This is a genomic window from Streptomyces sp. B93, assembly GCF_018070565.1.
In the GTDB taxonomy this organism is placed as follows: domain Bacteria; phylum Actinomycetota; class Actinomycetes; order Streptomycetales; family Streptomycetaceae; genus Streptomyces.
The window spans coordinates 57,356-112,550 of record NZ_JAGPXL010000017.1 but is presented as its reverse complement, the minus strand read 5'-3'; the positions used below and the strand labels follow the sequence as shown (position 1 = coordinate 112,550).

Below are 55,195 nucleotides of genomic sequence, written 5' to 3'. Positions count from 1 at the left end.
TGGCCCCGACGACGGGCGCCACCACGGGCACGCTCACCTGGTGGGACCTGCGCGACGGACGCTGGACTCGGGCCGGTTCCGCACCGGCCCGCTTCGGCGCGGGCGGCCTCACCGAGGGCGGCACCCGGCGCCAGGGCACCGACACCACCCCCACCGGCCTGTACGACCTGCCGTACGCCTTCGGCATCAAGGAGGCGCCCCCGGGGACCACGTACCCCTACCGGCCGGTGCGGCAGAACTCCTGGTGGTGCCAGGACAACGACTCGCGCGCCTACAACCGCTGGTCCGAGCCGCGCGCCGCGGACTGCCGCGCCACCGAGGCCGAGCACCTCATCTCCTACGGCACCCAGTACGCGCACGCCCTCGTCATCGGCTTCAACTACCGCCAGCCGGTGCGCGGGCGCGGCGCCGGGATCTTCCTGCACGTCGACGGGCGCGGCGCGACGGCCGGCTGTGTGTCGGTGCCCGCGGAGGCGATGCGCCGCGTCCTCACGTGGGTGACGCCCGCGCGGCGGCCGCACATCGCGGTGGGCACCGCCGACGGCGCCACCGCGATCACCCGCTACTGAACCGGCGCCGCTGAACACCGGGGCCGTCCCGCACGTATCTCTGGGCCGAGGGACCACGACACTCCCCCCGTCCCCCGCCCCGGAGGAACCGTGACCACCACGCTCGCCAGCGGCCGCGCCGCACGGCGCCAGACGATGCGCCGCATCCGCCCGCGCCGCAATCCCGCCGTACCGCTGCTGCTGGCCCTGTGGACCGGCGCGGGCGGGGTGTTGTGGCTGTGGTGGCACAACACCCCGTCCGTTGCCGACCGGACGGCGCAGGTGCTGGGCGCCGGCCGGATCACGGGACTGCTCGCCGGGTACCTGATGGCGCTGGTCGTGCTCCAGATGGCCCGGGTGCCCGCGCTGGAACGGCGGGTGGGCTCCGACCGGGTGGCCCGCTGGCACGCGATGACCGGCCGCTACACGCTCTGCCTGGTCATCGCGCACGTCTTCCTCATCACCTGGGCCTACGCCCTCCAGGCGGGCAAGGACCTCGGCTATCTGGTGCAGCAGTTCATCGACCTGGTGACCCAGTTCCCGGACATGGGGAAGGCCGCGATCGGCACCGCACTGCTGCTGTTCATCGGCCTGGTCTCGATCGGCGGCATCCGCCGCAGGATGCCGTACGACGCCTGGTACCACATCCATGTGCTCATGTACGCGGCGGTGTTCCTGACGTTCTGGCACCAGATCGCCGTCGGCAACGAGTTCGCCGTCGAACCCCTCGCGAAGACCTTCTGGTACGGGCTGTACGGCACGGTCACCGCGCTGGTCCTCTGGTACCGGATCATCACCCCGCTCCGGCTCAACCTGCGCCACCGGATGCGGGTCGAGGCGGTGATCGAGGAGACGCCGGGGATCGTGTCGGTGCTCATCAGCGGGCGGAAGCTGCACCGGATGGGCGCGGAGGCGGGCCAGTTCTTCCGATGGCGGTTCCTCGCGCCGGGCATGCGGTTCAGCTCCCACCCGTACTCGCTGTCGGCGGCGCCCCGCCCCGGCATGCTGCGGATCACCGTCAAGGCGATCGGCGACCACAGCACCCGGCTGCGCGACCTGGAGCCCGGCACCCGGGTCTGGGCCGAGGGCCCCTACGGCGCGCTCACCGCCGCCCGGCGCAGCCGCGGCAAGGTGCTGCTGGTCGCGGGCGGCGTCGGCATCACCCCGATGCGGGCCCTGTTCGAGACCCTGCCCGGCGCCTCCGGTGACATCACCCTCCTCTACCGCGCCAACAGCACCCACGACCTCGCCCTGTGGGACGAGCTGGCCGCGATCGCGGACGAGCGGGGCGCCCGGCTGATGTACGCGGTCAACAGCCCGGACGGGGAACGCCCGGACATCTCCGCGGAGTCCCTGCGCCGGAAGATCCCCGACGTCGAACGCCACGACGTCTTCCTGTGCGGGCCGCCCGGCTTCGCGCAGTCGGTGTACGAGGCCCTGCGCGGCGCCGGTGTCCCGGCCCGCCGTATCCATCACGAGTCGTTCGAGATGTGAGCGACGGGCACCCCTCGACGACGTCCCCCGCACCCTTCGCGCACCCAGGAGCCAAGCAACGATGAGGAAGAGCCACCCGATCCGGCGTGTCGTGCTCACCACCGCCGCCACCGTGTCCGGGATCGTGCTGCTGCTGACGCTGAAACCGGGCGGCGATCCGGGCTCCGCGTCCGCGGCGAACGACGCGGCGCCCCAGCAGACCTCGGCCGCCCAGTCACCGCAGGGCGGCACGGGGGCCACGGGTCCTCGCACGATCGACGGGAGCGTGGCCAAGACCCAGTACGGGCCCGTGCAGGTCCGCATCACCGTCGAGGGCGGACGCATCATCCAGGCCGAAGCCGTCCAGGCACCCAGCGGCGGCAAGAGCACCGAGGTCACCGCCGACGCCGTACCCAAACTCAACCAGGCCGCCGTCACCGCCGGAACCGCCGACATCGACGCCGTGTCAGGAGCCACCTACACCAGCGGCGGATACAAGGAATCCCTGCAATCGGCAGTGGACCAGGCCGGTGGCTGAGCCGGTGGCCGAGCCCGCACCAGCTCCCGCCGCGGTGCGTCACGTGGAGGAGGCGATGGGGACCGTCTTCTCCTTCGACGTCCGCGGCGGGGACCCCGGCGCCCTGCGCCCGGCCCTCAGCGCGGCGGTCGCCGGGCTGCACGAGGCCGACGCCGTCTTCAGCACCTACCGCGAGGACAGTCAGGTGTCCCGGCTGGCGCGCGGTGAACTGACCGTCGAGGAGTGCGCTCCCGAGGTCCGCGAGGTGCTGGAGCTGGGCGCCGAGGCGGAACGGGTGAGCGACGGCTGGTTCAGCATGTCCTTCGAGGGGCGGCTCGACCCCACCGGGATCGTCAAGGGCTGGGCGGTCGAACGGGCGGCGCGGCAGCTGGCGGCGGGCGGGGCGAGCGGGGTCAACCTCAACGGCGGCGGCGACGTCCAGCTGCTCGGCACGCCCGGCGTGCGGCGGCCCTGGCGGGTCGGGGTGGCGGACCCGCTGCGGCCGGGCGGTCTCGCGGCGGTGGTCTCCGCCGCCGGGGCCGGCGAACTGGCCGTCGCCACCTCCGGGTCCGCCGAGCGGGGCGCCCATGTCGTCGATCCGCGCACGGGCCGCTCCGCGGTGACCGACCTGGTGGCCGTGACCGTGGTCGCGCCCCGGCTCACCTGGGCGGACTGCTGGGCCACGGCGGCCTTCGCGATGGGTTCGCGGGCGGGGCTCGCCTGGCTGGAGTCGCTGGACGGGGTGGAGGCGCTGCTGATCACCGCGGGCGACGAGGTGCGCTGCACCCGGGGGCTGGCCGCCTGGCTCGGGTGACCGTTCACACCCGGGCGTCAGGCGCGGGCGCTGAGGCGGTGCGCGCTCGCAGGATGCCCTCGACGCCGCGCAGGAAGGTCTCGGAGACCAGTTCGGGGTCGGAGAGGCAGCCCGCGGCCATGGCACCGTCGCGGAGCATGACGTAGTGGCGGCCGTCGGCGTCGGCCGGTGCGTCGCCGACCCGGGCCAGCAACCGTGTGACGGTCTCCTGGAACCACTGCCGGTGGGCCAGGACGGCCTGGTGGATCGGGTGGGCCGGGTCGGGGTATTCGGCCGCCGCGTTGAGGAAGGCGCAGCCGCGGAATCCCGGGGAGCGGATGCCCGCGGTGATGGACCGGCTGACGGCCCGGACCTTGTCGGCCGCCGACCGCTCGCTCTCCTCGGCCGCCTCGACCTGCGCGCGGATCTCCCGGTCGGCGAGGCCGAGGTAGGCGAGGACCAGCTCTTCCTTGCCCGTGAAGTGGCGGTACAGGGTGGCGCGGGTGACCTGCGCCTCGGCGATGATCCGGTCGACGCCGACGGAGTGGATGCCCTCCGCGTAGAAGATCCTCGTCGCCGTGCCGAGCAGCCGCGATCGCGCTTCCGACGTGCTGTTTCCCTTAGTGCTCTGGCCCATGCGCCCAGGCTACCGAACCATGAGGGAGAACGATCGGTCTTGACAGGGCACACCCGCCTCCCCTTGGATGCGAGGTAGACCGAACGTTCTCCCTCATCGTTTCGCACAGCTGGAAGGCACCCCATGGACACCCTTGCCGCCACCACCCCCACCACCGGCGCCCCCGCGGCGGCAGCCCTGCGCAAGCTCTACCTCGTGCGCTTCGGGTTCGCCGCCGGATGGGCCGCCCTGCTCTTCGCGACCGCCTCGTCCCTGGGCCCGTTGAGCGCGACGCTGCTGGTGGTCTACCCGCTGTTCGACGTGGCCTGCGCCGTGGTCGACGTCAGGTCCGCCAAGGTCAGCGGCGGTCCGGTCCGCGGCCTGTACGCCAACATCGCGCTCAGTGCCGCCACCGGCGTCGGCCTGGCCGTCGCCGCCGCCTCCGGCATCCCGGCCGTGCTGCGGGTCTGGGGCGTCTGGGCCGTCACCGCGGGCCTGGTGCAGCTCGTCGTCGGCTTCGCCCGGCGCCGGCTGGGCGGCCAGTGGGCGATGATCGCCAGCGGCGCCATCTCCACCCTCGCCGGCGCGTCCTTCTTCGCCCAGGCGGGCAAGGACGACGCCGCCCTGACCTCCCTCGCGGGCTATGCCTTCCTGGGCGGCGTCTTCTTCCTCATCTCGGCCGTCCGCCTGGGCCGAGCCACGCAGAAGGCGTAACCGTCCCGGCCCAGGGGCGCGGGGAACTGCGCGACCAGCCACGACGCCCCGCACCCGGCAACGGCGAAAGCCTCAGTGCCCGTGCCCGTTCTGAGCCAGCCGCAGCAGATGGTCCGCCAGCGCCTGCCCACCCCCCGGGTCCCGGCTGATCAGCAGCAACGTGTCGTCACCGGCGATCGTCCCCAGGATGTCGTGCAGCTCCGCCTGGTCGATCGCCGAGGCGAGGAACTGCGCCGCCCCCGGAGGGGTCCGCAGGACCACGAGGTTGGCCGACGCCTCGGCGGAGATCAGCAGCTCCTGCGAGAGCCGCCGCATCCGCTCCTCCTTCGCCGACTCCCCCAGCGGCGCCCGGGGCGTGCGGAAACCACCCTCGCTGGGGACCGCGTAGATGAGGTCGCCGTCGTTGTTGCGGATCTTGACGGCGTTCAGCTCGTCGAGGTCCCGGGAGAGCGTCGCCTGGGTGACGCTCAGCCCGTCGTCGGCGAGGAGTTTCGCCAACTGGCTCTGTGAGCGCACCGGTTGCCGGTTGAGGATGTCCACGATCCGGCGGTGGCGTGCCGTGCGGGTCTGTGGCACGGCGGGCCCGTGGTCCTGCGCCTGGCTCATCGTCGTCTCATTCTCCGGATCGTCCGTCCCCGTGCACGGCGTCGAGGATGCCGGGCAGCGCCTGAAGAAGCGCGTCCACTTCGTCGTCCCCGAGGTTCAGCGGTGGCATCAGCCGTACGACATCGGGGGCGGGCGCGTTCACCAGGAGGCCGGCGTCCTGAGCCGCCTGCTGCACCTGTGGTGCGAGCGGTTCGGTGAGCACGATACCCAGGAGCAGACCCGCGCCCCGGACATGGCTGATCAACGCATGGTTCAGCGACTCGATACCGTCGCGCAACGTCTCGCCCTGCCGCTTGACGTTCTCCAGCAGCCCGTCCTTCGCGATGGTGTCGAGGACGGCGAGTCCGGCGGCGCAGGCGACCGGGTTGCCGCCGAAGGTGGTGCCGTGGTGGCCGGGCCCCAGCAGTTCCGCGGCCCGCCCGAAGGCGACCGTGGCGCCCAGCGGCAGCCCGCCGCCGAGGCCCTTGGCGAGGGTGACGACATCGGGCAGGACACCCTCGTGCGCCTGGTACTCGAACCAGTGCCCGGTCCGGCCGACACCGGTCTGCACCTCGTCGAGGACCAGCAGCGCGCCGGTGGCCGCGGTGATGGCGCGGGCTGCCTTGAGGTAGTCGGCGGGCGGCACGACGACGCCGTTCTCGCCCTGCACCGGCTCGATGATCACCAGCGCGGTCTCCTCGGTGACCGCCGCCGCCAGTGCCTTGGCGTCGCCGTACGGCACATGGGTGACGTCACCGGGCAGCGGCAGGAACGGCTCCTGCTTGCCGGGCTGGCCGGTCAGGGCGAGGGCGCCCATGGTGCGGCCGTGGAAGCCGCCCCGGGTGGCGACCATGTGGGGCCGCCCGGTCAGCCGTCCGATCTTGAAGGCGCCCTCGTTGGCCTCGGCGCCCGAGTTGCAGAAGTACACCTTGCCGTCGCGGCCGAAGAGTTCCAGGAGCCGTTCGGCGAGGGCGACGGGCGGTTCGGCGACGAAGAGGTTGGAGACATGGCCGAGGGAGGCGATCTGGTTGCTGACCGCCTCGACGACGGCCGGGTGGGCGTGGCCGAGCGCGTTGACGGCGATGCCGCCAACGTAGTCGAGGTACTCCTTGCCGTCGGCGTCCCACAGCCGGGTGCCCGCGCCGCGGACCAGGGGCAGCCGGGGGGTGCCGTAGTTGTTCATGAGCGCGCCCTGCCACCGCTGGGTCAGCTCCTGGTTGGCGGTCATGCCTGGTCCCCCTGTTTCTCGTCCGGCACGACCATCGTGCCGATCCCTTCGTCCGTGAAGATCTCCAGCAGGATCGAGTGCTGGACCCGGCCGTCGATGACGCGGGCGGTAGTGACGCCGTTGCGTACGGCGTGCAGACAGCCCTGCATCTTCGGCACCATGCCCGAGGACAGGTCGGGCAGCAGTCGCTCCAGTTGGGTGGCGGTGAGGCGGCTGATCACCTCGTCGCTGTGCGGCCAGTCCTCGTAGAGGCCCTCGACGTCGGTGAGGACCATGAGGATCTCGGCGCCCAGCGCAGCAGCGAGTGCCGCAGCCGCCGTATCAGCATTGACGTTGTAGACATGTCCGTCGTCCTGGGAGCGGGCGATCGAGGAGACGACCGGGATACGGCCGTCGGCGAGCAGCGCCTCGATGGCGCCGGTGTCGATCTCGGTGATCTCACCGACCCGGCCGATGTCGATCAGCTCGCCGTCGATCTCGGGCTGGTGCCGGGTGGCGGTGATGGTGTGCGCGTCCTCGCCGGTGAGGCCGACGGCGAGCGGGCCGTGCTGGTTGAGCAGCCCGACCAGTTCGCGCTGGACCTGCCCGGCCAGCACCATCCGTACGACGTCCATGGCGTCCTCGGTGGTGACGCGCAGGCCCGCCTTGAACTCGCTGACGATGCCGTGCCGGTCGAGGGCTGCGCTGATCTGCGGGCCGCCGCCGTGCACGACGACGGGCTTGAGCCCGGCGTGCCGCAGGAAGACGACGTCCTGGGCGAAGGCCGCCTTCAGTTCCTCGTTCACCATGGCGTTGCCGCCGAACTTGATGACGACGGTCCTGCCGTGGTGGCGGGTGAGCCACGGCAGCGCCTCGATGAGGATCTGGGCCTTGGGGAGCGCGGTGTGCTTCCGCGTCGGAGTGCTCATGAGCTGTAGGCGCTGTTCTCGTGGACGTAGTCGGCGGTCAGGTCGTTGGTCCAGATGGTGGCGGTTTCTTCCCCGGCGGCGAGGTCGGCCACGATGTGCACCTCGCGGTAGCGCATGTCGACCCGCTCGCGGTCCTCGCCCACGGAGCCGTTCTTGCAGACCCAGACGCCGTTGATGGCGACGTTGAGCCGGTCGGGCTCGAAGGCGGCTCTGGTGGTGCCGATGGCCGACAGCACCCGGCCCCAGTTGGGGTCCTCGCCGTGGATGGCGCACTTGAGGAGGTTGTTGCGGGCGATGGAGCGGCCCACCTCGACGGCGTCGTCCTCGGTGGCGGCGCCCACCACCTCGACCTTGATGTCCTTGCTGGCGCCCTCGGCGTCCCGGATCAGCTGCTGGCCGAGGTCGTCGCAGACCTCCCGTACGGCGTCGGCGAACTCGGCGTACCCGGGGGTGGCCCCGGAGGCGCCGGAGGCGAGCAGCAGCACGGTGTCGTTGGTGGACATGCAGCCGTCGGAGTCGACGCGGTCGAAGGTGACCCGGGTGGCGTCGCGCAGCGCCCGGTCGAGGGTGGCGCTGTCAAGGTCGGCATCGGTGGTGAGGACGACGAGCATGGTGGCGAGGCCGGGGGCGAGCATGCCCGCGCCCTTGGCCATGCCGCCGACGGTCCAGCCGCCCCTGGTGGCGACGGCCGTCTTGTGGACGGTGTCGGTGGTCTTGATGGCGACGGCGGCCCGGGCACCGCCGTGCTCGGAGAGCTGGGCGGCGGCGGTCTCGACGCCGGGGAGCAGCTTGTCCATGGGGAGCAGGACGCCGATCAGGCCGGTGGAGCAGACGGCTACCTCACCCGCGCCGATGTCCAGCACCTCGGCGGCCTTCTCGGCGGTGGCGTGGGTGTCCTGGAAGCCCTTGGGGCCGGTGCAGGCGTTGGCGCCGCCGGAGTTGAGGACGACGGCGGTCAGCTCACCGCTCTTGAGGACCTGCTCGGACCACAGCACGGGTGCGGCCTTGACACGGTTGGAGGTGAAGACGCCCGCGGCGGCGCGGCGGGGCCCGGTGTTGACCACGAGGGCCAGGTCCGGTTGGCCGTTCTCCTTGATCCCGGCGGCGACCCCGGCCGCCGTGAACCCCTGTGCTGCCGTAACGCTCACGGCGCGACTCCGATCGTGGAAAGTCCCAGTCCCTCGGGGAGGCCGAGGGCCAGGTTCATGCTCTGCACGGCACCGCCGGCGGTGCCCTTGGTCAGGTTGTCGATGGCGCTGATCGCGATGATGCGACGCGTGGCGGCGTCGTACGCGACCTGCACCTGAACGGCGTTGGAACCGTGGACGGACGCCGTGGCGGGCCACTGTCCCTCGGGGAGGAGGTGGACGAACGGCTCGTCGGCGTAGGCCTTGTCGTAGGCGGCGCGTACGGTCCCGGCGGTCACGCCCTCCTTCGCGGCGGCCGTGCAGGTGGCGAGGATGCCGCGGGGCATCGGCGCGAGGGTGGGGGTGAAGGAGACGGCGACCCGCTGGCCCGCCGCCGCGCTGAGGTTCTGGATCATCTCGGGCGTGTGCCGGTGGCCGCCGCCGACGCCGTACGGCGACATGGAGCCCATGACCTCGCTGCCGAGCAGGTGCGGCTTGGGCGCCTTGCCCGCGCCGGAGGTGCCGGAGGCGGCGACGATCACGGCCTCGGGCTCGGCCAGGCCCGCGGTGTACGCCGGGTACAGGGCGAGGGAGACGGCCGTGGGGTAGCAGCCGGGTACCGCGACGCGCTTGGACCCCTCCAGCGCGGCGCGGGCACCCGGCAGTTCGGGGAGCCCGTAGGGCCAGGTCCCGGCGTGCGGGGAGCCGTAGAACGCCTCCCAGTCGGAGGCGTCCTCGAGGCGGAAGTCGGCGCCCATGTCGACGACGAGGACGTCCGGTCCGAGTTGCTCGGCGACGGCGGCGGACTGTCCGTGGGGCAGCGCGAGGAAGACCACGTCGTGCCCGGCGAGCACCTCGGCGGTGGTCCCCTCAAGGACCCGGTCGGCCAGCGGCAGCAGGTGCGGCTGGAGCGCGCCGAGCCGCTGTCCGGCGTTGGAGTTGCCGGTCAGGGCGCCGATCTCCACCTCGGGGTGCGCGAGGAGCAGACGCAGCAGCTCACCGCCCGCGTATCCGCTCGCCCCGGCCACTGCCGCACGTACCGTCATCGAAGAATCCTCCTCCTGGATGGCATGACTATACGTATCGCTGCACGTTTATGCAATGTATCCGCATGACCGGATCGGACCACGGCGATCGGGTACCGCCGGGGCGCCCACTGCCAGGGTTGGAGCCGAAAGGAGGCCGCATGATCTCGGCACTCAACCGGCTCGTCGATCTCGTCGAGGAGCACCTCACCGAGGAACTCGACGTCGACGGGCTGGCCCGGGCGCTCGGCACGACCGAGTACCACCTGCGCCGGATGTTCTCCTCGCTGGCCGGTATGCCGCTGTCGGAGTACGTGCGGCGGCGCCGTATGACCGTCGCCGCCGCCGACGTCGTCCGGGGCGAGGGGGACCTGCTGGGCATCGCCGTCCGGTACGGGTACGGCTCGGCCGAGGCGTTCGGACGCGCGTTCCGGTCGGTCCACGGCGCCGGTCCCGGCGAGGTGCGCCGTGCCGGGGGCCCCTTGCGCACACAACCGCAGCTCAGGTTCCGCCTGACCGTCGAAGGGAGCATCCCCATGGACACCCGCCTCGTCGACCGCCCCGCGTTCCGGCTGGCCGGACACGCTGCCCGGGTCCCGCTCGTCCACGAGGGCGTCAACCCGCACATCCAGGAGCACATCGCCGCGCTGCCGCAGGAGGAGCACCTGCGGCTGAAGGCCCTCGGCGATACCGAACCCCGGGGCCTGCTCCAGGTCAGCGACGACGTCGACCCCGACGCCCGGGAGGGCACCGAACTGACCTATCTGCACGGGGTCGCCCTCGGCCGGGACACGCCGGTCCCCGACAACCTCGACGTCATCGACGTACGGGCCGGGACGTGGGCGGTCTTCCGCACCAGCGGACCCCACCCCCGGGCCCTGCAGACGGCCTGGGCGGCGACCGCGACCGAGTGGTTCCCCTCCAACCCGTGGCGGCTGCGGCCGGGCCCCTCGATCGTCGCGGTCCTGGACCGCGCGGCCGACTTCACCACCGCCACCTGCGAGCTGTGGCTCCCCGTCGAACCGGGGTGACGCGCCCGGAGGCACCCGCACGGGCGTGCGGGTGCCTCCGGGCGCCGCGGCTATCGCCGGGCGATCCTGAGGAAGGTCACCGAGTTCGCCGGGAAGGTGTACGTGAACTTCTTCGCCACGCCGGTGAGCGTGGACGTCACCGGGGTGACCGGGGTGTCGGTCTCGGTGTTCACGTCGTCCGGCCCGGCGGCCAGGGTGGTGACCCGTGCCCGGGAGGCCACCCTGGCGCCGCCCAGGTCGACGGCGGTGCGCGCGGCGACGGACTGGGCGTTGACGACCTTGACGATCAGGTCGCCGGTGCGGTCGTCCTCGGTGACGACCTGGCGGAACGGCTCGGCGGGCTTGTCGTCGGTGAAGCTGCCCCACAGCTCGCCGTCGAGGTGGAGGCTGACCTGACGGCCGCGGACCTGGATGTCGATGTCGTAGGCGCGGCCGGTCTCGACGGAGTGCGGCTTGGCGAGCAGGGTGGACTTCCCGCCGTCCACGGCCTGTTCCACGGCTGACTGGGTGTTGTTCCAGCCGCCGAGGTTCCACCAGTAGTAGTTGCCGGTGTCCTTGACGCCGAAGGCGACGAGGAAGCCCTCGTTGCCGGACTTCTTGGTGGCCCTCACATGCAGGTCGTAGTCGTGCCAGGCGGGGTCGCCCGCGGTGACCATGGTGTTCTCGGCGGCGGTGTCGGTCTGGACGTACTCACCGTCCCGGACGGTCCAGCTGCCGGTGCCGGTGTGGGTCCACCGCGAGGCGTCGCCGGAGAAGTCGTCGGTGAGGAGGGGGGTGCCGTCCGCCGCGGTGACCCGCACGTCGTCGTACGCCGCGCTGGTCGCCCAGGTGGACAGGCCGACCGCGCCGGTGACCGGGCCGCTGACGTCGGGGGTGGTGGTCGCGGTGGACGGGACGACGCGGTCGCCGACGTTGGTCATGAACAGCTTCTGGACCTCGTAGCTGGCCGAGCCCCAGGAGGCGCGGTTGTTGAACCAGATCATGTCGGGGCGCCACTGCACGTAGTCCTCGTTGGCGAGCAGCGGGGCGTAGGAGGCGAGCTTGACGACGTCGGCGTTGCGTTCCAGGCCGGTCATGAAGGCGGCTTCGGCGAGGGCGTTCTTGAAGGCGTTGCCCTGGGAGGCGTACTCGCCGAGGAAGACCTGGGGGCCGCCGCGGTCGTAGTCGTCGTAGCGGTCGTTGTTCTGGAGGAACCACTGGGGGCTGTTGTAATAGTGCTCGTCGACCATCTCCACGCCGGTGTCCCGGTTGAGCTGCCAGAGGCGGTCGAAGGTGGTGCCGGTGTCGTCGGGGCCGGAGTTGGAGACGACCGTGATGTCCGGGTACTCGGCCTCGATCGCGGCGCGGAACTTCTGGAAGCGGGCGAAGAACGCGTCGGGCAGGTTCTCCTCGTTGCCGACGGCGAGGTGGGTGAGGCGGAAGGGCTTGGGGTGGCCCATCTCGGCGCGCACCTTGCCCCAGGTCGAGGTCGCCGGGCCGTTCGCGAACTCGATCAGGTCGAGGGTGTCCTGGATGTGGCGCTGGAGCAGGGCCTCGTCGTCGGTGGCGCGGTTCTGGCCGCAGCCGGTGACCAGGGCGGGGACGACGGGCAGCGGCATGGCGCCGATGTCCTCGGCGAAGCGGAAGTACTCGTAGTAGCCGAGGCCGTAGCTCTGGTTGTAGCCCCAGAAGTTGGCGTTGGTGGCGCGTTCCTCGACGGGGCCGATGGTGTCCTTCCACTGGTAGGAGCGCTTGCGCTGCCAGCCGGAGGCCTCGCTGTAGTCCTCCATCGAGCCGGTGTTGACCAGGCAGCCGCCGGGGAAGCGGACGAAGGCGGGGTCGAGCGCCTCGATCTTCTCCGCGAGGTCCCTGCGCAGGCCGTTGGACTGGTTCTTGTAGGTGTCGCGCGGGAAGAGCGAGACCATGTCGAGCGCCGCGTCGGTGGTGGTGCCGACGGCGAGGCGGCCTCGGTTGCTGGTGCGGGTCGCGGTGAAGGTGGCGGTGTACTTGGTCCAGTCGCCCCGGACGGCGACCTGGCGGGTGCTCGCCAGGGTGCCGGCGGCGTCCCGCAGGGCGACGGTGAGCGTGCCGGGGCCCGGGGTGCGGGCCCAGACGGAGAAGTCGTAGCGCTTGCCCGCCTCGACGCGGATGCCGGTGTTGTAGCCCGCGTTGGCGACGGAGGAACCGGCGGTCAGAAAGAGGTAGTTGCGGTTGCGGTCGTTGAGCCGCCCGCCGTCGTCCACGACCTTCGCGGTGCCGTCGACGGTCCAGGAGGTCAGCGGGGTGTAGGAGCCGTTGTCGGCGGTGGAGTACTCGAAGGACCGGTTCTGCACGAGTTCGGCGTAGAGACCGCCGTCGGCGGCCCGGTTGATGTCCTCGAAGAAGACGCCGTACATCGTGTCGTCGATCTCCGCGCCCCGGGCGGACGGGTCGACGGTGATCGTGTAGTCGGTGACGGCCTCGGCGTGCGCGGGCGCCGGGGCGACCACGGCGGTGGCCACCAGACAGGCGGTGGCGGTGAGGCCGAGTCTCCAGCGGGAGCGGGCGGCGCGGGGGCGCGTGGTGGTGCGTGACATGGATACTCCGCGGCTCTGTGCCCGGACGGGCCACGAACGGGCCACGCACGGACCCGAACGGACTCGAACGGACTGGTTCGAAATATCGGACATTGGTCAGCACTTCGAACGGCAAGATAGGGAGGGGGCGGGTACGCGTCAATGGGTCACGCAGCGACGTACGGGACGGGGAGCGGCAGGCGATGGGCGAGTTCTGGCCGGTACCGGACGTGATGGCGTATCTGGCCGGACGCTGGCGCGTCGAGCGTTCCGTGCGGGATCTGACGACCGGCGACGAAGGCCGCTTCACGGGTACGACGGATTTCCGCCACCTCGACGGCTCCGGACTGCTCCACCACGAGTCCGGCACGTTCGTCTGGCAGGGCGTCGCCCGCCCCGCCGAACGCACTCTGCGCTTCCTGCCCGGCCCCGCCCCCGGGACGGCCGACGTGCGCTTCGCCGACGGCCGTGCCTTCCACGACCTCGATCTGACCACGGGACGGCACACCGCCGACCACCCGTGCTCCGCCGACCTCTACCGCGGCGAGTTCAGCGTCCGGGACCGGGACCGCTGGCGGACGGTGTGGCGGGTGCGGGGTCCCGCGAAGGACCTGGTGATCAGCACCGACTACACCCGCGAGGCGGCGGGCCTACGCGCATGAGGTGTGCGCCGGTGCCCCGTCCAGGCACAGGTGCCAGCGGCCCGCCCAGCCGGTGACGGTGGTCGTCGACAGCGGGCGGACATCGATGTTCCAGTACGTCGAGGGCGGCGCCTTCAGCGCGTAGACCAGGGCGGCGCGGATCACCGACGGCTCGGCGACGGCGACGATCCAGCCGTGCTCCTCGACCGGCCGGGTGTTCAGCCAGCCGCCGATCCGGGAGATGAACGACAGCAGCGACTCACCGCCGTGCGGCGTCGAGCGGGGGTCCGCCAGCCAGGCGTCCACGAGGTCCGGTTCGCGGGCCATCGCCTCCCCCAGGGTCAGCCCGCGCCAGCGGCCCATGTGGCAGTCCCGCAGCGCGGGCTGCACCAGCGGGTGGTAGCCGAGGGCGTCCCCGGTGGCGCGGCTGCGCGGGGTCGGTGAGCAGTAGCGCAGCTCGGCCGTGGCGAGCGGGAGCAGGTCGCGGGCGACGTGCTGCACCTCCTCCCAGCCCGCCTGGTCCAGCGGCCGGTCGTCCTCGAACCGCTCGGCGAGCAGGGGGGAGCTGCGCGCGCTGGCGACGAACGTGACCCGAAGTGACATGCGGGGATCGTGAGCCTCGAAAGTGCGCAGGTCAAGAGGTGTTACCTGGGAGTTACCGAGGGTGCTCGAAAACTTACCCGAAGGTCAGCGCCAGCCACTGGTCCGGCCGCTCCAGCGGCTCGAAGCCGACCTTGGCGTAGACGTCGTGGGCGTCATGCGTGGCGAGCATGATCCGCCGCAGCCCGAACGGCCGCAGCTCCTCGCGCACCGCCACCACCAGCGCCGTTCCGATCCCCTTGCCGCGCACCGCCGGGTCGACGTACACGTCGCAGAGCCAGGCGAAGGTCGCCCGGTCGGTCACCACCCGGGCGTAGGCGACCTGCGCGCCGGAGGCGGTGTCGTACACCCCGAAGTTGAGCGACCCGGCGATCGCGTTGTCCTGCTTCGCCCGGGCCCGGCCGAGCGCCCAGTACGCGTCGGTGGACAGCCAGCGGTGCACCCGCTCGGCGTCGATGCGGTCGGGGTCGGTGGAGATCTCATAGCCCTCAGCGAGGGGCGGTACGTCGGTCATGGGGGGATGCTCGCAACTCACGGGAGCGGGCGTCGAGCGGATTACCGCCCGGGTCCCGCCCGGTCACCGTGCGCGCGGGAGCACCTCGTCGCAGGCCGCCCGCAACCGCCGTACGCCCTCCGTGATCTCCCCGGTCGACGCCACCGCGGCGAAGCTCAGCCGGATGTGGGCGGCCGGGGGTTCGGCACTGAAGTAGGGACGGCCGGGGGTGATGGCGACGCCCGCGCGCAGCGCGGCGGCGGTCAGCGCCAGGTCGTCGGCGCCGTCGGGCAGCCGCGGCCAGAGGTGGTAGCCGCCCGAGGGGACGTACGGCAGCGACAGCTCGGGCAGACCGCGGAGCAGCTCGGCGGTCATGGTGTCCCGACGGACCCTCAACTCGGCCGAGACCGACCGCAGATGACGCGGCCAGGCGGGCGAGCCGACGAGTTCCAGGGCGGCCTCCTGGAGGGGGCGGGGGACGAAGAAGGTGTCGACGACCTGGATGGCCCGCAGCCGTTCCAGCACGGGACCGCGGGCGGCGAGGGCGGCGACCCGGAAGCTGGGCGAGGTCGCCTTGGTGAGCGAGCCGACGTGGACGACGACACCGTCCGGGTCGTCGGCGGCGAGCGGGCGCGGCAGCGGCGGGGCGTCCTCGTGCACCAGCCGTCGTACGAAGTCGTCCTCGACGACGAACGCCCGGGCCCCGTGGGCGATGCGCAGCACCTCGGCGCGCCGGTCGGGGGCGAGGACGGCGCCGGTCGGGTTCTGGAACAGCGGCTGGCAGACGAACACCCGGGCGCCGGTGGCCCGGAAGGCGTCCGCGAGCAGGGCGGGCCGCACGCCGTCCGCGTCCACCGGGACCGGCACCGGGCGCAGGCCCGCCGCACGGGCGATGGCGAGCATGCCGGGGTAGGTGGGCGACTCCACCAGGACGGGCGCGCCGGGCGGGGCGAGGGCCCGCAGGGCGGTGGTGAGCGCGGACTGGCCGCCCGCGGTGACCAGCACCTCGGCGGCGGTGACGGCGCCGCCGATGCTCCGGGCGAACCACTCGCGCAGTTCCGGCAGTCCGTCCATCGGCGGTCGTCCCCAGGCCCCGGGCCGTCGTCCCGCCCGGGACAGCGCCGCCGCCATCGCCCGCTCGGGCTGGAGGGAGGGGTGCAGATAGCCGCCGTTGAACTCGATGACGCCGGGCGAGGGCGCGGCGAGCGAGACCAGGACGCCGGAGGCGTCCACCGAGCGGGGTACGAGGTCGGCGGCGCCGTCGGCGCTGAGCGCGACCTCCTGCCAGGAGGTGTCCCCGGCGGCCGGTGCCCCGGTGGCGCGGGGGCGGGCGCGGAAGGCTCCGGCGCCGGGCCGGGTGACGACCAGTCCCTCGGCGGCGAGCTGCGCCAGGGCCCGGGAGACCGTCACCGGGCTGACCCGGAACCGCTCGACGAGGGCCCGGCTCGACGGGAGCTTTCCTTCTGGTGGATAGCGGTTCAGCTCTCTCCTCAGCTGTTCCGCCAGTTCAGCCACGCTGCTACGCTCTTGCATGAGAGCAGAGAGTAGCGCTATCGCGCCAACCCGGATAGCGGTCAGCACCGCGGAGCCCCAGGGACGCGGCAGGACGTCCGGCACCCTCATGGCCGCCCTCGGCGTCACCGCCTTCTCCCTCACCTTCCCGGCGACCGCCTGGGGCCTGGAGGGCTTCGGGCCCTGGTCGCTGGTGGCGGTGCGCAGTGTGCTGGCGGCCCTGATCGCGGGCGGCTGTCTGCTCGCGCTGCGGGTCCCGGTGCCGGAGCGGAGGCACTGGGCGGGCCTCGCGGTGGTGGCCGCCGGCGTTGTCGTCGGCTTCCCGATGCTGACCACGCTCGCCCTCCAGACCTCCACCACCGCGCACGCGGCCGTCGTCGTCGGCCTGCTCCCCCTGACCACCGCCCTGTTCTCGGCGCTGCGCACCGGCACCCGGCCCTCGCGCACCTTCTGGGCGGCGGCGCTGGCGGGCGCGGCCGTGGTGGCCGCCTTCACCGTGCAGCAGAGCGGCGGCGCCCTCAGCACCGCCGACGTCTACCTCTTCGGGGCGCTGCTGGTGTGCGCGGCCGGGTACACCGAGGGCGGGCGGCTGGCCCGGATCATGCCGGGCTGGCAGGTGATCGGCTGGGCGCTGGTGCTGTGCCTGCCGGTCGCGGTGCCCGCCGCCGCGGTGGCGCTGTCGTACGAACCCGTCCGGCTGACCGCGCACAGCGTGGCCGGGGTGCTGTGGGTCGCGGCGGGCTCGCAGTTCCTGGGGCTGGTCGTCTGGTACCGGGGCATGGCGGCCATCGGCATCCCCAAGGCGAGCCAGTTGCAGCTCGCCCAGCCGCTGCTCACACTGGTGTGGTCGGTGCTGCTGCTGGGCGAGCACCTGACGGTGGCCGCCCCGCTGACGGCCGCGGCGGTGCTCGTCTGCATCGCCGTCACGCAACGGGCGCGCGGCTGACGGCGTGCGCACCGCTCCCGGGCGGCACCCCCGCGCCGTAGACTCGAAAGGCCACGGACCGCTGCTCCCGCACACGGAGGAGGCCCCAAGATGCGCGCAAGCGTGGGCGACCAGCTTGTCCAGCACGGCAGGGTGGTCGGACAGAGCGACAAGGTCGGCGAGATCGTCGAAGTGATGGGCCAGGAGGGCAACCCGCCGTTCCGGGTCCGCTTCGAGGACGGCCATGAGGGCGTCTGCTCGCCGGGCCCCGACACCGAGATCCGGCACCGGGAGACCACCACCGGGCAGTGAACTCAGCGCGGGAGTGTGGCCCGCTGCCCGTAGTGGTCGGCCACCACCCGCGCCATCGCCCCGGCCGGGTCAGCCGCCACCTCCCGGGCGGCGAAGAAGACATGACCGCGCACCTCCGGGTGGTCCCCGGCGAGGGTGAGGTGCCGGGACAGCTCGGCCGGGTCCTGCCAGGCCGCAGCCTGCGCGGGATCGCCGGCCCGGTACAGCGCCTCACCCACGTACAGCTCGGTGCCCGTGCCCCGGGCGACCGCGGCCCACCAGGGCAGCAGCTTGGCGTAGTCGGCGGCCCGGTTGCCGATGTGCCAGTACAGCTGCGGGCAGATGTAGTCGATCCAGTTCTCCCTGACCCACTTGCGGGTGTCCGCGTGCTGGTCGTCGTACGACTGGAGGGCCTGGGTGTCCGAGCCGCGCGGGTCGCTGTCGGCGTTGCGCCACACCCCGAAGGGGCTGATGCCGAACCGGGCGGCCGGGCGGACCTTCTTGATCCCGGCGGCCATGTCACGCACCAGCCGGTCGATGTTGTCGCGCCTCCATGCGGCCCGGTCGGGGAAGGCGCCGCCGTGGGCGTCGTAGGCGGCGTCGTCGTCGAAGGTCTGGCCGGGCTTCGGGTAGGGGTAGAAGTAGTCGTCGAAGTGGACGGCGTCGACCGGGTACTTCCGCACCGCGTCCAGCATCGCCTCCCGCACGAAGGCGCGGACCTCCGGCAGCCCGGGGTTGTAGTGGAGCTGCCCGCCGTACGCCACGACCCAGTCGGGGTGCCGCCGGGCCGGGTGGGAGGCGACGAGCCGGGACGGGTCGGTGTGGGCGGCGACGCGCAGCGGGTTGAACCAGGCGTGCAGCTGGAGCCCGCGGGCGTGCGCCTCGGTGATGGCGGTGCCCAGCGGGTCCCAGCCGGGGTCCCGGCCCTGGACGCCGGTGAGGTACTGCGACCAGGGCTCGTACGACGACGGCCACAGCGCGTCGGCCGTGGGGCGCACCTGGAAGATCACCGTGTTGAGGCGGCGCCGGACCGCGGTGTCCAGGTGGGCGATCAGCTCGGCGCGCTGCCGCTCGGCGGAGAGCCCGGGGGCGGACGGCCAGTCGCGGTTCTGCACAGTGGCCAGCCACATGCCGCGCATCCCGGTGGCGGCCCGTGGGTCGCCACCGCGGACCGGTGCGGCGGACGCTCCCGTCGTGGCCAGGGTCGACAGGGCGACCAGGGCGAACGCCCGCCGTGACAGCCGTCGCATGACAAGACCCCCATACGCTTCGGATTGGATCGATCACTGATTGTCCCGCGGCTCCAGCATGCCTCCACCCCGCCGATCGATCATCGATACTTGGGGGTAACGTGCACGATCGGAGCAGGGTCGGCTGTGGCCGCCGCGACCCGGTGGCACGGCACGGCCGCGGATCAGCGAAAGGGACGATGTGACCGTCAGTTCGGGAGATATCACGCGCGTCGGAGTGGTGGGCTGCGGTCAGATGGGTGCGGGCATCGCCGAGGTGTGCGCCCGCTCCGGCCTGGAGGTGAAGGTCGCCGAGACCACCGGCGAGGCCCTGGAGATCGGCCGTACCCGGCTGTTCAACTCCCTCGCCAAGGCCGCCGAGCGCGGCAAGATCAGTGAGGCCGAGCGGGACGCCACGCTGGAGCGGCTGAGCTTCACCACCGACCTCGGCGAGTTCGCCGACCGCGATCTGGTCATCGAGGCCGTGGTGGAGAACGAGCAGGTCAAGACCGAGATCTTCCAGGTGCTCGACCAGGTGGTGACCCGGCCGGACGCGATCCTCGCCTCCAACACCTCCTCGATCCCGCTGGTGAAGCTGGCGGTCGCCACCTCCCGGCCGGACCAGGTCGTCGGCATCCACTTCTTCAACCCGGCCCCGGTGCAGCAGCTCGTCGAGCTGATCCCGGCGCTCACCACCTCCGAGGGCACGCTCAGCCGGGCGCAGCTGTTCGCCGAGAAGATGCTCGGCAAGCACGCGATCCGCGCCCAGGACCGCTCGGGCTTCGTCGTCAACGCCCTGCTGATCCCCTACCTCCTCTCCGCGATCCGGATGTTCGAGACGGGCATCGCCAGCCGTGAGGACATCGACAACGGCATGGAGATGGGCTGCGCCCACCCGATGGGCCCGCTGAAGCTGTCCGACCTGATCGGTCTGGACACGGTCGCCTCGGTGGCGCAGAGCATGTACGAGGAGTTCAAGGAGCCGCTGTACGCCGCTCCGCCGCTGCTCCAGCGGATGGTCGACGCCGGCCGGCTCGGCCGCAAGACCGGCTCCGGGTTCTACACCTACGGCTGATTACCGAGCGCTACTTCTCCGGGCCCGGCACCTCTTCGGTGCCGGGCCCGTGTCATTCACACACCGTGTGCGCCCCGGGCACGCATATGCCACTCTCACACTCTCCCCATGGGCCCATCAGGCGAGTTGACTCATCATGCGCATGCAAGGGATAGGGAACGACTACGGAAAGGAGCGGTTCGTGACCGCCGATCCCGAGCAGTCCGTCGCCCAAGGAGAACTCGCAGAGTTACGACGCCGCCTGGACGTGGCCTACGCCCAGGTCGAGGGTGGCCTCACCCTGCTCACCCACCGCACCAAGGAGACCGCCAAGGAGGTGGACGAGCTGAACACCCGGCTCGTCACCCTGGAACACGCCCGCTGGCCGCTGCCCTCGATCGCGGCCGTCACCGCGGTGGGCGCGCTGGTCGTGGCTCTCTGGCAGGCGGTCGGACGCTAGGCCGCCGTCCTCACGGCAGCACGTCCTGACCGAGCCTGAGGTGGTGCAGCAACAGCAGTGCGGCCGCCATGTTGGCGGCCGGGACCTCGCCGCGGGCGACCATGTCGGGGACGAGTTTGAGGGGGACCCACTCCCTGCGGTCCGACTCGAAGTCGTCCACGGGGTGTCCGACGTACTCTCCGCCGTCGGCCCAGTAGATGTGGTGCCGGGCGTCGGTGAGCCCGTTGGACGGCTCCACGCTCATCAGATGGCGCAGGGGTCCCGGCCGCCATCCGGTCTCCTCCTCCAGTTCACGGGCGGCCGCGGCCACGATGTCCTCGCCGTCCTCGACGACTCCGGCCGCCAGTTCCCACCCCCAGCTGTCGGTGATGAAGCGATGGCGCCACAGCAGCAGGACCTCGTTGGCCTCGTTGACCACCGTGGCCACCGCGACGGGCCGCAGTCGGATCAGGAAGTGGTCGAGATGCCGTCCGTCCGGCAACTCGACATCGGCGAGATTGACACTGAACCAGCGGTTTGCATACACAGTTCGTTCGTTCAGTTTCGTCCACTGCACGGTTCTGCCACCTTCCGACGAGTAAGTGGCAATATCGCAGCAGGAACGAGTCGGCAGCAGGCGCACGAGGAGCTACCCGCGGCACGGGCGCGGGCGCGAGGCCGTCCGGCGGCGGGCGGGGGTCACAGCGGCACGCGCAGCGCCCCGTCGATGAGTTCGGCCGCCTCCGCCGTGCCCGTGCCGCCGCTGCGCACCAGATGGTCGCGCACCGCCCGGAGTCTGTCGCGCAGCCGCTGCGACTCCATCCCCCGCGCCTGCTCGGCCATCTGCACCGCCGTGGCCACCGCCTTGTCGGCGTTGCCCCGGCGCAACTCGATCGTGCTGAGCATGGCCAGCCGGTGCACCCGGCCCCGGTCGTGCGCCGGGTTGTCCACCGCCGCCGCCGCGTGCTCCCCCGCCGCCGCCAGCTCCCCGAGGCTCAGCAGCGCCTCCGCCACCTGGACGTTGACCAGGCCCGGCTGGACATAGCCGGTCTCATCGGGTTCGTAGCCACGGCGGATGCGTTCGGCGGCCTGCTCCGCCCGCCGGATGCAGGACAGCGCGCTCGTACTGTCGCCGAGGTGCGCGTACGCCTTCGCCTGCATCGCGTACAGGTCCGAGGCGAGCGCCGGGGTGATGTCCTTGCCCGCGGTGCGCAGCGCCGCCTCGGCGAACGCGACGGCCTGGCGGTACTCCTTCATGAACAGCGACTGGTTGACCAGCAGCGCGATCACATACGCCCCGAGCCCCCGGTCCCCGCTCGCCTTGGCCAGCCGCAGCGCCTGGTGGAAGTAGCGCTGGGCGAGACCGTGCGCGTCGGAGTCGTAGGCGCAGATGCCCGCGATCGCCACCAGCCCGCCCGTGGCGCGGTGCAGTTGGCGGCCGGTGGCGTCGGTGTAGCCGCCGCGCAGCAGCGGGGCCGCCTCCGCGTTGAGAAACCCGACGATCCGGCTGCGCGTCGCCACCCCGCCCGCCTTGCGGTACATCTGCTCGTAGTGGCCGCGGGCGGCGCGCAGCAGGTCCAGGTCGGCCGGGGTCACGCGGTGCCGTCCGCCCCGGGAGACGTCCACGTCCTCCGGCGGGTTCTCCCACTCCCACACCGGCATCACGGCGGGTGTGCCGGTGACCGCGGGCGCGCCGAGGAGGTGCGGGCGCTGCTGCTCGTCGGAGCGCCACAGCGCGGTGGCCCGTTCGACGAAGCCGGAGAGCGAGGTGCCGTGCGGGGTCCCCGGTTCGCCCGGTACGCCGAGGCCGATGTCGTCGAGCGTGACCGGCCGTCTCAGCCGGGTGGCGAGGACCTCGCAGATCAGGTCGGGCACCTGACCGCGCGGTCGCTGGCCCTTCAGCCAGCGGGCCACCGCGGTGTGCTCGTAGCGCAGTGCCAGTCCGCGTGACCGTCCCGCCTGGTTGACGTGCGCCGCCAGCCCGGCGTGGGAGATTCCGGCCTCGTCGAGGATCGCGTCCAGCAGGGTGTTGGGCTGCATCCCATGCCCCCAAGGTGGCTCGGTGCCGACAGCGTAGTGAATCCGGTTTCACACGGGGTGTGAACCGAGTGCTCGAATCCGTACCGTGTGCGCGCTGTTGCGGAGAGTTTCCCGCCGGTTGACTGAAATGCCTCGCAAGAGGCCCGGCCGGGCCGCCGGCTCCCCCTCGTACAGTGCGGCGGCCCGAAAACACGCCGTCCCCCCGTCGCCTGCCCGACACTCCGTGGCGGGGGGCGGCGTCCCCGGGCCCCACGGCTAACCGCGCACCCGCGGCCGTGGGCGGGTCACCGCTGTTCGGGCGGTGTCCGGCGGCCCTGTACGACGTCTTCGCGGCCCCTCGTCGGCCAGCACCAGCAGGGCCACGTCATCGGCGGGGCGGCCCGCCGTATGGCGCAGGAGGCGGGTGAAGACGGCGCCCACGAGCATCTGCGGAGTCGGTGGACGCTGCCGCAACGCCTCCGTCAGCACCGTCTCCAGGGGAAAGAACCGGCCATGACCGTCCCGGGCGTCCGCGGCACCGTCCGTGTACAGGAACAGCGCCTCGCCGGGCCGCAGACGGCCACAGCTCACGGCGGTCAGCTCGTCGTCGGGGAGCGGGAAGAGACCCAGCGGCGGCAGCGGGTCGGCCCGGGCGAGGGGCACCACCCCGGTGCCCCGCAGCCGGTACGGCCACGGGTGGCCGCAGTTGAGGGCGCGCACCCGGCCGTCGCGGCCGATCTCCAGCAGGAGGACGGTGACGAAGTCCTCCCCCTCGGTGGCCTGCTCACTCAGGTGCCGGGCGAGGGCCCGGTCCAGTCGGCGCAGCACCCGGTCGAGGCCGGGCTCGTCGTGCGCGGCCTCACGGAAACTGCCGAGGACCGCGGAGACGGTGCCGAAGGCGGCGATGCCGTGCCCGCGCACATCGCCCACCACGGCCCGGACGCCGTACTCGGTGGCGACCACCTCGTACAGATCGCCGCCCATCGCGGCACCGCGGTCCGCGGAGAGCCGCACCGCGGCCACGTCCAGCCCGCCGACCCGCGGTGGCAGCGGACGCAGCAGCGCGTCCTGGGCCTCGCCCGCCACCTTGCGGACCCGCTTCAGCTCCCGCAGCGGACCACGCCGCACCTGGTGCACGAGGCCGGTACCCACGGCGAGGAAGACGGCGCTGGTGACGATCCGCGCCCCGAGCCCGCTCTGCTCGGCGAGCGGACACGCCAGCTTGTAGCCGATGGCCGCCGCGCCCCATGCCGTGGGAAGTCCGAGCGCGAGCAACCGCCGCCCCAGACCGATGCGCATCATGCCGATTGGCCCCCCATCAGGCCCGGACAGCACAGACCGGCCCCGAAGAGGCCGGTCTGATTCTGTCGACCACTTGACCCGGATAAGCCAAGCGCCCTGACTTGCCACCCGAACGAGTGAAATGAGAGGGGATGGGGATGGTGCGGGGGGTGTGGGGGGCTCGCCCCCCACAAGGGGCGCGGGGAACTGCGCGACCAGCCACAGACAACCCGCACCCGGCAGGACCACCTAGCCCCGCAACACCGCCCCCGTCCTCTCAGCGGCCAGCGAAACCGCCGCGTCCCGAGCCGCCGACGCCTCGTCCACCGTCAGTGTCCGGTCCGCCGCCCGGAACCGCAGCGCGTAGGCGAGCGACTTGCGTCCCTCACCCAGCTGCTCCGCGTTCTCGTAGACGTCGAACAGCCGGATGGACTCCAGCAGTTCACCGGCGCCCTCGCGCAGCGCGGCCTCCACCTCGGTGTGTGGGACCGGCCGGTCGACGACCAGGGCGACGTCCTGCGTGGCGACCGGGAAGGTGGAGATGGACGGCGCCTGCGGGGTGCCGTCGGCGGCCCGCTCCAGGGCGTCCAGGTCCAGCTCCGTCGCACAGGTGCGCTCGGGCAGGCCGAGGGCCTTCACCACGCGCGGGTGCAGCTCTCCGGCGTGGCCGACGACCTTCTGCGCACCGTCGACGGTGATCGCCAGCTCGGCGCACCGGCCCGGGTGCCAGGGCCCGTACTGGCCCTTGCGGACGATCAGCTCGACGCCGGTCTCGGCTGCCACGGTCCGCGCGGCCTCGACCGCGTCGGCCCAGTCCGCCGGACGGCCCTTGCCCCACCATCCGGCCTGTTCACGGGCGCCCGCGAGGACGACGGCGACATGGCGCGGCTGCTCGGGCAGCGCGGCGCCGAGTTCGGCGATCTCCTCGTCGGTGGGGCGCCGGTCGACGGGCAGCCCGGCGGCGACCCGCTGCTCCTCGCGCGGCAGGAAGACCAGCCCGGTCTCGAAGAGGGCGAGGTCGTGGCTGCCGCGGCCGTGGTTGCGGCGCAGCGCGCCGAGCAGGCCCGGCAGCAGCGACGTGCGCAGCGCGGGCTCCTCGTCGCTGAGCGGGTTGGTCAGCCTGACGACGCGGCGGGCCGGGTCGTCCTTCGCCAGGCCGAGCTGGTCGAAGACCTGCTCGCTGACGAAGGGGTAGTTGGGCGCCTCCACACAGCCCGCACCGGCGAGCGCCCGGCCGATCCGGCGGTGCAGCCGCTGCCGGTGGGTCAGGCCACGGCCGGACGGCGGCTTGGGCAGCGTGGAGGGCAGGTTCTCGTAGCCCTCCAGCCGGATGACCTCTTCGGCGAGGTCGTTGGGGTCGGTCAGGTCGGGCCGCCAGGACGGCACGGTGACGAGCAGCTCGTCCTGCCCGTACACGTCGCAGCCGACCTCCTGGAGACGGCGTACGACGGTCTCCCGGCCGTAGACGACACCGGCGACCTTGTCGGGGTGGTCCGCGGGGATGGTGATGGTGTGCGGCGCGGACGGGGTGACGACCTCGGTGACCCCGGCCTCGGCGGTGCCGCCCGCGAGGAGGACCAGCAGGTCGACGGTGCGCTGTGCGGCGGCGGCAGCGGCCTGCGGGTCGACGCCGCGCTCGAAGCGGCGGGACGCCTCGGAGGAGAGCTTGTGGCGGCGCGCGGTGCGGGCGATGGCGACCGGGTCGAAGTGGGCGGCCTCGATCACCACGTCGGAAGTGGCGTTCTCCGTGTCCTCGTGGTCCGCGATCTCGGTGTTGGCGCCGCCCATGACGCCCGCGAGCCCGATCGGGCCGCGCTCGTCGGTGATCACCAGGTCCTCGGCGTCCAGGGTGCGCTTGACGCCGTCGAGGGTGGTGAGCTTCTCACCGGGCTCGGCGCGGCGCACGCCGATGGTGCCCTGGACCAGGCCGCGGTCGTAGGCGTGCAGCGGCTGGCCGAGTTCGAGCATCACGTAGTTGGTGATGTCGACGGCGAGCGAGATCGGCCGCATGCCGGCCTTCTGGAGGCGGCGCCTGAGCCAGATCGGGGAGCGGGCCTCGGGGTCGAGGCCGGTGACGGTGCGGGCGGTGAAGCGGTCGCAGCCGAGCGGGTCGGAGACCGCGACCGGGTAGCCGAACGCGTTCGGACCGGGCACGTCGAGCAGCGCGGGGTCGCGCAGCGGCAGGCCGTAGGCGGTGGCGGTCTCGCGGGCCACGCCGCGGATCGACAGGCAGTAGCCGCGGTCGGGCGTGACGGCGATGTCGAGGACCTCGTCGACCAGTTCCAGCAGCTCGATGGCGTCCTTGCCGACCTCGGTCTCCGGCGGCAGCACGATGATGCCCTTGCTGCCGTCGTCGCCCATGCCCAGCTCGTCGCTGGAGCAGATCATGCCGTGGGAGGTCCGGCCGTAGGTCTTGCGGGCGGAGATGGCGAAGCCGCCCGGGAGGACCGCGCCCGGCAGCACGACGACGACCTTGTCGCCGACGGCGAAGTTGCGTGCGCCGCAGATCAGCTCCTGGGGCTCGCCGGTGCCGTTGGCCCGGCCGACGTCGACGGTGCAGAAGCGGATCGGCTTCTTGAACTCCGTCAGCTCCTCGATGGTCAGCACCTGGCCGACGACCAGCGGGCCCTTGAGCCCGTCGCCGAGCTGCTCGACGGTCTCGACCTCGAGACCGGCCGAAATGAGCTTGGCCTGCACGTCCCGACCGGTTTCCGTCTCCGGCAGGTCGACGTACTCCCGCAGCCAAGAAAGCGGGACCCGCATCAGATCTCCATCCCGAACGGCCGGGTGAACCGGACGTCACCCTCGACCATGTCTCGCATGTCCTCGACGTTGTGGCGGAACATCAGCATCCGCTCGATGCCGAACCCGAAGGCGAAGCCGCTGTACTTCTCCGGGTCGACGCCGCAGGCGGTCAGCACCCGCGGGTTGACCATGCCGCAGCCGCCCAGCTCGATCCAGCCCTCGGACGAGCAGGTCCGGCAGGGCCGGTCGGGGTTGCCGACGGACGCGCCCTTGCAGACGTAGCAGAGCATGTCCATCTCGGCGGACGGCTCGGTGAACGGGAAGAAGTTCGGCCGCAGCCGGGTCTTCATGCCCTCGCCGAACAGGGACTGGACCATGTGGTCCAGGGTGCCCTTGAGGTCCGCCATGGTCAGGCCCTCGTCGACGGCGAGCAGCTCGACCTGGTGGAAGACCGGGGTGTGGGTGGCGTCCAGCTCGTCGGTGCGGTAGACGCGCCCCGGGCAGATCACGTAGACCGGCAGCTCACGGCTGAGCAGGGAGCGGATCTGCACCGGCGAGGTGTGGGTGCGCAGCACGACACCGGACTCGGTGCCGCCCTCGGGGCCCTGCACGAAGAAGGTGTCCGCCTCGCCGCGGGCCGGGTGGTCCGGGCCGATGTTCAGGGCGTCGAAGTTGAACCACTCGGCCTCGACCTCGGGGCCCTCGGCGACCTCGTAGCCCATGGCCACGAAGATGTCCTCGATGCGCTCCGACAGCGTGGTCAGCGGGTGCCGGGCGCCCGCGGGGACACGGTCGTAGGGCAGCGTGACGTCCACGTCCTCCTCGACCAGCACCCGCGCGTCGCGCTCGGCCTCCAGCTCGGCCTGGCGGGCGGCGAGGGCCTTGTTCACGGCGCCGCGGGCCATGCCGACCCGCTTGCCCGCGTCGGCCTTGGCGTGCGGCGGCAGGGCGCCGATCTCGCGGTTGGCGAGGGCCAGCGGGGAGGCCGGGCCGGTGTGGGCGACCTTGGCCTCGTGGAGTGCGTCGAGGGAGTCCGCGGCGGCGAAGGCGGCGAGCGCCTCGTCCCGCATGCGCTCGATCTCTTCCGGTTTCAACGTCTCGACCTCGACAGGGTCGTACGACTTATTGGGTGCCGACATCTCTTCCCGTGCTTCCGATTGGCTGGCTGGAGTCCCCGTCACCGACTCGAAGGGCCGCGAGCAGGACACAAAGGTGCCATTGGCCGAGTCTAACGGGGTGGGGACAGGCGAATGCGCCCGCGGGCCGCTCAGGCGAGATAGGCCGGAGCGCTCACGGGCAACGTAAATCGGAACTCGGCGCCGCCGCCGGGGGCGCGGCCGACCGTGATGGTGCCGCCGTGGGCCTCGACGATGCCCTTGACGATGTACAGCCCGAGTCCGGTGCCGCCGCGCTTGCTGCCCCGCCAGAAGCGGGTGAAGACGCGGTTCATGGACTCCTCCGGGATGCCTGGGCCCTCGTCGCTCACGGTGACCGACGTGCCGGTGTCCTCGCCCTCGCGGGGTGACGCCGTGGCCGTGATGTCAATGGTGACGGTCCCCTCGCCGTGCCGCACCGCATTTTCCAGCAGGTTGCTCAGGACCTGGTCGACCTTGTCGGGGTCGGCCCACAGGTCGGGCAGCGGCTGCTCGATGCGGAGCAGGAACCGGTCGGCGGACTGCCCGGCGGCGACGTAGGCCTGGATGTGGCGGCCGACGGCGGCGCCGATGTCGACGGGCTGGCGGCGCACCTCCAGGCGTCCGGAGTCGATGCGGGAGATGTCGAGCAGCTCGGCGATGAGGCGGGTGACCCGGTCGGCGTCGGCGTCGACGGTCTCCAGCATCAGCCGCTTCTGGTCGTCCGTGAACCGCTCCCACTTCGCCAGCAGGGTGGCCGTGAACCCCTTCACCGAGGTGAGCGGGGAGCGCAGCTCGTGCGCGACGGTGGCGATCAGCTCGGCGTGGCTGCGCTCGGTGCGGCGCCGCGCCTCGGTGTCGCGCAGCGAGACCACGACCCGCTGGACCGGCCCGGTGGGGGCGGCGCGCACATAGCGGGCGGCGACCAGCACCTCCCGCCCGCCCGGCAGCAGCAGGTTCCGCTCGGGCTGCCGCACGCGGATGGCGAGGCCGCCGTACGGGTCGGTCAGCTGCCACCAGCGCCTGCCCTCCAGGTCCTCTAACGGCAGCGCCTTCTCCAGCCGCTGTCCGAGGGCCTCGGCGGCGGGGACGGCGGTGATGCGCTCGGCGGCGGCGTTGAAGCAGACCACCCGGCCGCGCTCGTCGGCGACGACGAGTCCGTCGGGCAGGTCGTCGGGGTGCAAGCCGGGCCCGCCGGGATCACCGGCGTCGGCGGGCGGGCGCGCCCGGTGCCCTCCCGGTGCGCTGCTCGTGCCGACGCTCATCCCCGTACCCCACCTCTCGGCTTGTCCAGTGGGCCCCCGAGCTGGTCACCCTACTAGCCTTCGGTGACGGAGCGGCAGCCTCCGGGGGCGCGCTGTGCACGGGCCGACGCGTAGAGACATACGGCGGCGGCGGTCGCCAGGTTCAGACTCTCGGCCTGTCCGTGGATGGGGACGCGCACGACGGCGTCGGTGAGGGCGCGGGTCTCCTCCGGAAGCCCCCAGGCCTCGTTGCCGAACACCCAGGCGGTCGGCCCGCCCATGGTGCCCTTGTCCAGTTCGTCGTCGAGGTCACGGTCGCCCGCCCCGTCGGCGGCCAGCACCCGTACCCCGCTCTCCCGCAGCCCGGCCACGGCCCGCTCCACGGGTACGCCGACGGCGACCGGCAGATGGAACAGCGAACCGACGGACGCCCGTACGGCCTTGGGGTTGTAGAGGTCCACGGAGGCGTCGGTCAGCACGACCGCCTCGGCACCGGCGGCGTCGGCGCAGCGCAGCACGGTGCCCGCGTTGCCGGGGTCACGCACATGCGCGAGCACGGCGACGAGTTTGGGCCGGGCGGCGAGGACCTCCTCGAACGGCGTGTCCAGGAACCGGCAGACCCCGACCAGCCCCTGCGGGGTGACGGTGGTCGAGATGTCGGCGATCACCTGCTCGGCGGCGAGGTGGACGCGGGCGCCGATCTCGCGGGCGCGGCCGATGATGTCGGCGTACCGCTCCGCGGCCTCGACGGTGGCGAACAGCTCGACGAGCGTGTCCGGCTGCCCGGCCGCCTCCCGCACCGCCTGCGGCCCCTCGGCGAGGAACAGCCGCTCCTTCCCCCGGAAGTTCCGCTTGGCGAGCCGCCGAGCGGCGCTGACGCGAGGAGAGCGGGGGGAGATCAGCTCGGGGCCAGGCATGTCCTGTTTCACCTTCGGCAACTTCTGAGGGAGCGGAAGCCGTCCCACCTAGGGGCGCGGGGACCTGCGCGACCAGCCACCGACCACCCGCACCGTCACGACTACGTACCCCGACACGACTGGACCCGCAGGACAAAACCTGCGGGCCCAGTCACGTCGGCTCAAAGCCAGCGCAGTGTCACGCGGCCTTCGGCGCGTTGACGTCGCTCGGCAGCGCCTTCTGCGCCACCTCGACCAGCGCGGCGAACGCGCCCGGGTCGTTGACGGCCAGCTCGGCGAGGATCTTGCGGTCGACCTCGACGTTGGCGGCCTTCAGACCCTGGATGAAGCGGTTGTACGTGATGCCGTTGGCGCGGGCCGCGGCGTTGATGCGCTGGATCCACAGCTGGCGGAAGTCGCCCTTGCGCTTCTTGCGGTCGTTGTAGTTGTAGACCAGCGAGTGGGTGACCTGCTCCTTGGCCTTGCGGTACAGGCGCGAACGCTGACCGCGGTAGCCGGAGGCCTGCTCGAGGATCGCCCGGCGCTTCTTGTGGGCGTTGACTGCCCGCTTGACGCGTGCCACTTCTTAACTCCTTGTAGCGGGGCCGCGGTGGTCGTCACACGGCCCGAATTCGATTGGGTCCCGGTCGGAGGTCAGGCGCACACCGCGCCCGACGTCACTTGCCGAGAAGCTTCTTGATCTTCTTGGCGTCGCCCGGGGCCATCTCGGCGTTGCCGGTGAGGCGACGCGTCAGTCGGGACGACTTGTGCTCGAGCAGGTGGCGCTTGCCGGCGCGCTCACGGAGCACCTTGCCGGAGCCGGTGACCTTGAAGCGCTTGCTGGCACCGCTGTGCGACTTGTTCTTCGGCATAGCGCCGTTCTCTCCTCGTGGGTGGCGCTCCGGTGCCCGGCCATCGGACCGGGCACGGTGGAGCGTCGCTTGTTTCGGTTACTGCCTGGGACGGCGCGGGGTGACGCGCGTCCAGGGGGATCACGCCTCGGCAGGCTCCTCGGCCGACGCCTGGGGGGCGTCCGCGGCGTTCTGCGAGCGGCCGGGGTTGGCCTTCGCTTCGGCCTTGCGGGCCTCCTGCGCCTGGCGGGCCTCGGCCATCGCCTCGGTCTTCTTCTTGTGCGGACCGAGAACCATGATCATGTTTCGGCCGTCCTGCTTCGGGTTCGACTCCACGAAGCCGAGGTCCTGGACGTCCTCCGCGAGACGCTGGAGCAGTCGGTAGCCCAGTTCGGGACGGGACTGCTCGCGACCACGGAACATGATCGTGATCTTGACCTTGTCGCCCTGCTTGAGGAACCGGACGACGTGACCCTTCTTGGTGTCATAGTCGTGCGGGTCGATCTTCGGCCGGAGCTTCATCTCCTTGATGACCGTGTGCGCCTGGTTCTTGCGCGCCTCACGGGCCTTCATGGCCGACTCGTACTTGAACTTCCCGTAGTCCATGAGCTTGCACACGGGCGGACGGGCGTTCGCCGCGACCTCGACCAGGTCCAGGTCGTACTCCTGCGCAAGCTCCAGTGCCTTGGCCAGCGGGACGATGCCCACCTGCTCGCCACTGGGACCGACAAGTCGCACCTCGGGAACGCGAATCCGGTCGTTGATGCGGGGCTCGGCGCTGATGGATCCTCCTCGGTAGCACCACGCGACGGCCTGGCGGACAGCCGCGTAACGTCTGTATTCGATAGACCTAACCGCACCGAGACGCAAAAAATGCCCCGGACGATCACAGGCGGGGCTCCTCGAACTACCGGAGCACCGCCACGGGGACCGCGGGGCGCGCTTTCGGGCGACCGCCCGCCGCGTGGGCGGGGCCGCCTGACCGGTGACCTACCGCCCTGAGGGCGGAAGGTGGGAGTTCGAAGCCTCCACTTGTAGGTCGGGCTCGCGGGCCATGGGCATACGGGTCCGACCGGTCGTTACACAAGGTTAGCAGCTCCGGCGTGTCAGGGCTAACCGAGACCGACTGGGACCGGACGCCGCGCTGCCTCTAGGGTGAACCGCATGAGTGAAGAGACGCCCGACTTCAACGCCATGACCCGCGACATCGCGGAGGTCCCCGCGGTCGAGGTGATCGTGACGGTCGCCGTCAATCTGATGAGCGCCGCCGCCGTGAAACTCGGTCTCACCGAGGAGGGCGCGAAGCACAAGGACCTCGACGAGGCCCGCAAGCTGATCCACGCGCTGGCCGGTCTGCTGGACGGCAGCGCCACCGAGATCAGCTCGTTCCACGCGGCCCCGCTGCGCGACGGTCTGAAGTCGCTCCAGCTGGCGTTCCGCGAGGCGTCGCTGGTGCCGGACGAGCCGGGCCAGGGGCCGGGCGAGAAGTACACCGGCCCCGTCTACGGCTAGCGCGTCCCCTACAGACTTCCGCGTACGTACAAGGGCTCGCCCGGTGGGGTGGCCCCGGCCGGCAGCAGTGCCAGGTCGAGGCCGCGCACCAGGCGGGCCCGCAGTGTCTCGTCGGCCGCCATGCGCCCGGCGACCGCGCGGGCGGCCTCGGCGGGGGCGGCGGCCGGGTCGAGGACGAGCGCCAGGGTGCCGTCGGCCTGTCCCGGCCCGAGGTGCGCGCTGACCACGGCGGGCTCGGCGGCCACCGCGGCCCGTACCGCCTCGACGACCGCCGGGTCGGTGAGCGGATCGGTGCTGGTGCGGCCCTCGGCCAGCGCCAGCAGCGCGTGCCCGGTCAGCTCGAACGGCACCGGCCCGGCCATGTCCAGCACGATGGTGTCGGCCTTCTCGTGCACGGCCGCCTGGATGGCCTGGTGCAGGGGTACGGCGACGGGGCGGGCCCCGGGGTCCCAGCGGGCCAGCGCGTCGGTGGAGGTGAAGGCGGGCAGCGCGGTGCGGTCACCGGCCTTCAGGGTGGGGACGGCCATGTCGCTGGTCTTCTCGCGGCGCAGCCCGTTCTCGTCCTCCTCCACCTCCCCCAGCACGGCCACGACGGGCACCAGCAGCCGGGTGCCCTTGAGCGCCTCCAGGACCGGGCCCACGGCGGTGCGGTCCGTGGACCAGGCGGCGAGCGCGGCGCTCAGCCGGGGGTCGGCGGATCCGTCGTCGTCGGAGTAGCCGGGGTCGGGAATGTTCTTGTTCGCCACGGTCACCGACCCTATCGGGGGAATGCTGCTGCGCTTGTGCGGACCCCGAAACGCCGCCGTGACACCCCTCACCGTTTTCTCAGCGTCTCCTGACAGAGATCTAACGCGCGGCTAACGGCCCGCACAGCGGCCGCCCCGAGCATCGCGGGCATGGCCTCTCCTCGGGCGCTCCTCGGCGCCACCGCCGCGACCGTCGTGATCATGGGTGGTACGACGGCGGGGACCGTCTATGTGCGGGCGGCGCACTCCGACTCCCGCCCCGTATCGTCGGCGTCGGCCGCGCCCTCCGCGTCGGCCGCGGCTTCGACGACCCGGGAGGCGTCAGTGGAACCCGGTGTGGAGCCCGCCGCGGAACCGTCGGTGGACCTCGACGCAATGCTCGCGCGGGCCGTGGCGGCGACCGGCGCCGAGGACGGGGCCGAGGTGTCGGTGGCCGTGCTCGATCTGACGTCCGGGCGACGGGCCGGGTACGGCGACGGCGCCTTCGACACGGCGAGCATCGTGAAGGTCGACATCCTCGCGGCCCTGCTGCTCCAGGCGCAGGACGCCGACCGCCGGCTCACCGCGGCCGAGCGGGCCCACGCCACCGCGATGATCGTCAGCAGCGACAACGCCGCCGCGTCGGCGCTGTGGGAGACGATCGGCCGGGCGGAGGGGCTGGACGCGGCGAACGAGCGGTTCGGGCTGGCGGGCACCGCGGGCGGCGAGGGCATGCTGTGGGGGCTGACCCAGACCACGGCCGCCGATCAGCTGGTCCTGCTCCAGCAGGTCTTCGGGGACGACTCGGAGCTGACCGAGGACTCGCGGTCGTATCTCCAGGGGCTGATGGGACGGATCGCCGCCGGGCAGGACTGGGGGGTGTCGGCCGTCGCCGACGGGTCGGCGTGGGCGCTGAAGAACGGCTGGCTGCCGCGCAGCGCGACCGGGCTGTGGGACATCAACAGCATCGGGCGGGTGACGGCGGACGGTCACGACTGTCTGCTGGCCGTGCTGTCCGACGGCAACACCACCAAGGAGCGCGGGGTGGCACTGGTCGAGGCGGCGGCGAAGGCGGCGGTGGCGGTGGCGGTGGTGCGTGACGAGTCCGCCGCCGGGTCGGCGGCCACGGTGGATTAGGCGGCGTCAGGCGTCGTCGCCGTACCAGCGGCGGCCGCGCCACAGGACGACCGCGGCGACCAGCAGCACACCGCCCGCGCTGCCCGCGAGGGGGCCCGCCCAGCCGGCGGTGTCGTCACCCGGTTCCGCGGTGTCCGGACCGGGGCCGAAGTACCGCTCGCCGTACGCCGCCGAGCGCAGGCCCCGCGGCTCCAGTCCGGCGGCCGCCTCGATCGCGGCGGCCGGGTCGACGAAGCCGAAGCCCCGGGAGTCGTCGCGGCCCCGGACGGGGGCGTTGCGGGCGGTGTCCGCAAGGAGCCGTTTGATCTGCGCCGGGCTCAGGCCGGGGTGGGCCGACTTGACGAGGGCCACGGCGCCGGAGACGAAGGCCGCGGCGGCGCTGGTGCCCCAGCCCTCGTAGTACTTGCCGTCGGGGTCGGCGATGACGACGTCGACGCCGGGCGCGCTGACGGTGGCGTACCAGCGGCGGGTGGAGAAGGCGGCGCGGGTGCCGTAGCGGTCGACGGCGGTCACCGCGATCACGCCCGGATAGGCGGCGGGGTAGGAGATGTGGTCGCCCTTCTCGCCGCCGTTCCCGGCCGAGGCGACGACGACGGCGCCCTTCTTCAGCGCGTACTGGACGGCCTCGTCCTCGGCGGGTTCGGGGTGGGCGGAGGCGGAGTCGTCGCCGAGGGAGAGGTTGATGACGTCGGCGCCGTGGTCGGCGGCCCAGCGGATGCCCTCGGCGAGGGCGTTGCCCCGGGACTTGCGGGCCTTGGCGCGGGCCGGGTCCTTGTCCTCCAGGATGACGCGGACGGGCAGGATCCTGGCCTCGGGGGCGATGCCCATGACGCCGTCGGCGTTGCCCGGGCCGTGGCCGTGTGCGGCGATGATCCCGGCCATGGCGGTGCCGTGTTTGGCCCAGGTCTCGTCGCCGCGGCCCGCCCCGAAGCCGACCAGGTCCTTGCCGCCCAGGACGTTGCCGACGAGGTCGGGGTGCTGGTCGTCGACCCCGGTGTCCAGGACGGCGACGGTGATTCCGGCGCCCTTGGTGGTCTGCCAGGCCTGCTGGGTGTGCAGGGCTTCCAGGGCCCACTGCTGGGCGCGGATGCCGTCGGCGTGCGCGGCGGTGGGCGGGACCAGGGCGACGCTCGCGGCGAGCAGGCAGCCGAGGACGCCGCCGCGGAGTCGGCCGCGGCGCGTGGACCGGTTCATGACGGCCGCTCCGTGGGCGAGGTGACGTTCTTGCGCAGGCCGCGCTCGATGCGGTCGGCGAGGCCCTTGGTCTCGTGGCCGAGGCCCGCCTGGGCGGGGGCGGTGGTGGCGCCGGAGGCCATGGCCGCCTCGGCGGGCTGCGGTTCGTCGACGGTGCGGGCGTCGGCCCAGCCGGAGACGGCGTACACGACGACGGGGGCGTCGGTGAGGACGGAGACCGTCCAGGTGGCGCGCTGCTCGGTGGTGAACCCGGCGGCGGCGGTGCCCTTGGCTGCGTACGGGCGGGGCACGAGGTCGGTGCGGCTGCCGAGGTCCTCGTTCTCGAAGCGGTCGTCGAGGGAGCGCATGCCCTCGGCGTCGGCGTCGGTGAAGAGCAGGCCGACGGTGGTGACGTAGCTCTGGGTGGCGTCGGTGTAGGTGGCGCGCAGCAGGCGCTCGCAGCCGACCGGGGCGAGGACCTTGCCCAGCAGCGGGTCGAAGGCGCCCGCGCAGCCGCTGTCGGGGGCGACGGCGATCCGCGTCCAGGTGCGGTCGGAGCCGCCGGGTCCGGCACCGTCGCCGCGCACGGTGGGCGGGAAGAGCTGGTCGACGGGGACGCTGTGCCACAGGTCCGCGGCGGCGGCGAAGGTGCCGCGCTCGCCGTCCGTGCCGGAGTCGCCGGTGAGCCAGCTGCCGGTCACCGCGCCGCCGATCAGGCCGAGCCCCAGCACCACGCAGCCGGCGGCGGCGACGGTGCGGCCGCGCAGCCGGGCCCTGAGCGGACGGGGCCGTCCCTGGTCGTCGTAGGTCTCGGGTTGTCCGAAGGTGACGACGGGGCGGCCGGCGCCGGGAGGCGGGGTCATGACACCCCAGGAGAGCGCCGGGTCCACGGCGGGCGGGGGCGGGACGGGCGGCTTGGCCGCCGGGACGGGCCGCAGCCGGGTGGTGGTCTCCGACGGTGTCCCACCCCGCGACGGCGGCGCGTCGGGGAAGCGCGCCGAGGCGGGCGGCGGGGGCGGCGTGGGCACGGCCCCGTCCCGGCCCGTCCCACGCGGGCGGCCTGAGGTGTGCGGCGACGGCACCCCGCGACCACCCGGGGCGGGCACGCGCCCGGCCGGACCGGGGCCCGCCTCGCGCGGGCGGCCCGAGGGGTCCGCGGAGGGTACGGCGCGACCGCCCGGGTCAGGCGCACCACGACCCGCCCCGCGCGAGGAGCCGGACGTGTCCGGCGGCGGAACCGCGCCACCGCCCGGGGCGGGTACGCCCTCGGACGCACCGGTGGCGCTCGCGCGCGGGGCGTCGGTGGCGGGTGGGCCGGTGGGGCGCGGCGGGACCGGGGCGCGCTGGGCCTCTGTGCTCATGCACCCCCCGTTTCCTTCTGCCCGGGCCGCTTCCTTGTGCGTGGGCCGTCGTTCTCAGGTCGTACGCCCGGAGCCGGTGTGGATGTACGGATGTCCCACCGGAGTCTTCCCCGTGCCCGCACGTCACTCTACGGGTTGCCGCCGGTCGAACGGGAACCAGTCCGGGAGGCCGGGGCATCTGCCCGGAACATCCCCCTACCTTGCGGTAACCCGTTCTGGCAGGCTGCGTCCATGACTGCGCGCTCCGCCGACCGGGCCCGTTACGACCGGGCCACCGCCCATCTCGACGCCCCCCTCGCGATCGTGGACCTGGCCGCCTTCGACGCCAACGCGGACGATCTGGTCCGCCGGGCCGCGGGCAAGCCGATCCGGGTCGCCAGCAAGTCCGTGCGCTGCCGGGCGCTGCTGGACCGCGTGCTCGCGCGGGACGGCTTCGCGGGCGTCATGTCCTTCACGCTGGCCGAGTCGTTGTGGCTGGCCCGCTCCGGCGTCGACGACGTCCTGCTGGCGTACCCGTCGGCGGACCGCGCGGGGTACGCCGAACTGACCTCCGATCCCAAGCTCGCCGCCTCCGTCACGGTGATGATCGACGACCCGGCGCAGCTGCGGCTGATCGACGAGGCGCGCGACGGCGGGCGCGAAGTGGTGCGGGTGTGCCTGGAGTTGGACACCTCGCTGCGGCTGCTCGGCGGGCGGGTGCGGGTCGGGGCCCGGCGCTCCCCGCTGCACTCCCCCGCCGAAGTCGCCGACCTGGCCCGGGTGGTGGCCCGGCGGCCGGGCTTCGAGGTCGTGGGGATCATGGCGTACGAGGGTCATGTCGCCGGTGTCGGGGACGCGGTCACGGGCCGGCCGCTGCGTTCGCGGGCGGTGCGGCTGATGCAGGCGGCGGCGCGGCGTGAACTGGCCGAGCGGCGGGCCGCGGTGGTGCGGGCGGTGCGCGCGGTGGCGCCGGGTCTGGAGTTCGTCAACGGCGGCGGCACGGGCAGTGTGCAGCACACGGCCGCCGAGGACGCGGTCACGGAGATCGCGGCCGGGTCGGGGCTGTACGTGCCGCGGCTGTTCGACAACTACACGTCGTTCCGGGGGCGTCCGGCGGCCCTGTTCGCCCAGCCGGTGGTGCGGCGGCCGGGTGTCGGCGCGGTGACCGTGCTGGGTGGTGGCTATCCCGCGTCGGGTGCCGCGGGCCGGGACCGGCTGCCGGAGCCGTATCTGCCGGAAGGGTTGCGCTACGACCCGCAGGAGGGCGCGGGTGAGGTGCAGACGCCGCTGCTGGGCTCGCCCGCCGACGATCTGCTGATCGGCGACAAGGTGTGGTTCCGGCACGCGAAGGCCGGTGAGCTGTGCGAGCGGTTCGACGTGCTGCATCTCGTCGAGGGCGACGAGGTGACGGCGACCGTGCCGACGTACCGGGGTGAGGGCCGTACGTTCCTGTAGGCGGGTCGGCGGGTTCCCTCGGGTCAGTCGGCCGGGCCGATGCTGCTGCCCACGCCGCCGCCGGTGTCCGCGTCGCCGAGGGGCCGGATGCCCTCGGTGATGCGGTCCATGTCGGCGAGCGGCGGCCCGTCCTCGCCCGCGTCGAAGACGTAGCGCACGATCACCGGGGCCTCGACGCCGACGGTGGAGTGGAAGGCCAGCGACTGGACGTAACCGCCGGGCCCCTTGGCGGTCTTGACCCGCCAGCGCACGAAGTACCCGGCGCGTCCGGCGACCGCGACCGGCCCGGACCCGACGACCTCGTGGGACTCCATGCCGCCGTACGGCTTGCGGTCCAGGGAGTCTCGGTCGTAGGCCTCCTCGGCGGCCTCCTCGATGTCGGCCTTGGCGAGGGCCTCGGGGGAGGTCTCGTCGTTGACGGTGACGGTCCGGGAGATGACCAGTCCATGGCGGCACAGGCTGCCCTCGCCGGGGCAGTCGTAGGTGCCGTCCGTGGTCATCAGGACGGCGGAGTCGCTGACGTACTTGGGGCGGACCCAGCCGTCGAGCAGGGGGAGGGTGATGCCGTTCAGTTCGTCCGTGACGACGGCCGGGTCGTCGGCGGAGGGCTCGGACGTGGACGGGGAGGGGGTGGAGGGTTCGGTGGTGCCCTCGCTCTGTTCGACGGTGGCGGAGACCGTGGGGTCGGCGACCGGGCCCGTGCCGTCGTCCTTGCCGAGGAGGATGACGCCGGTGACGATCGCGGCGACCACGACGGCCGCCGCGGTGGTGACGGCGACGGTCTTCACGCCCGCCGGGCCGCCGCCGCGCGGGGCGGACGGCGGCGGGGCGGACGGCGGCGGGGCGGCGGCTGCCTGCTGTCCGGGCGCGCGCCGGTGGTCGGTCCAGGCCGTGCCGTCCCACCAGCGCTCCAGATGCGGTGCGGACGGGTCGGTGTACCAGCCGGGCGGGGGTGTCATGCTCACCCGGGCCACTGTAGGACGTGGCCCGGGGCGCGCGGGGCGGGGCCTACAGGGGTGTGACGTACGCCCCCGAGATACCGCCGTCGACGAGGAAGTCGGTGGCGTTGACGAAGGAGGAGTCGTCGCTGGCCAGGAAGGCGACGGCGGCGGCGATCTCCTCGGCCTCGGCGAACCGGCCCACCGGGATGTGCACCAGGCGGCGCGCGGCGCGCTCCGGGTCCTTGGCGAACAGCTCCTGGAGGAGGGGGGTGTTGACGGGACCGGGGCACAGCGCGTTGACGCGGATGCCCTCGCGCGCGAACTGCACGCCCAGTTCCCGGGACATGGCGAGCACGCCGCCCTTGGACGCCGTGTACGAGATCTGTGAGGTGGCCGCGCCCATCCGGGCCACGAACGACGCGGTGTTGATGATGGAGCCCTTGCCCTGGCGCCGCATGTACGGGATGGCGGCCTTGCAGCACAGGTAGACGGAGGTGAGGTTGACCTCCTGCACCCGCTTCCAGGCGTCGAGGCCGGTGTCCAGGATGGAGTCGTCGTCGGGCGGGGAGATGCCCGCGTTGTTGAAGGCGACGTCGACGCTGCCGTAGGTGTCGTACGCCGCCCTGAACAGCGCCTCGACCTGCTCGGCGTCGGTGACGTCGACCTGCACGAAGAGGCCGCCGACCTCCTCGGCGGCGGCCTTGCCGGTGGTCTCGTCGATGTCGCCGCAGACGACGTTGGCGCCCTCGGCGGCGAGGCGGCGGACGGTGGCGAGTCCGATGCCGCTGCCCGCTCCGGTGACGACGGCGGTACGGCCGGCCAGTCGGCGGCAAACGAGGTCTTCGGTCACTGTGCGGGGCCCTCCGTGCTGATGAAGACGTTCTTGGTCTCGGTGAAGGCGGTGAGCGCGTCCGGGCCCAGTTCGCGGCCGATGCCGGACTGTTTGAAGCCGCCGAAGGGGGTCCAGTAGCGGACGCTGGAGTGGGAGTTGACGGACAGGTTGCCCGCGCGGACGGCCCCCGAGACGCGCAGGGCGCGGCCGACGTCGCGGGTCCAGACGGAGCCGGAGAGGCCGTAGGGGGTGTCGTTGGCGAGGCGGATCGCGTCGGCCTCGTCGTCGAAGGGGAGGACGACGGCGACGGGGCCGAAGACCTCCTCGACGGCCACGCGCGCGTGCGGGTCGACGTCGGTGAGGACGGTGGGCGGGAACCAGTAGCCGGGGCCTTCCGGGGCCTTGCCGCGGATGCCGGTCGCGTCGGGGCCGACATAGGAGCGGACGCGGTCCAGCTGGGTCCTGGAGATCAGCGGGCCCATGTCGGTGGTCTCGTCGGACGGGTCGCCGACGCGTACGGCCTCGATCGCGGGGGCCAGCAGTTCCAGGAAGCGGTCGTACACCGTCCGCTGGACGAGGATGCGGGTGCGGGCGCAGCAGTCCTGGCCGGAGTTGTCGAGGAAGGACATGGGGGCGGTGGCCGCGGCGGTCTCGAGGTCGGCGTCGGCGAAGACGAGGTTGGGGCTCTTGCCGCCGAGTTCGAGGGTGACCCGCTTCAGCAGCGCCGATCCCTTCGCCAACACCTGTTTGCCCACGGCCGTTGACCCAGTGAAGACGATCTTCGCCACGCCGGGGTGTTCGACGAGGGCGTTGCCCGCGACCGGCCCGTGGCCGGGCAGGACCTGGAACAGGCCCTCGGGAAGTCCCGCCTCGAGGGCCAGTTCCGCCAGGCGCAGCGCCGTCAGCGGGGTGGTCTCGGCGGGCTTGAGGAGCACGGCGTTGCCCGCGGCGAGCGCGGGGGCCGTGCCCCAGGCCGCGATCGGCATGGGGAAGTTCCACGGCGCGATGACGCCGACCACGCCGAGCGGTTCGAGGAGGGTGATGTCGAGGCCGCCGGGCACCGGGATCTGGCGTCCGGTGAGCCGTTCCACCCCGCCCGCCGCGTAGTCGAGCAGGTCGCGCACGTTGCCCGCCTCCCAGCGGGCGTTGCCGACGGTGTGCCCGGCCTCCCGGACCTCCAACGCGGCGAGTTCTTCGAGGTGTTCGTCGACGGTCGCGGCGAACCGGCGCAGCAGCCGGGCCCGGTCGCCCGGGGCGAGGGCCGCCCACCGGGTCTGGGCGCGGGTGGCCCGTACGACGGCCGCGTCCACGTCGGCGGCGGTGGCGGCGGGGACGGTGGCGACGGTCTCCTCGGTGGCCGGGTTCACCACCTGGAGCCGGTCGGACGACGGGAGCCGGTCGGACGACGGGAGCCGGTCGGACGACGGGAGCCGGTCGGACGACGGGAGCTGGTCGGACAAGAAGGCCTCACATGCGTTCGAAGGAGCGGCGCAGCTCCCAGTCGGTGACCGCGGCGTCGTAGGCGTCGATCTCGACCCGGGCCATGTTCCGGTAGTGCGCGACGACCTCGTCGCCGAAGGCCGCCATGGCGATCGGGCTGTTCTCCCACAGGTCGGCGGCTTCGCGCAGGGTGGTGGGGACGTGCTCGTACCCGGCGGTGTAGGCGTTGCCGGGGCAGGGCTCGGGCAGTTCCAGCCCTCGCTCCACGCCGTACAGGCCCGCGGCCACCATCCCGGCGACCGCGAGGTGCGGGTTGACGTCGCCGCCGGGGAGCCGGTTCTCGAAGCGCGTGGAGCGGCCGTGGCCGACCACCCGCAGGGCGCAGGTGCGGTTGTCGTGCCCCCAGGCGACGGCGGTCGGGGCGAAGGAGCCGGGCTGGAACCGCTTGTAGGAGTTGATGTGGGGCGCGTACAGCAGCGCGAAGTCGCGCAGCGCGGCGAGCTGTCCGGCGAGGAAGTGCCGCATGAGATCCGACATCCCCGCGGGCCCCGCCATGGCGTTGGTGCCGTCGGCGTCCGCGAGCGAGAGGTGGATGTGGCAGGAGTTGCCCTCGCGCTCGTTGTACTTGGCCATGAAGGTCAGCGAGCAGCCTTCCTGGGCGGCGATCTCCTTGGCGCCGGTCTTGTAGACGGCGTGCTGGTCGCAGGTGGTGAGGGCCTCGTCGTAGCGGAAGGCGATCTCGTGCTGGCCGGGGTTGCACTCGCCCTTGGCGGACTCGACGGTCATCCCGGCGCCCGCCATCTCGTTGCGGATGCGGCGCAGCAGGGGCTCGATGCGGCCGGTGCCGAGGACCGAGTAGTCGATGTTGTACTGGTTCGCCGGGGTCAGGCCCCGGTAGCCCGCGTCCCAGGCCTGCTCGTAGGTGTCCCGGAAGACGATGAACTCCAGCTCGGTGCCGACCTGCGCGGTCAGCCCCCGGGCGGCGAGACGTTCCAGCTGTCGGCGGAGTATCTGGCGGGGCGCGGCGACGACCGGGGAGCCGTCGCCCCAGGCGAGGTCGGCGATCACCATGGCGGTGCCCGGGTGCCAGGGGATGCGGCGCAGGGTGGCGAGGTCGGGGTGCATGGCGAAGTCGCCGTAGCCGCGTTCCCAGGAGGACATGTCGTAGCCGTCGACGGTGTTCATGTCGGTGTCGACGGCGAGGAGGTAATTGCAGCCCTCGGTGCCGTGGTGGAGGACCTCGTCGAGGAAGAAGCGGGCGGCGAACCGCTTGCCCTGGAGGCGTCCCTGCATGTCCGGGAAGGCCAGGACGACGGTGTCGATCTCGCCGCCCGCGACGAGGGCGTGCAGTTCCTCGACGGCGAGCGGGGGTGTGCGGTCTGCCACTTCAGGAGCCTCCTGGGGAGTCGCTCTCGGGCCGGGAGCCATAAGCTGCGCCATAAGGTATTGCCGGGAACCATTGCTTGGGAAGGGGGCACGGCGACATGGCGGAAGCGGGGGTCCCGGTGGCGGACCGGCTCGCCCCGGTGCTGCGGCCGGTGCGGGCGGGCAACGGCTTCGAGGAGGCGCTGGAGCAGATCCTCCAGGTGCTGCGCCTCGGCCTGGTGGCGGGCGGTGAGCGGCTGCCCGCCGAGCGGGAGCTGGCGGAGCGGCTCGGGATCAGCCGGGTGACCCTGCGCGAGGTCCTGAAGGTGCTCCAGGAGCAGGGCCTGGTGGAGGCGCGGCGCGGGCGCTACGGCGGGACGTTCGTGCTGCCGCGCACCGACGTGGGCGGCGAGGACGAGCTGCGGCGCCGGGTCGCCGAGGTGGACATCGAGGACGTGCTGCGCTTCCGGGAGGTGCTGGAGGTCGGCGCGGCGGGGCTGTGCGCCGCGCACGGCCTGACGGGGGATCAGGAGGCCCGGCTGCGGGAGGCGTTGACGGCCACGCACGAGGCACCGCTGACCGAGTACCGCCGCCTGGACACCCTGCTCCACCTCACGCTCGCCGAGCTGTGCGGCTCACCGACGCTGACCGCGCAGTACGCGGCGGTACGGGCCACCGTGAACGACCTGCTCGACTGCATCCCGCTGCTGGTGCGCAACCTGGAGCACTCGCAGCGCCAGCACGAGGCGCTGGTGGAGGCGGTGCTCGACCAGGACCCGGACGGCGCGCGGGAGATGATGCGCGAGCACTGCGCGGGGACGGCGGCGCTGCTGCGCGGGTTCCTGGCGTGATCCGCGGGCACGCGTGAACTCCCGCGCGGACGGGGAGGGTTTACGACGGGTTAACGCACGGGGCTTGCTTTCCCGGCGCCCGGACCACAAAGGTATGCATCCATTCCATTGAGGCCCGCCCCTGAGGAGTCGCCGCATGACCGTGGAACCCTCGTCCCTGGAACCCTCCTCACCCCGGGCCGCCGACCCGGCGGACGACTACCTCAGGCGGCGTGCCCTGCGCCGGGGCAGCGCGGGCTGGCTGCTGCTGACCGGACTCGGCGTGGCGTACGTCGTCTCCGGCGACTACTCCGGCTGGAACTTCGGCCTGGCCGAGGGCGGCTTCGGCGGGCTGGCGATCGCCATGGTGCTCATGGGCGCCATGTACACCTGCATGGTCTTCGCCCTCGCCGAACTGTCCTCGATCCTGCCCACCGCGGGCGGCGGCTACGGCTTCGCCCGCCGCGCGCTCGGCCCGTGGGGCGGCTTCCTGACCGGTACGGCGATCCTCATCGAGTACGTCCTCGCGCCCGCCGCGATCGTCATCTTCATCGGCGACTACGTCGAGTCGCTCGGCCTCTTCGGCCTGGAGTCCGGCTGGCCGGTCTACCTGGTCTGCTTCGCCGTCTTCCTCGGCATCCACCTGTGGGGCGTGGGTGAGGCGCTGCGGTTCAGCTTCGTCGTCACCGGTATCGCGGTGGCCGCGCTGATCGTGTTCGCGGTGGCCGCGCTGCCGCACTTCGACGCCTCCTCCCTCGACGACATCCCCGTCGACCCGGCCGCGGCCGGGTCGAGTTCCTGGCTGCCGATGGGGCTGCTCGGCATCTGGGCCGCCTTCCCCTTCGGCATGTGGTTCTTCCTCGGCGTCGAGGGCGTCCCGCTGGCCGCCGAGGAGACCAGGGAACCCTCCCGTACGCTGCCGAAGGCGATCGTCTGGTCCATGGGCATCCTGGTCGTGCTGGCCGTGGTCACCTTCGTCACCGCGGCCGGGGCGCGCGGCTCGGCGGCGATCCAGGAGGCGGGCAACCCGCTGGTGGAGGCGCTCCAGCCGGACGGCGAGGCGACGGTGTGGAGCCGGGTCGTCAACTACGCGGGGCTCGCGGGCCTGGTGGCGTCGTTCTTCTCGCTCATCTACGCGGGCTCGCGCCAGCTGTTCGCGCTGTCCCGGGCGGGCTACCTGCCGAGGTTCCTCTCCCTCACCAGCGGCCGCAAGGCGCCGTACCTGGGGCTGCTGGTGCCCGGCGCGATCGGCTTCGGGCTGGCCGCGGGCACCGGCGACGGGGCGCGGATGCTGAACGTCGCCGTGTTCGGCGCGACCATCTCCTACGCGCTGATGTCCCTGTCGCACATCGTGCTGCGCCGCCGCGAGCCGGGCCTGGAGCGGCCCTACCGGACGCCGGGCGGGGTGCTGACGTCGTCGGTGGCGCTGGTGCTGGCCTGCGCGGCGCTGGTGGCTACGTTCCTCGTCGATGTGACCGCGGCGTTGATCGCGCTGGCGGTGTACATCGTGGCGCTGGCCTACTTCGGTCTGTACAGCCGCAGGCATCTGGTGGCGAAGGCGCCGGAGGAGGAGTTCGCGGCGCTGGCGGCGGCCGAGGCAGAGTTGGCACGGGACTGACGGCGACAGCCGAGGGAGAGTGGTGTGGTGGCCAGGCCGCTGATCGGGATCAGCACCTATCTGGAGTCCGGGGCGCGCTGGGGCGTGTGGGAGCTTCAGGCGGCGCTGCTGCCCGCCGGTTACCCACGGCTCGTGCGCCGGGCGGGCGGACTGGCCGCGATGCTCCCCCCGGACGCGCCGGAGCACGCGGCGGCGACGGTGGCCCGCCTGGACGGCCTGGTGATCGCGGGCGGCCCGGACGTGGACCCGGTCCGCTACGGCGCCGACCGCGACCCCCGCACCGGCCCGCCCGCCCGGGAACGGGACGCCTGGGAACTCGCCCTCGTCGGAGCGGCCCTCCACGCGCGCGTGCCACTGCTCGGCGTCTGCCGGGGCATGCAGCTGCTGAACGTCGCCCTCGGCGGCACCCTCGTGCAGCACCTCGACGGCCACACCGAGGCGGTCGGCGTCTTCGGCCGCCACCCGGTCAAGCCCGTACCGGGCACGCTCTACGCCGAGGTGGTCCCGGAGGAGACCTCGGTGCCGACGTACCACCACCAGTGCGTGGACCGCCTGGGCACCGGCCTCGTCCCGTCGGCGTACGCGGCGGACGGCACCGTGGAGGCGGTGGAACTGCCGCCCGCCGGGGGCGGGGGCTGGGTCCTGGGGGTGCAGTGGCACCCGGAGATGGGCGAGGACGTACGCGTGATGGAGGCCCTGGTGAGGGCGGCGGCGCGCCGGGGCGGGACACCCGGCGGCGGCCCGCTCCTACCCCCGGGTCAGTGACAGCAGGTCCCGCGCGGGACCCGTGGGCCGGTGTCCCGTGGGCCACACCGCGCGCAGCGCGCGCTGGAGGGAGACGTCGGACAGGGGGACGCTGACGAGGCGGCGCATGGTGAGTTCCTCGCGGACGGCGAGTTCGCTGAGGACGGAGGGGCCCGCGCCGCTGACCGCGGCCGCCTTGACCGCGGTGGTCGAGGACAGCTCGATCAGGGGGCGGGCGAGCCCGCCGAGGGCGGAGTCCAGGACCTGGCGGGTGCCGGAGCCCTCCTCGCGCAGGATCAGCGGCGTGGCCGCCAGTTCCCCGGCGGACAGGGGGCGGCGGCGCCGCACCCACGGGTGGCCGGGAGCCGCGACGACGACCAGCCGGTCATGGGCGACGACCACCGAGTCCAGGCCGGGCGGGACGGTCAGCCCCTCGACGAAGCCGAGGTCGGCCTCGTCGGCGAGGAGGCGTTCGGCGACCGCCGCCGAGTTGCCCGCGAGCAGCGACACCGCCGTGTCGGGGCGCTCGGCGCGCAGCGCGAGGAGCCAGCCCGGCAGCAGGTACTCGGCGATGGTCATGCTGGCCGCGACCCGCAGCCGGGAGTCGCGCCGGTCGCGCAGCGCCTGGGCGCCCGCGTCGAACGCCTCCGCGGCCTCGACGACCCGGCGCGCCCAGTCCGTCACCAGCGCGCCCGCGTCGGTGAGCCGGGAGCCGCGCGGCGAGCGGTCCACGAGGGCCACCCCGAGCTGCCGTTCCATGGAGCGGATGCGGCTGCTGGCGGCGGGCTGGGTGATGCCGACCTCCCGCGCCGCGGCGCCCAGACTGCCCAGCCGGGCCACGGCCAGCAGCAGTTCCAGCGCCCCGAGGTCCGGCACCCGGTGCGCGAGGTTGCCCGCGTGCCCGTGCCCGTGGTCGTCCGTGCCGCCACCGCCGTTGTTGCCGCCGTTGCCGCCGGCGCTGTTCCTGCCCATAAACCCAGCTTATGTCGTGATAGGGACAACCCCTCTGGTCGCGGCCCGGGCCGGGCCCGACCGTGGACCCATGGTCACCGCAGCCGAGCCCCTCCCCCGTGCCACCGCACACCGCCCGCGCGCCGTCGCCGTCCGTCACCTCGGACCCAACTGGTACGCCACCGTCATGGGCACCGCCGTCCTCGCCACCGCGGGACACCGCCTCTCCCCCGCCCCGCTCGCCCTGTGGGCGGCCGTGTGGAGCCTGGCCCTCGCCCTGCTGGCCGTGCTGCTCACCGCCCGCGCCCTGCACTGGGTCCACCACCGCGACCAGGCCCGCGCCCACCTCCTCGACCCGGCGACGGCCCCCTTCTACGGCTGCCTGGCCATGGCCCTGCTCGCCGTCGGCGGCGGCGCGCTCACCGTCGGCCGGGACTGGACGCATTCGGGCGCGGTGGTGGTGCTGGGCGCCGTGCTGTTCGCCGCCGGTACGGCCGTCGGGCTGGCGGCGGCCGTCGCGGTGCCGTACCTGATGGCCGTACACCATCGGGTACGGCTGTCGCAGGCGTCGCCGGTGTGGCTGCTGCCGCTGGTCGCGCCCATGGTGTCGGCTGCCGTGGGGCCGCTGCTGGTGCCCTGGATGCCGGCGGGCCAGGCGCGGCAGACACTGCTGCTGGGCTGTGTCGCGCTGTTCGGGCTGAGTCTCCTCGCGACGCTGCTAATGCTGCCGCTGGTCTTCGCCCGGCTGCTGACGGGCGGTCCGCTGCCCCTCGCCCTCACCCCGGCCCTCTTCCTGGTGCTGGGCCCGCTCGGGCAGTCCACGACGGCGGCCGGGCAGTTCGCGGACGCCGCTCCCGGCGTGCTGCCCGCCCCGTACGCCGAGGGCCTGCGGGCGCTCGCCGTCCTGTACGGCGTCCCCGTGACGGGCTTCGCGCTGCTGTGGTGCTGCCTCGCCGCCGCCCATGTGCTGCGCGCCCACCGGCACGGCATGCGCTTCGCGATGACGTGGTGGGCGTTCACCTTCCCGGTGGGCACCTGTGTGACCGGCGCCGAGTCGCTGGCCCGGCACACCGGACTGGCCGCGTTCGGCTGGCTGGCGGTCGGGCTGTACGTCGCGCTGGCCGCCGCCTGGACCGCCGCGGCGGTGCCCACCGTGCGCGGGCTGGTCAGCGGTGAGCTGCTCGCAGCGCCGCGCCCAGCACCCGCGGCGCCGCTGCCAGCGACGGCCCGTACCAGGTGAGGTGCCGCCCGTCGACGAGGGCGCAGGGCAGGCCGGGGAAGGCCTCCGGCCCGTCGTCGGCGGTGAAGCGGTACGGCTCGTCCGGCAGCACCACGACATCCGGGGCCGCCGCGCGCAGCTCGGGCAGCGGGACGCGCGGGTAGCGGTCGGGGTGCGCGCGGTAGAGGTGGTCGACGCCGAGCCGGGCCAGCACGTCCCCCGCGAAGGTGTCCCGGCCCAGCACCATCCAGGGCCGCCGCCAGATGGGCACCACGGCCGTCGTACGCCGCTGCGGCACCGGCAGCTCGGACCAGGCGGTCTCCGCCTCGTCCAGCCACCGCGGCCGTGCCCCGGCCCCGCAGGCGGCCAGCACCCGGTCCAGCTCGCGCAGGGCACCCGGCACGTCCCGCACCTCGGTCACCAGCACCTCGACGCCCGCCGCGCGCAGGGCGTCCAGATCGGGGGCGCGGTTCTCCTCCTCGTTGGCGACCACCAGGTCGGGGGCGAGGGAGACGATCCGGTCGACGTCGGGGTTCTTGGTGCCGCCGACACGGGTGACGTCGAGGTCCGCCGGACGGTCGCACCAGTCGGTGGCGCCGACGAGCGCCCCCGGCACGGTCACCGCCACCGCCTCCGTCAGCGACGGCACCAGGGAGACCACCCGGGGCACGAGGCTACCGCTGCCGGTCGTGGAGCGCCTCGATGTGCTCCGCCACGGCGACGACCAGCACCCGGGTCTCGGGCACGGTCGCCCGCCAGCGGTGGCGCACCCCGCCGGTCAGGTACAGCGTGTCGCCACGGCCGAGCCGGTACGCCCGGCCCTCCGCCTCGATCTCCACCGCGCCGTCCGCCACGTACATCAACTGGTCGTTGCGGTACTGGAATTCACGGCCCGCGTCATGGTCGCCGGTGAACTCCGAGGCGTGCATCTGATGGTGACCGCGCACCAGCGAGCGCGCCCGCGGCACCGGTGACGGCTCGGCGCCCTCCGCGCGCACGACGTCGACGCTGCACGCCGGGTCGGCGGCGGCGAGGAGTTCGACGGCGGTGGTGCGCAGCGCGTCGGCCACCTTCTCCAGGGAGCTGGTGCTGGGCCGGGCCCGGTCGTTCTCGATCTGGCTGAGGAAGGGCACGGACAGGCCACTGCGTTCGGCGACGACGGCGAGGGTGAGCTGAAGCGCCCGGCGCCGCCGCCGTACGGCCGCGCCCACTCGAAGCGGCTGTTCTTTGTGGTCGCCCATCGCTCCGGCTCCCTCCTTCGCTCGTCCTCGCCCGTTCACCGGGGTGCCCCGCCCCGGCACTCCGCCTTTTGAGTTCTCTGCACCCTACGCATGTTCGGCAAACCGTTTCCCGTGGCCGTCACATCGACGACCCACCGCGTGGGGTACGACCTCACAGTTCGCGCCACCTGGATCATCCCGCGCGGCCTACCGGACGGGGAACCCCTCCACGCCCACCGGCCGGTCGGCGGACCGCCCGGTCCACGGCGGTCGACCACCCCTCTTCCGTCGAATGTCCGGCTGTTCCTCCATGTTCCCCCATCTTCCTCCGCTAGGCGGACCGTGAAGTCGGGGCCGGGGTCACGCGGTTGGGCGGCCGACTTCGGGGGGTGACATGGCGCTGCGTGGTTGTCCGGATCCTTTTGGTAGGCACGCGGCCCCGGGCGGGCCGTTCCCGGACACCACGAGGGGCGGGCCCCGCCGCGCCACGGAAGGAAGGTCCGCGCGGCGGTGCCCGCCCCTCGGGCGGCGGTCCGGGCCGGTCAGGTCACCCGGCCGCCCGGTTCTGGGCGCTCCCGTCGACGGGAGCCCACTTGTCGAGCAGGCCGGGGTTGTTCTCCAGCCAGACGCGGACGGCGTCCTGCTCCTTGCCCCGTCCGGCCTTGAGGATCTTCGACTCGAGACCGGTGAGCTGCTCCTCGGTCATGGAGAAGTCCTTCAGCCAGCGGGCGACGTCGGGGTTGTCGTCCGCGAAGCCGGTGCGCGCCACGGTGTGCACGCCGTCGCCCTCGCCCCAGGCACCCTTGGGGTCCTTGAGCTTCTTCAGGTCGTAGTCGCTGTACGCCCAGTGCGGCGACCAGAGCGTGACGACGACGGGTTCCCTGTTGGCGTAGGCGCGCTTCAGCTCGGCGAGCATCGCCGGGGTGGAGCCGTCGACGACCTCGAAGCTGTCCTGGAGGCCGTACTCCTTGAGCACCTTGTCCTTGAGCAGGCCCATCATCCCGGCGCTCGGTTCGATGCCGATGATCTTGCCGTCGAGGTCGGCGGCGTGGTTCTTCAGGTCCGCCAGGGAGTTCACGTCCTCCATGTACGCGGGGACGGTCAGTTCCAGGGAGGTCGGCCCGTACCAGGAGCCCAGGTCCTCGAGGTCCTCGCCGTACTTCGACCAGTACTCGCCGTGCGTGGTGGGCAGCCAGGCGTCCGTCTGGAAGTCGACCTGGCCGGTGGCGACGCCCGTGTAGAGGGGGCCCGCGGCGTACTGGGTGGCGGTGACGTCGAAGCCGCGGCGCTCCAGCATCTCCTTCCACAGGTAGGTGGAGGCGATGCCCTCGTCCCAGGGCAGATAGCCGATCTTCACCTCGCGGCCCTCGCCGACCCGTGAGCCGGAGGCCTCGGTGGTGCCGGCGGAGCCGAAGACGTTCATGCCACCGGCGACCAGGGCGAGGACGACCACGCCGACCACGGCGACCACGGGGCGGGGGCGGTGGGCCCACGGCCGGACGGCGCTCGCGGTACGGGCCCGCGCCGCGGCCCGGCGGCCCAGCGGGGAGATCTGGGTGCCCAGCGCGCTGGTCATGCGGTCCAGGTAGATGGCGAGGACGACGATGGCGACGCCCGCCTCGAAGCCGTAGCCGATCTCCAGCCGTCCGATGGCCTCGTTGACCGCGCCGCCGAGGCCGCCGGTCCCGGCCATGCCGGCGATGACGACCATCGACAGGCCCAGCATGATGACCTGGTTGACGCCCGCCATGATCGTCGGCAGGGCGAGCGGCAGCTGGACCCGGAACAGGGTGTCGCGCGGGGTGGTGCCGAAGGCCTCGGCGGCCTCGACGAGTTCCGCGTCGACCTGGCGGATGCCAAGTTCGGTCATCCGCACGCCGGGCGCGATCGCGAAGATCAGCGTGGCGACCACACCGGCGGCGGTGCCCAGACCGAAGAACAGGATCGCCGGGATCAGCAGCACCATCGACGGCATCGTCTGGAGCAGGTCGAGGGCGGGCCGTACGGCCGCGCTGACCGTCTTGGAGCGGGCCGCCCAGATGCCCAGCGGGACGGCGACCAGCAGGGCGATGGCGGTGGCGACGAGCACCAGGGCCAGCGTCGACATCGCCCGCTCCCACAGGCCGAGCGAGTCGATGAGGGCGAACCCGGCGAACGCCAGGACGCCCGCGACGAGGCCGCGCAGCCACCAGGCGACCACCGCGAGGATGCCCGCCAGCAGCAGCGCGTCCGGGGCGGTGAGCACGGCGTTCACGGCGTCGTACAGGCCGCCCAGCACGGCCTTGACCGCGTCGAACAGCCAGGCCAGGTGGGTGAGCAGCCAGTCGACGCCGGAGTCGACCCAGTCACCGAGGTGCAGCCTAGGCACGGGCGGTCACCTTCCCGTCCGTGGCCTCGCGCGGGCCGTCGCAGGGCTCCGGGGCGCCCGGTCCGTCCCCGAGGGCGCCGACCAGCCGCCGGGGCGGTACGACGCCGACGACGGCACCGTCGGCGCCCAGCACGGCGACGGGGTGCGGCACGCGCGCGCCGAGCGCGCACAGCTCGCCGAAGGGGGTGTCCGGGGTGGCGGTGGCGCAGCCGCAGTCCGCCTCGTCGCCGCGCGGCCCGGTGTCCATGACGGCGGCGGCCGTCAGCACGCGCGAGCGGTCGACGTCCTTGGTGAAGGAGGCGACGTAGTCGTCGGCGGGGCGCAGCAGGATGTCCTCGGCGGTGCCGTCCTGCACGATGCGGCCGTCGCGCATGACGGCGATGCGGTCGCCCAGGCGCATGGCCTCGTTGAGGTCGTGGGTGATGAAGACGATGGTCTTCTTCAGCGTCCGCTGGAGCTGGAGCAGCTGGTCCTGCATGTCCCGCCGGATCAGCGGGTCGAGGGCGCTGAAGGACTCGTCCATCAGCAGCAGGTCGGCGTCGGTGGCCAGCGCGCGGGCGAGGCCGACGCGCTGCTGCATGCCGCCGGACAGCTCGTCGGGCCAGGACCGCTCCCATCCGGCGAGCCCGCACAGCCGCAGCGCCTCGGCGGCGCGCTCCTCGCGTTCGGCGCGGGGCACGCCCTGCACGGCGAGGCCGTAGGCGGCGTTCTCCAGCACGCTGCGGTGCGGGAAGAGCGCGAAGTGCTGGAAGACCATGCTGATCTTCCGGGCGCGGACCTCGCGCAGTTCGGCGGCGTCGAGCGCGGTCAGGTCCTGGCCGTCGAAGCGGACGTGGCCCGCGGTCGGCTCCAGCAGCCCGTTGAGCATGCGCAGCAGGGTGGACTTGCCGGACCCGGACAGGCCCATGACGACGAAGATCTGACCGGGTGCGACGGCGAAGGAGGCGTCGATCACCGCGGCGGTGGTGCCGTCGGCGCGCAGCTCCTCCCGATCGGCTCCGTCGCGCAGCCTCTCGACTGCCTCCTTGGGTCGTCTGCCGAACACCTTGTACAGATGTTCGGCTTCTAGCCTGGCTGACACACGTACCTCTTGTCTCGACTGCGGGGGCGGAGCCTGCGGCCGCAGACAGTTGAACAGGCAACCGGCCCGGCTCCGCGGCGGCGCCTGCCCCTGCCCCGGACCGGCAAACACACAAGTGGCCCAGTTCACAGGGGGTGCCCGGGGGTGCCGGTGGGCACGCCGGGGGCCGTTGTCAGTGGGGTGCGGCATGATGCGAGGCGTGACCGGACGACTGATGCTGCTCGACACCGCCTCGCTCTACTTCCGCGCCTACTTCGGTGTGCCGGAGTCCGTGAAAGCCATGGACGGCACCCCGGTGAACGCCGTGCGCGGACTGCTGGAATTCATCGACCGCCTGGTCCGCGACCACCGCCCCACCCACCTGGTCGCCTGCATGGACGCCGACTGGCGCCCGCAGTGGCGGGTCGACCTGATCCCGTCGTACAAGGCGCACCGCGTCGCCGAGGAACACGCGTCGGGGCCGGACGAGGAGGAGGTGCCCGACACCCTCGCCCCGCAGGTGCCGGTCATCGAGGCCGTCCTCGACGCCCTCGGCATCGCCCGGGTGGGCGTCGCGGGCTACGAGGCCGACGACGTGATCGGCACGTTCACCGCCCGCGCCGACGGCCCGGTCGACATCGTCACCGGCGACCGCGACCTGTACCAGCTGGTGGACGACGCGCGCGGGGTGCGGGTGCTGTATCCCCTCAAGGGCGTGGGCACGCTCCAGATCACCGACGAGTCGGTGCTGCGCGAGAAGTACGGCGTCGACGGCCCCGGGTACGCGGACCTGGCGCTGCTGCGCGGCGACCCGAGCGACGGGCTGCCGGGCGTGCCCGGCATCGGTGAGAAGACGGCCGCGAAGCTGCTCGCCGAGTTCGGTGACCTGGCCGGGATCATGGCCGCGGTCGACGACCCGAAGGCGAGGCTTACCCCCTCGCAGCGCAAGCGCCTCACCGAGGCCCGCCCGTATGTCGAGGTCGCGCCGAAGGTGGTCAAGGTGGCCGACGACGTGCCGGTGCCCGAGGTCGACACGGCGCTGCCGCGCGCTCCCCGCAACGCCACCGGACTGACCGAGCTGGCGGCACACTGGAACCTCGGCGGTTCCCTGGAGCGGCTGCTGACCACGCTCCGGGCGTGAAGCCGTACGGGAGGCGCATCCATTGGTCCCGTGCGCGGCGGGACCGGAAGAGCGACTGAAGAGCTGTCCACAGGAAGGAAGTGCTAACTTAGGTAAACCTAAGCACGGGACAGCAGGGAGGCCGCCATGGCAGAACGTCCGGCCCGCAAGCCGCGCAGGGCCCACTCCGCGCAGGTCGTTCGCACCGAACGGCTCACTCCGCACATGCAGCGCGTGGTGCTCGGCGGCGAGGGACTGGCCGAGTTCTCGGCGGGCGCCTGCACCGACCACTATGTGAAGCTGCTCTTCCCGGCCGAGGGCGTGACCTATCCCGAGCCTTTCGACATGGAGCGCATCCGCGAGGAGTTCCCCCGCGACCAGTGGCCGGTGACCCGCACCTACACGGTGCGCGCCTGGGACCCCGCCCTGCGCGAGCTGACCCTGGACTTCGTCCTGCACGGCGACGAGGGCCTGGCGGGCCCCTGGGCCACCCACGCCCGCCCCGGCGACACCATCCGCTTCATGGGCCCCGGCGGCGCCTACGCCCCCGACCCGGACGCCGACTGGCACCTCCTCGTCGGCGACGAGAGCGCCCTGCCCGCCATCGCCGCCGCCCTGGAGGCGCTGCCCGACGGCTCCGAGGTCCGCGCCCTGGTGGAGATCGCCGGGCCCGAGGAGGAGCAGAAGATCGACTCCGACGCGGAGGTGGTCTGGCTGCACCGCGGCGACCGGCCGATCGGCGAGGCCCTGCTGGCCGCCGTACGCGCCCTGTCCTTCCCGGAGGGCCGTGTGCACGCCTTCGTGCACGGCGAGGCGACCTGGGTGCGGGAACTGCGCCGCCTGCTGCGGGTGGACCACCAGATCCCCCGCGAGGACCTCTCCGTCTCCGGCTACTGGCGCCTCGGGCACAACGAGGACGGCTGGCAGCAGTCCAAGCGCGACTGGAACGCCCGGATCGAGGCCGAGCAGGAGGGCGCGCCGGCCGCCTAGCCCGGCCGGCCGGCGCACCATGAGACGCAGAACCCCCGCTCCGCCCCCACCGCTCCCCCAGCGCGACGGCATCGACCCCGTGCGGGTGCGGATGCCCGCGGACGGCGCCTGGTCCACCGTCCGCGACTACCTGGTGGCCCGGCTCACCGGGGCGGGCCCCGGTGAGATCGACGCGATGCTGGCCTCCGGCCTGATCGTCGGCGCGGACGGACGGCCCGTGGCACCGGACGCGGCCTACGCCCCGGGAACGCATGTGTGGTTCCACCGGGAGCTGCCCGCCGAGGTGCCGGTGCCGTTCCCGCTCACGGTGGTGCACCGCGACGAGCACATCGTCGTCGCCGACAAGCCGCACTTCCTGGCCACCACCCCGCGCGGCAGCCATGTCACCGAGACCGCGCTCGCCCGGCTCCGCCGCGACCTGGGCATCCCCACCCTGAGCGCCGCGCACCGGCTGGACCGGCTCACGGCGGGCCTGGTGCTGTTCACGGTGCGGCCCGAGGAACGCGGCGCCTACCAGACGCTGTTCCGGGACCGGCGGGTCCACAAGGAGTACGAGGCCGTGGCACCGTACGACCCGGCGCTCGCCCTGCCCCGGACGGTGCGCAGCCGGATCGTGAAGGAACGCGGCTCGCTGACGGCCCATGAGGTGGCGGGCGAGCCGAACGCGGTGAGCACGGTCGAGCTGCTCCGGACGCACGCCGAG

General features: G+C 72.9%; 54 protein-coding genes (2 of these 54 cut by a window edge). 21 read left to right on the top strand and 33 right to left on the bottom strand.

Translation table 11 applies throughout. The annotated features are described in order from the left end of the window. The 4 genes from KBY47_RS18855 to KBY47_RS18840 all read left to right on the top strand — a co-directional run. Positions 1 to 569, top strand: partial view of a L,D-transpeptidase gene (locus tag KBY47_RS18855; protein WP_210922328.1) — the 3' portion only. Its footprint begins 130 nt before the window's first position; 569 of the gene's 699 nt are visible here — the last part of the coding sequence; the start codon falls outside the window, past its left edge; it ends in the stop codon at positions 567 to 569. 90 nt (positions 570 to 659) lie between these two features. Next, positions 660 to 2,042: a ferric reductase-like transmembrane domain-containing protein gene (locus KBY47_RS18850; protein ID WP_210922327.1), complete on the top strand. Its 1,383-nt coding sequence runs from the start codon at positions 660 to 662 to the stop codon at positions 2,040 to 2,042. Between the two features lie 61 nt (positions 2,043 to 2,103). Further along, on the top strand, positions 2,104 to 2,559 hold the full coding sequence (locus KBY47_RS18845; protein ID WP_210922326.1) for an FMN-binding protein: 456 nt from the start codon (positions 2,104 to 2,106) through the stop codon (positions 2,557 to 2,559). Between the two features lie 55 nt (positions 2,560 to 2,614). After that, positions 2,615 to 3,352 carry an FAD:protein FMN transferase gene (locus KBY47_RS18840; RefSeq protein ID WP_247694926.1) on the top strand — a complete coding sequence of 246 codons (738 nt, stop codon included), beginning with the start codon at positions 2,615 to 2,617 and terminating at the stop codon, positions 3,350 to 3,352. A 4-nt stretch (positions 3,353 to 3,356) separates the two neighbouring features. Here the strand turns inward: KBY47_RS18840 and KBY47_RS18835 are convergent, their stop codons facing one another. After that, complete coding sequence (locus KBY47_RS18835) at positions 3,357 to 3,968, bottom strand: TetR/AcrR family transcriptional regulator (RefSeq protein ID WP_210922325.1); 612 nt, start codon at positions 3,966 to 3,968, stop codon at positions 3,357 to 3,359. A 123-nt stretch (positions 3,969 to 4,091) separates the two neighbouring features. Between KBY47_RS18835 and KBY47_RS18830 the strand changes: the two genes are divergently transcribed. Further along, positions 4,092 to 4,661 carry a hypothetical protein gene (locus KBY47_RS18830; RefSeq protein ID WP_210922324.1) on the top strand — a complete coding sequence of 190 codons (570 nt, stop codon included), beginning with the start codon at positions 4,092 to 4,094 and terminating at the stop codon, positions 4,659 to 4,661. A 72-nt stretch (positions 4,662 to 4,733) separates the two neighbouring features. Here the strand turns inward: KBY47_RS18830 and KBY47_RS18825 are convergent, their stop codons facing one another. From KBY47_RS18825 to argC, 5 genes are read right to left on the bottom strand one after another with little or no spacing between them, the layout of a single operon-like run. Then, positions 4,734 to 5,267 (bottom strand): arginine repressor, encoded by a 534-nt coding sequence (locus tag KBY47_RS18825; RefSeq protein WP_210922323.1) that lies wholly within the window; start codon positions 5,265 to 5,267, stop codon positions 4,734 to 4,736. Positions 5,268 to 5,274: 7 nt separating this feature from the next. Then, positions 5,275 to 6,474 carry an acetylornithine transaminase gene (locus KBY47_RS18820; protein WP_210922322.1) on the bottom strand — a complete coding sequence of 400 codons (1,200 nt, stop codon included), beginning with the start codon at positions 6,472 to 6,474 and terminating at the stop codon, positions 5,275 to 5,277. Continuing rightward, positions 6,471 to 7,382 (bottom strand): acetylglutamate kinase, encoded by a 912-nt coding sequence (gene argB, locus KBY47_RS18815; protein WP_210922321.1) that lies wholly within the window; start codon positions 7,380 to 7,382, stop codon positions 6,471 to 6,473. The genes KBY47_RS18820 and argB overlap by 4 nt, the downstream gene beginning before the upstream one ends. Further along, a complete protein-coding gene (gene argJ, locus KBY47_RS18810; protein ID WP_210922320.1) occupies positions 7,379 to 8,530 on the bottom strand; it encodes a bifunctional glutamate N-acetyltransferase/amino-acid acetyltransferase ArgJ in 1,152 nt (383 codons plus the stop codon). Before argJ ends, argB begins: the two co-directional genes overlap by 4 nt. Further along, the gene (gene argC / locus KBY47_RS18805; RefSeq protein WP_210922319.1) at positions 8,527 to 9,555 is read right to left on the bottom strand and encodes an N-acetyl-gamma-glutamyl-phosphate reductase; all 1,029 of its coding nucleotides are present in this window, start codon (positions 9,553 to 9,555) and stop codon (positions 8,527 to 8,529) included. Before argC ends, argJ begins: the two co-directional genes overlap by 4 nt. Before the next feature lie 140 nt (positions 9,556 to 9,695). On the opposite strand from argC, the gene KBY47_RS18800 reads away from it, so the two are divergent. Then, on the top strand, positions 9,696 to 10,565 hold the full coding sequence (locus KBY47_RS18800; protein ID WP_210922318.1) for an AraC family transcriptional regulator: 870 nt from the start codon (positions 9,696 to 9,698) through the stop codon (positions 10,563 to 10,565). Between the two features lie 50 nt (positions 10,566 to 10,615). Here KBY47_RS18800 and KBY47_RS18795 read toward each other — a convergent pair whose 3' ends face one another. Further along, entirely contained in the window at positions 10,616 to 13,120 is a 2,505-nt protein-coding gene (locus KBY47_RS18795) for an alpha-L-arabinofuranosidase C-terminal domain-containing protein (protein WP_210922317.1), read from the bottom strand. 182 nt (positions 13,121 to 13,302) lie between these two features. On the opposite strand from KBY47_RS18795, the gene KBY47_RS18790 reads away from it, so the two are divergent. After that, complete coding sequence (locus tag KBY47_RS18790; protein WP_210922316.1) at positions 13,303 to 13,761, top strand: DUF6314 family protein; 459 nt, start codon at positions 13,303 to 13,305, stop codon at positions 13,759 to 13,761. Here the strand turns inward: KBY47_RS18790 and KBY47_RS18785 are convergent. The 3 genes from KBY47_RS18785 to KBY47_RS18775 all read right to left on the bottom strand — a co-directional run bounded on the left by KBY47_RS18785 (position 13,750) and on the right by KBY47_RS18775 (position 16,366). Further along, complete coding sequence (locus tag KBY47_RS18785) at positions 13,750 to 14,343, bottom strand: histidine phosphatase family protein (RefSeq protein ID WP_210922315.1); 594 nt, start codon at positions 14,341 to 14,343, stop codon at positions 13,750 to 13,752. The two genes, KBY47_RS18790 and KBY47_RS18785, sit on opposite strands and share 12 nt — an antisense overlap. A gap of 73 nt (positions 14,344 to 14,416) precedes the next feature. Then, a complete protein-coding gene (locus KBY47_RS18780; protein WP_210922314.1) occupies positions 14,417 to 14,854 on the bottom strand; it encodes a GNAT family N-acetyltransferase in 438 nt (145 codons plus the stop codon). Between the two features lie 63 nt (positions 14,855 to 14,917). Then, the gene (locus KBY47_RS18775) at positions 14,918 to 16,366 is read right to left on the bottom strand and encodes a PLP-dependent aminotransferase family protein (RefSeq protein WP_210922313.1); all 1,449 of its coding nucleotides are present in this window, start codon (positions 16,364 to 16,366) and stop codon (positions 14,918 to 14,920) included. On the opposite strand from KBY47_RS18775, the gene KBY47_RS18770 reads away from it, so the two are divergent. Beyond that, positions 16,365 to 17,291 (top strand): DMT family transporter, encoded by a 927-nt coding sequence (locus tag KBY47_RS18770; RefSeq protein ID WP_210922312.1) that lies wholly within the window; start codon positions 16,365 to 16,367, stop codon positions 17,289 to 17,291. The genes KBY47_RS18775 and KBY47_RS18770 overlap by 2 nt on opposite strands. A gap of 90 nt (positions 17,292 to 17,381) precedes the next feature. Next, positions 17,382 to 17,582 (top strand): DUF1918 domain-containing protein, encoded by a 201-nt coding sequence (locus KBY47_RS18765; RefSeq protein WP_210922311.1) that lies wholly within the window; start codon positions 17,382 to 17,384, stop codon positions 17,580 to 17,582. Positions 17,583 to 17,584: 2 nt separating this feature from the next. Here KBY47_RS18765 and KBY47_RS18760 read toward each other — a convergent pair whose 3' ends face one another. Next, a complete protein-coding gene (locus tag KBY47_RS18760) occupies positions 17,585 to 18,811 on the bottom strand; it encodes a glycoside hydrolase family 10 protein (RefSeq protein ID WP_210922310.1) in 1,227 nt (408 codons plus the stop codon). 181 nt (positions 18,812 to 18,992) lie between these two features. On the opposite strand from KBY47_RS18760, the gene KBY47_RS18755 reads away from it, so the two are divergent. After that, a complete protein-coding gene (locus tag KBY47_RS18755; protein WP_210922309.1) occupies positions 18,993 to 19,865 on the top strand; it encodes a 3-hydroxybutyryl-CoA dehydrogenase in 873 nt (290 codons plus the stop codon). A 181-nt stretch (positions 19,866 to 20,046) separates the two neighbouring features. Continuing rightward, on the top strand, positions 20,047 to 20,304 hold the full coding sequence (locus KBY47_RS18750; RefSeq protein ID WP_210922308.1) for a hypothetical protein: 258 nt from the start codon (positions 20,047 to 20,049) through the stop codon (positions 20,302 to 20,304). A gap of 10 nt (positions 20,305 to 20,314) precedes the next feature. Here KBY47_RS18750 and KBY47_RS18745 read toward each other — a convergent pair whose 3' ends face one another. The 10 genes from KBY47_RS18745 to infC all read right to left on the bottom strand — a co-directional run bounded on the left by KBY47_RS18745 (position 20,315) and on the right by infC (position 31,235). Beyond that, positions 20,315 to 20,860, bottom strand: coding sequence for an NUDIX domain-containing protein (locus KBY47_RS18745; RefSeq protein ID WP_210922307.1), 546 nt, complete (start codon positions 20,858 to 20,860; stop codon positions 20,315 to 20,317). Between the two features lie 122 nt (positions 20,861 to 20,982). Continuing rightward, on the bottom strand, positions 20,983 to 22,323 hold the full coding sequence (locus tag KBY47_RS18740) for a transcriptional regulator (RefSeq protein ID WP_210922306.1): 1,341 nt from the start codon (positions 22,321 to 22,323) through the stop codon (positions 20,983 to 20,985). Between the two features lie 255 nt (positions 22,324 to 22,578). Continuing rightward, positions 22,579 to 23,604 (bottom strand): PP2C family protein-serine/threonine phosphatase, encoded by a 1,026-nt coding sequence (locus tag KBY47_RS18735; protein ID WP_210922305.1) that lies wholly within the window; start codon positions 23,602 to 23,604, stop codon positions 22,579 to 22,581. Between the two features lie 228 nt (positions 23,605 to 23,832). After that, complete coding sequence (pheT, locus tag KBY47_RS18730; protein ID WP_210922304.1) at positions 23,833 to 26,346, bottom strand: phenylalanine--tRNA ligase subunit beta; 2,514 nt, start codon at positions 26,344 to 26,346, stop codon at positions 23,833 to 23,835. After that, on the bottom strand, positions 26,346 to 27,467 hold the full coding sequence (gene pheS, locus KBY47_RS18725) for a phenylalanine--tRNA ligase subunit alpha (protein ID WP_210922303.1): 1,122 nt from the start codon (positions 27,465 to 27,467) through the stop codon (positions 26,346 to 26,348). The genes pheT and pheS overlap by 1 nt, the downstream gene beginning before the upstream one ends. Before the next feature lie 128 nt (positions 27,468 to 27,595). Beyond that, on the bottom strand, positions 27,596 to 28,726 hold the full coding sequence (locus tag KBY47_RS18720; RefSeq protein ID WP_210922302.1) for an ATP-binding protein: 1,131 nt from the start codon (positions 28,724 to 28,726) through the stop codon (positions 27,596 to 27,598). 53 nt (positions 28,727 to 28,779) lie between these two features. Next, positions 28,780 to 29,622 carry an RNA methyltransferase gene (locus KBY47_RS18715; RefSeq protein WP_210922301.1) on the bottom strand — a complete coding sequence of 281 codons (843 nt, stop codon included), beginning with the start codon at positions 29,620 to 29,622 and terminating at the stop codon, positions 28,780 to 28,782. A 178-nt stretch (positions 29,623 to 29,800) separates the two neighbouring features. Then, entirely contained in the window at positions 29,801 to 30,184 is a 384-nt protein-coding gene (rplT, locus tag KBY47_RS18710) for a 50S ribosomal protein L20 (RefSeq protein ID WP_210922300.1), read from the bottom strand. Positions 30,185 to 30,278: 94 nt separating this feature from the next. Beyond that, positions 30,279 to 30,473 (bottom strand): 50S ribosomal protein L35, encoded by a 195-nt coding sequence (gene rpmI, locus KBY47_RS18705; protein ID WP_007829094.1) that lies wholly within the window; start codon positions 30,471 to 30,473, stop codon positions 30,279 to 30,281. Between the two features lie 120 nt (positions 30,474 to 30,593). Next, entirely contained in the window at positions 30,594 to 31,235 is a 642-nt protein-coding gene (infC, locus tag KBY47_RS18700; protein WP_308405200.1) for a translation initiation factor IF-3, read from the bottom strand. Positions 31,236 to 31,616: 381 nt separating this feature from the next. Here infC and KBY47_RS18695 point away from each other — a divergent pair, with 381 nt between their 5' ends. After that, a complete protein-coding gene (locus tag KBY47_RS18695; protein WP_210922299.1) occupies positions 31,617 to 31,964 on the top strand; it encodes a DUF1844 domain-containing protein in 348 nt (115 codons plus the stop codon). 8 nt (positions 31,965 to 31,972) lie between these two features. Here the strand turns inward: KBY47_RS18695 and KBY47_RS18690 are convergent, their stop codons facing one another. Beyond that, positions 31,973 to 32,710 carry an SseB family protein gene (locus KBY47_RS18690; RefSeq protein WP_210922298.1) on the bottom strand — a complete coding sequence of 246 codons (738 nt, stop codon included), beginning with the start codon at positions 32,708 to 32,710 and terminating at the stop codon, positions 31,973 to 31,975. 150 nt (positions 32,711 to 32,860) lie between these two features. Between KBY47_RS18690 and KBY47_RS18685 the strand changes: the two genes are divergently transcribed. Continuing rightward, complete coding sequence (locus tag KBY47_RS18685; protein ID WP_210922297.1) at positions 32,861 to 33,826, top strand: serine hydrolase; 966 nt, start codon at positions 32,861 to 32,863, stop codon at positions 33,824 to 33,826. Positions 33,827 to 33,832: 6 nt separating this feature from the next. On the opposite strand, the gene mycP is transcribed toward KBY47_RS18685, so the two are convergent. Both mycP and KBY47_RS18675 read right to left on the bottom strand, forming a co-directional pair. After that, positions 33,833 to 35,020 (bottom strand): type VII secretion-associated serine protease mycosin, encoded by a 1,188-nt coding sequence (gene mycP / locus KBY47_RS18680; protein ID WP_210922296.1) that lies wholly within the window; start codon positions 35,018 to 35,020, stop codon positions 33,833 to 33,835. Then, entirely contained in the window at positions 35,017 to 35,862 is an 846-nt protein-coding gene (locus tag KBY47_RS18675) for a hypothetical protein (RefSeq protein ID WP_210922366.1), read from the bottom strand. The genes mycP and KBY47_RS18675 overlap by 4 nt, the downstream gene beginning before the upstream one ends. A gap of 729 nt (positions 35,863 to 36,591) precedes the next feature. On the opposite strand from KBY47_RS18675, the gene KBY47_RS18670 reads away from it, so the two are divergent. Beyond that, complete coding sequence (locus tag KBY47_RS18670) at positions 36,592 to 37,794, top strand: amino acid deaminase/aldolase (protein WP_210922295.1); 1,203 nt, start codon at positions 36,592 to 36,594, stop codon at positions 37,792 to 37,794. 23 nt (positions 37,795 to 37,817) lie between these two features. On the opposite strand, the gene KBY47_RS18665 is transcribed toward KBY47_RS18670, so the two are convergent. Genes KBY47_RS18665 through KBY47_RS18650 form a run of 4 tightly spaced genes read right to left on the bottom strand, consistent with a single transcriptional unit; the run spans position 37,818 to position 42,393 of the window. After that, positions 37,818 to 38,753 carry a DUF2510 domain-containing protein gene (locus tag KBY47_RS18665; protein ID WP_210922365.1) on the bottom strand — a complete coding sequence of 312 codons (936 nt, stop codon included), beginning with the start codon at positions 38,751 to 38,753 and terminating at the stop codon, positions 37,818 to 37,820. Positions 38,754 to 38,802: 49 nt separating this feature from the next. Then, positions 38,803 to 39,585, bottom strand: coding sequence for a 3-oxoacyl-ACP reductase (locus KBY47_RS18660; RefSeq protein WP_210922294.1), 783 nt, complete (start codon positions 39,583 to 39,585; stop codon positions 38,803 to 38,805). Continuing rightward, complete coding sequence (locus KBY47_RS18655) at positions 39,582 to 41,027, bottom strand: aldehyde dehydrogenase (protein WP_247694897.1); 1,446 nt, start codon at positions 41,025 to 41,027, stop codon at positions 39,582 to 39,584. The genes KBY47_RS18660 and KBY47_RS18655 overlap by 4 nt, the downstream gene beginning before the upstream one ends. A 7-nt stretch (positions 41,028 to 41,034) precedes the next feature. After that, positions 41,035 to 42,393, bottom strand: coding sequence for a glutamine synthetase family protein (locus KBY47_RS18650; protein ID WP_210922293.1), 1,359 nt, complete (start codon positions 42,391 to 42,393; stop codon positions 41,035 to 41,037). Positions 42,394 to 42,491: 98 nt separating this feature from the next. Between KBY47_RS18650 and KBY47_RS18645 the strand changes: the two genes are divergently transcribed. From KBY47_RS18645 to KBY47_RS18635, 3 genes are all read left to right on the top strand, one after another. After that, a complete protein-coding gene (locus tag KBY47_RS18645) occupies positions 42,492 to 43,223 on the top strand; it encodes a FadR/GntR family transcriptional regulator (RefSeq protein ID WP_210922292.1) in 732 nt (243 codons plus the stop codon). 136 nt (positions 43,224 to 43,359) lie between these two features. After that, entirely contained in the window at positions 43,360 to 44,820 is a 1,461-nt protein-coding gene (gene eat / locus KBY47_RS18640) for an ethanolamine permease (protein ID WP_210922291.1), read from the top strand. 24 nt (positions 44,821 to 44,844) lie between these two features. Further along, positions 44,845 to 45,585, top strand: coding sequence for a gamma-glutamyl-gamma-aminobutyrate hydrolase family protein (locus tag KBY47_RS18635; RefSeq protein WP_210922290.1), 741 nt, complete (start codon positions 44,845 to 44,847; stop codon positions 45,583 to 45,585). On the opposite strand, the gene KBY47_RS18630 is transcribed toward KBY47_RS18635, so the two are convergent. Next, the gene (locus KBY47_RS18630; protein WP_247694895.1) at positions 45,568 to 46,536 is read right to left on the bottom strand and encodes a LysR family transcriptional regulator; all 969 of its coding nucleotides are present in this window, start codon (positions 46,534 to 46,536) and stop codon (positions 45,568 to 45,570) included. The two genes, KBY47_RS18635 and KBY47_RS18630, sit on opposite strands and share 18 nt — an antisense overlap. Before the next feature lie 70 nt (positions 46,537 to 46,606). Here KBY47_RS18630 and KBY47_RS18625 point away from each other — a divergent pair, with 70 nt between their 5' ends. Continuing rightward, on the top strand, positions 46,607 to 47,755 hold the full coding sequence (locus KBY47_RS18625) for a TDT family transporter (protein ID WP_210922289.1): 1,149 nt from the start codon (positions 46,607 to 46,609) through the stop codon (positions 47,753 to 47,755). Here KBY47_RS18625 and KBY47_RS18620 read toward each other — a convergent pair. The 4 genes from KBY47_RS18620 to KBY47_RS18605 all read right to left on the bottom strand — a co-directional run bounded on the left by KBY47_RS18620 (position 47,682) and on the right by KBY47_RS18605 (position 52,403). Further along, positions 47,682 to 48,404 (bottom strand): helical backbone metal receptor, encoded by a 723-nt coding sequence (locus KBY47_RS18620; RefSeq protein ID WP_210922288.1) that lies wholly within the window; start codon positions 48,402 to 48,404, stop codon positions 47,682 to 47,684. The genes KBY47_RS18625 and KBY47_RS18620 overlap by 74 nt on opposite strands. A gap of 4 nt (positions 48,405 to 48,408) precedes the next feature. Beyond that, on the bottom strand, positions 48,409 to 48,975 hold the full coding sequence (locus KBY47_RS18615; protein WP_210922287.1) for a helix-turn-helix domain-containing protein: 567 nt from the start codon (positions 48,973 to 48,975) through the stop codon (positions 48,409 to 48,411). 526 nt (positions 48,976 to 49,501) lie between these two features. After that, positions 49,502 to 51,322, bottom strand: coding sequence for an ABC transporter permease/substrate binding protein (locus KBY47_RS18610; RefSeq protein WP_210922286.1), 1,821 nt, complete (start codon positions 51,320 to 51,322; stop codon positions 49,502 to 49,504). Next, entirely contained in the window at positions 51,315 to 52,403 is a 1,089-nt protein-coding gene (locus KBY47_RS18605; RefSeq protein ID WP_210922285.1) for a glycine betaine/L-proline ABC transporter ATP-binding protein, read from the bottom strand. Before KBY47_RS18605 ends, KBY47_RS18610 begins: the two co-directional genes overlap by 8 nt. Before the next feature lie 190 nt (positions 52,404 to 52,593). Here KBY47_RS18605 and KBY47_RS18600 point away from each other — a divergent pair, with 190 nt between their 5' ends. The 3 genes from KBY47_RS18600 to KBY47_RS18590 form a co-directional block, all read left to right on the top strand. Next, positions 52,594 to 53,523 carry a 5'-3' exonuclease gene (locus KBY47_RS18600; RefSeq protein WP_247694917.1) on the top strand — a complete coding sequence of 310 codons (930 nt, stop codon included), beginning with the start codon at positions 52,594 to 52,596 and terminating at the stop codon, positions 53,521 to 53,523. 126 nt (positions 53,524 to 53,649) lie between these two features. After that, positions 53,650 to 54,492, top strand: a complete 843-nt coding sequence (locus KBY47_RS18595) for a siderophore-interacting protein (RefSeq protein WP_210922283.1) — start codon at positions 53,650 to 53,652, stop codon at positions 54,490 to 54,492. Between the two features lie 19 nt (positions 54,493 to 54,511). Beyond that, positions 54,512 to 55,195 carry the 5' portion of an RluA family pseudouridine synthase gene (locus tag KBY47_RS18590; protein ID WP_210922282.1) on the top strand. Its footprint extends 294 nt past the window's final position, so only the first 684 of its 978 coding nucleotides appear in the window; its start codon is at positions 54,512 to 54,514; its stop codon lies off the right edge, out of view.

Excerpts from the sequence above, each read along its gene's own strand:
- KBY47_RS18780 (WP_210922314.1), bottom strand. The coding sequence starts at position 14,854 with ATGACCGACGTACCGCCCCTCGCTGAGGGCTATGAGATCTCCACCGAC.
- KBY47_RS18720 (WP_210922302.1), bottom strand. The coding sequence starts at position 28,726 with ATGAGCGTCGGCACGAGCAGCGCACCGGGAGGGCACCGGGCGCGCCCG.
- KBY47_RS18830 (WP_210922324.1), top strand. The coding sequence starts at position 4,092 with ATGGACACCCTTGCCGCCACCACCCCCACCACCGGCGCCCCCGCGGCG.
- KBY47_RS18770 (WP_210922312.1), top strand. The coding sequence starts at position 16,365 with ATGAGAGCAGAGAGTAGCGCTATCGCGCCAACCCGGATAGCGGTCAGC.
- KBY47_RS18840 (WP_247694926.1), top strand. The coding sequence starts at position 2,615 with ATGGGGACCGTCTTCTCCTTCGACGTCCGCGGCGGGGACCCCGGCGCC.
- KBY47_RS18845 (WP_210922326.1), top strand. The coding sequence starts at position 2,104 with ATGAGGAAGAGCCACCCGATCCGGCGTGTCGTGCTCACCACCGCCGCC.
- KBY47_RS18670 (WP_210922295.1), top strand. The coding sequence starts at position 36,592 with ATGACTGCGCGCTCCGCCGACCGGGCCCGTTACGACCGGGCCACCGCC.
- KBY47_RS18795 (WP_210922317.1), bottom strand. The coding sequence starts at position 13,120 with ATGTCACGCACCACCACGCGCCCCCGCGCCGCCCGCTCCCGCTGGAGA.
- KBY47_RS18615 (WP_210922287.1), bottom strand. The coding sequence starts at position 48,975 with ATGGGCGACCACAAAGAACAGCCGCTTCGAGTGGGCGCGGCCGTACGG.
- KBY47_RS18820 (WP_210922322.1), bottom strand. The coding sequence starts at position 6,474 with ATGACCGCCAACCAGGAGCTGACCCAGCGGTGGCAGGGCGCGCTCATG.
- pheS (WP_210922303.1), bottom strand. The coding sequence starts at position 27,467 with ATGTCGGCACCCAATAAGTCGTACGACCCTGTCGAGGTCGAGACGTTG.
- rpmI (WP_007829094.1), bottom strand. The coding sequence starts at position 30,473 with ATGCCGAAGAACAAGTCGCACAGCGGTGCCAGCAAGCGCTTCAAGGTC.
- KBY47_RS18765 (WP_210922311.1), top strand. The coding sequence starts at position 17,382 with ATGCGCGCAAGCGTGGGCGACCAGCTTGTCCAGCACGGCAGGGTGGTC.
- KBY47_RS18630 (WP_247694895.1), bottom strand. The coding sequence starts at position 46,536 with ATGGGCAGGAACAGCGCCGGCGGCAACGGCGGCAACAACGGCGGTGGC.
- KBY47_RS18760 (WP_210922310.1), bottom strand. The coding sequence starts at position 18,811 with ATGCGACGGCTGTCACGGCGGGCGTTCGCCCTGGTCGCCCTGTCGACC.
- KBY47_RS18740 (WP_210922306.1), bottom strand. The coding sequence starts at position 22,323 with ATGCAGCCCAACACCCTGCTGGACGCGATCCTCGACGAGGCCGGAATC.
- KBY47_RS18790 (WP_210922316.1), top strand. The coding sequence starts at position 13,303 with ATGGGCGAGTTCTGGCCGGTACCGGACGTGATGGCGTATCTGGCCGGA.
- KBY47_RS18695 (WP_210922299.1), top strand. The coding sequence starts at position 31,617 with ATGAGTGAAGAGACGCCCGACTTCAACGCCATGACCCGCGACATCGCG.
- KBY47_RS18715 (WP_210922301.1), bottom strand. The coding sequence starts at position 29,622 with ATGCCTGGCCCCGAGCTGATCTCCCCCCGCTCTCCTCGCGTCAGCGCC.
- eat (WP_210922291.1), top strand. The coding sequence starts at position 43,360 with ATGACCGTGGAACCCTCGTCCCTGGAACCCTCCTCACCCCGGGCCGCC.
- KBY47_RS18625 (WP_210922289.1), top strand. The coding sequence starts at position 46,607 with ATGGTCACCGCAGCCGAGCCCCTCCCCCGTGCCACCGCACACCGCCCG.
- KBY47_RS18835 (WP_210922325.1), bottom strand. The coding sequence starts at position 3,968 with ATGGGCCAGAGCACTAAGGGAAACAGCACGTCGGAAGCGCGATCGCGG.
- KBY47_RS18735 (WP_210922305.1), bottom strand. The coding sequence starts at position 23,604 with ATGATGCGCATCGGTCTGGGGCGGCGGTTGCTCGCGCTCGGACTTCCC.
- KBY47_RS18800 (WP_210922318.1), top strand. The coding sequence starts at position 9,696 with ATGATCTCGGCACTCAACCGGCTCGTCGATCTCGTCGAGGAGCACCTC.
- KBY47_RS18600 (WP_247694917.1), top strand. The coding sequence starts at position 52,594 with ATGCGAGGCGTGACCGGACGACTGATGCTGCTCGACACCGCCTCGCTC.
- KBY47_RS18665 (WP_210922365.1), bottom strand. The coding sequence starts at position 38,753 with ATGACACCCCCGCCCGGCTGGTACACCGACCCGTCCGCACCGCATCTG.
- mycP (WP_210922296.1), bottom strand. The coding sequence starts at position 35,020 with ATGAACCGGTCCACGCGCCGCGGCCGACTCCGCGGCGGCGTCCTCGGC.
- KBY47_RS18775 (WP_210922313.1), bottom strand. The coding sequence starts at position 16,366 with ATGCAAGAGCGTAGCAGCGTGGCTGAACTGGCGGAACAGCTGAGGAGA.
- KBY47_RS18785 (WP_210922315.1), bottom strand. The coding sequence starts at position 14,343 with ATGTCACTTCGGGTCACGTTCGTCGCCAGCGCGCGCAGCTCCCCCCTG.
- argC (WP_210922319.1), bottom strand. The coding sequence starts at position 9,555 with ATGACGGTACGTGCGGCAGTGGCCGGGGCGAGCGGATACGCGGGCGGT.
- argB (WP_210922321.1), bottom strand. The coding sequence starts at position 7,382 with ATGAGCACTCCGACGCGGAAGCACACCGCGCTCCCCAAGGCCCAGATC.
- KBY47_RS18825 (WP_210922323.1), bottom strand. The coding sequence starts at position 5,267 with ATGAGCCAGGCGCAGGACCACGGGCCCGCCGTGCCACAGACCCGCACG.
- KBY47_RS18595 (WP_210922283.1), top strand. The coding sequence starts at position 53,650 with ATGGCAGAACGTCCGGCCCGCAAGCCGCGCAGGGCCCACTCCGCGCAG.
- KBY47_RS18645 (WP_210922292.1), top strand. The coding sequence starts at position 42,492 with ATGGCGGAAGCGGGGGTCCCGGTGGCGGACCGGCTCGCCCCGGTGCTG.
- KBY47_RS18675 (WP_210922366.1), bottom strand. The coding sequence starts at position 35,862 with ATGACCCCGCCTCCCGGCGCCGGCCGCCCCGTCGTCACCTTCGGACAA.
- KBY47_RS18685 (WP_210922297.1), top strand. The coding sequence starts at position 32,861 with ATGGCCTCTCCTCGGGCGCTCCTCGGCGCCACCGCCGCGACCGTCGTG.
- pheT (WP_210922304.1), bottom strand. The coding sequence starts at position 26,346 with ATGCGGGTCCCGCTTTCTTGGCTGCGGGAGTACGTCGACCTGCCGGAG.